General features: G+C 45.0%; 38 protein-coding genes. 21 read left to right on the top strand and 17 right to left on the bottom strand.

Annotation, left to right across the window (positions count from 1 at the left end; all coding sequences use genetic code 11):
• Positions 1-368 precede the first annotated feature (368 nt).
• From QZ135_RS12790 to QZ135_RS12740, 11 genes are all read left to right on the top strand, one after another.
• Entirely contained in the window at positions 369-2,876 is a 2,508-nt protein-coding gene (locus QZ135_RS12790) for a GDSL-type esterase/lipase family protein (RefSeq protein ID WP_294609679.1), read from the top strand.
• 214 nt (positions 2,877-3,090) lie between these two features.
• Positions 3,091-6,258 (top strand): TonB-dependent receptor, encoded by a 3,168-nt coding sequence (locus QZ135_RS12785; protein WP_294609676.1) that lies wholly within the window; start codon positions 3,091-3,093, stop codon positions 6,256-6,258.
• A gap of 24 nt (positions 6,259-6,282) precedes the next feature.
• Entirely contained in the window at positions 6,283-7,956 is a 1,674-nt protein-coding gene (locus tag QZ135_RS12780) for a RagB/SusD family nutrient uptake outer membrane protein (protein WP_294609671.1), read from the top strand.
• A 22-nt stretch (positions 7,957-7,978) separates the two neighbouring features.
• Positions 7,979-10,048, top strand: a complete 2,070-nt coding sequence (locus QZ135_RS12775) for a hypothetical protein (protein WP_294609668.1) — start codon at positions 7,979-7,981, stop codon at positions 10,046-10,048.
• A gap of 699 nt (positions 10,049-10,747) precedes the next feature.
• Positions 10,748-12,523 carry a cellulase family glycosylhydrolase gene (locus QZ135_RS12770; protein ID WP_294609665.1) on the top strand — a complete coding sequence of 592 codons (1,776 nt, stop codon included), beginning with the start codon at positions 10,748-10,750 and terminating at the stop codon, positions 12,521-12,523.
• 197 nt (positions 12,524-12,720) lie between these two features.
• On the top strand, positions 12,721-16,782 hold the full coding sequence (locus QZ135_RS12765; RefSeq protein WP_294609661.1) for a hybrid sensor histidine kinase/response regulator transcription factor: 4,062 nt from the start codon (positions 12,721-12,723) through the stop codon (positions 16,780-16,782).
• A 136-nt stretch (positions 16,783-16,918) separates the two neighbouring features.
• Positions 16,919-19,801 carry a TIM-barrel domain-containing protein gene (locus QZ135_RS12760; RefSeq protein WP_294609658.1) on the top strand — a complete coding sequence of 961 codons (2,883 nt, stop codon included), beginning with the start codon at positions 16,919-16,921 and terminating at the stop codon, positions 19,799-19,801.
• Between the two features lie 160 nt (positions 19,802-19,961).
• On the top strand, positions 19,962-22,550 hold the full coding sequence (locus QZ135_RS12755) for a glycoside hydrolase family 2 TIM barrel-domain containing protein (RefSeq protein WP_294609655.1): 2,589 nt from the start codon (positions 19,962-19,964) through the stop codon (positions 22,548-22,550).
• Between the two features lie 40 nt (positions 22,551-22,590).
• Positions 22,591-24,804 carry a glycoside hydrolase family 3 C-terminal domain-containing protein gene (locus QZ135_RS12750; RefSeq protein ID WP_294609652.1) on the top strand — a complete coding sequence of 738 codons (2,214 nt, stop codon included), beginning with the start codon at positions 22,591-22,593 and terminating at the stop codon, positions 24,802-24,804.
• Between the two features lie 248 nt (positions 24,805-25,052).
• The gene (locus tag QZ135_RS12745; protein WP_294609649.1) at positions 25,053-25,670 is read left to right on the top strand and encodes a DNA-binding protein; all 618 of its coding nucleotides are present in this window, start codon (positions 25,053-25,055) and stop codon (positions 25,668-25,670) included.
• A gap of 258 nt (positions 25,671-25,928) precedes the next feature.
• The gene (locus QZ135_RS12740; protein ID WP_294609646.1) at positions 25,929-26,108 is read left to right on the top strand and encodes a hypothetical protein; all 180 of its coding nucleotides are present in this window, start codon (positions 25,929-25,931) and stop codon (positions 26,106-26,108) included.
• A gap of 120 nt (positions 26,109-26,228) precedes the next feature.
• Here QZ135_RS12740 and QZ135_RS12735 read toward each other — a convergent pair whose 3' ends face one another.
• Together QZ135_RS12735 and QZ135_RS12730 are read right to left on the bottom strand one after the other, a co-directional pair.
• On the bottom strand, positions 26,229-26,834 hold the full coding sequence (locus QZ135_RS12735) for an HAD family phosphatase (protein ID WP_294609644.1): 606 nt from the start codon (positions 26,832-26,834) through the stop codon (positions 26,229-26,231).
• 51 nt (positions 26,835-26,885) lie between these two features.
• Positions 26,886-27,485, bottom strand: a complete 600-nt coding sequence (locus QZ135_RS12730) for a sugar O-acetyltransferase (protein WP_294609641.1) — start codon at positions 27,483-27,485, stop codon at positions 26,886-26,888.
• An 804-nt stretch (positions 27,486-28,289) separates the two neighbouring features.
• On the opposite strand from QZ135_RS12730, the gene QZ135_RS12725 reads away from it, so the two are divergent.
• From QZ135_RS12725 to QZ135_RS12700, 6 genes are all read left to right on the top strand, one after another.
• The gene (locus QZ135_RS12725; RefSeq protein WP_294609636.1) at positions 28,290-28,769 is read left to right on the top strand and encodes a DNA-binding protein; all 480 of its coding nucleotides are present in this window, start codon (positions 28,290-28,292) and stop codon (positions 28,767-28,769) included.
• A 151-nt stretch (positions 28,770-28,920) separates the two neighbouring features.
• Positions 28,921-30,432, top strand: a complete 1,512-nt coding sequence (bas-suc, locus tag QZ135_RS12720; RefSeq protein WP_294609634.1) for a 3-succinylated cholic acid synthase — start codon at positions 28,921-28,923, stop codon at positions 30,430-30,432.
• Complete coding sequence (locus QZ135_RS12715; RefSeq protein WP_294609631.1) at positions 30,429-31,061, top strand: hypothetical protein; 633 nt, start codon at positions 30,429-30,431, stop codon at positions 31,059-31,061. Before bas-suc ends, QZ135_RS12715 begins: the two co-directional genes overlap by 4 nt.
• A gap of 89 nt (positions 31,062-31,150) precedes the next feature.
• Positions 31,151-31,705, top strand: coding sequence for a cob(I)yrinic acid a,c-diamide adenosyltransferase (locus QZ135_RS12710; RefSeq protein ID WP_294609628.1), 555 nt, complete (start codon positions 31,151-31,153; stop codon positions 31,703-31,705).
• 72 nt (positions 31,706-31,777) lie between these two features.
• Entirely contained in the window at positions 31,778-31,999 is a 222-nt protein-coding gene (locus QZ135_RS12705; RefSeq protein ID WP_007212024.1) for a DUF2795 domain-containing protein, read from the top strand.
• A 117-nt stretch (positions 32,000-32,116) separates the two neighbouring features.
• Positions 32,117-34,558 (top strand): helicase-related protein, encoded by a 2,442-nt coding sequence (locus QZ135_RS12700; protein WP_294609625.1) that lies wholly within the window; start codon positions 32,117-32,119, stop codon positions 34,556-34,558.
• On the opposite strand, the gene QZ135_RS12695 is transcribed toward QZ135_RS12700, so the two are convergent.
• The 9 genes from QZ135_RS12695 to QZ135_RS12655 form a co-directional block, all read right to left on the bottom strand.
• Positions 34,553-34,936 carry a DUF3037 domain-containing protein gene (locus QZ135_RS12695; RefSeq protein WP_025830562.1) on the bottom strand — a complete coding sequence of 128 codons (384 nt, stop codon included), beginning with the start codon at positions 34,934-34,936 and terminating at the stop codon, positions 34,553-34,555. The two genes, QZ135_RS12700 and QZ135_RS12695, sit on opposite strands and share 6 nt — an antisense overlap.
• Complete coding sequence (locus tag QZ135_RS12690; RefSeq protein ID WP_294609682.1) at positions 34,914-35,696, bottom strand: HipA family kinase; 783 nt, start codon at positions 35,694-35,696, stop codon at positions 34,914-34,916. Before QZ135_RS12690 ends, QZ135_RS12695 begins: the two co-directional genes overlap by 23 nt.
• 155 nt (positions 35,697-35,851) lie before the next feature.
• The gene (locus QZ135_RS12685; protein ID WP_294609621.1) at positions 35,852-36,211 is read right to left on the bottom strand and encodes a DUF488 family protein; all 360 of its coding nucleotides are present in this window, start codon (positions 36,209-36,211) and stop codon (positions 35,852-35,854) included.
• A gap of 443 nt (positions 36,212-36,654) precedes the next feature.
• A complete protein-coding gene (locus QZ135_RS12680; protein ID WP_294609618.1) occupies positions 36,655-37,215 on the bottom strand; it encodes a porin family protein in 561 nt (186 codons plus the stop codon).
• Positions 37,216-37,290: 75 nt separating this feature from the next.
• On the bottom strand, positions 37,291-38,310 hold the full coding sequence (gene gldN / locus QZ135_RS12675) for a gliding motility protein GldN (RefSeq protein ID WP_294609615.1): 1,020 nt from the start codon (positions 38,308-38,310) through the stop codon (positions 37,291-37,293).
• A gap of 28 nt (positions 38,311-38,338) precedes the next feature.
• Positions 38,339-39,904, bottom strand: coding sequence for a gliding motility protein GldM (gene gldM, locus QZ135_RS12670; protein WP_294609612.1), 1,566 nt, complete (start codon positions 39,902-39,904; stop codon positions 38,339-38,341).
• Positions 39,905-40,000: 96 nt separating this feature from the next.
• A complete protein-coding gene (gene gldL / locus QZ135_RS12665; RefSeq protein ID WP_294609609.1) occupies positions 40,001-40,681 on the bottom strand; it encodes a gliding motility protein GldL in 681 nt (226 codons plus the stop codon).
• A 21-nt stretch (positions 40,682-40,702) separates the two neighbouring features.
• Positions 40,703-42,160: an SUMF1/EgtB/PvdO family nonheme iron enzyme gene (locus tag QZ135_RS12660; RefSeq protein WP_294609606.1), complete on the bottom strand. Its 1,458-nt coding sequence runs from the start codon at positions 42,158-42,160 to the stop codon at positions 40,703-40,705.
• Between the two features lie 14 nt (positions 42,161-42,174).
• Positions 42,175-43,128 (bottom strand): PorP/SprF family type IX secretion system membrane protein, encoded by a 954-nt coding sequence (locus QZ135_RS12655; protein WP_294609603.1) that lies wholly within the window; start codon positions 43,126-43,128, stop codon positions 42,175-42,177.
• Positions 43,129-43,603: 475 nt separating this feature from the next.
• Here QZ135_RS12655 and priA point away from each other — a divergent pair, with 475 nt between their 5' ends.
• Entirely contained in the window at positions 43,604-46,075 is a 2,472-nt protein-coding gene (gene priA, locus QZ135_RS12650) for a primosomal protein N' (protein WP_294609600.1), read from the top strand.
• Here priA and QZ135_RS12645 read toward each other — a convergent pair whose 3' ends face one another.
• From QZ135_RS12645 to QZ135_RS12635, 3 genes are all read right to left on the bottom strand, one after another.
• Positions 46,076-48,175: a hypothetical protein gene (locus QZ135_RS12645; RefSeq protein ID WP_294609597.1), complete on the bottom strand. Its 2,100-nt coding sequence runs from the start codon at positions 48,173-48,175 to the stop codon at positions 46,076-46,078. It lies immediately after the preceding gene.
• A gap of 61 nt (positions 48,176-48,236) precedes the next feature.
• Positions 48,237-48,806 (bottom strand): sigma-70 family RNA polymerase sigma factor, encoded by a 570-nt coding sequence (locus QZ135_RS12640; protein WP_294609594.1) that lies wholly within the window; start codon positions 48,804-48,806, stop codon positions 48,237-48,239.
• Entirely contained in the window at positions 48,799-49,197 is a 399-nt protein-coding gene (locus QZ135_RS12635; RefSeq protein ID WP_294609591.1) for a hypothetical protein, read from the bottom strand. The genes QZ135_RS12640 and QZ135_RS12635 overlap by 8 nt, the downstream gene beginning before the upstream one ends.
• 133 nt (positions 49,198-49,330) lie before the next feature.
• Between QZ135_RS12635 and QZ135_RS12630 the strand changes: the two genes are divergently transcribed.
• The gene (locus tag QZ135_RS12630; RefSeq protein ID WP_294609589.1) at positions 49,331-49,801 is read left to right on the top strand and encodes a low molecular weight protein-tyrosine-phosphatase; all 471 of its coding nucleotides are present in this window, start codon (positions 49,331-49,333) and stop codon (positions 49,799-49,801) included.
• Between the two features lie 163 nt (positions 49,802-49,964).
• Here QZ135_RS12630 and QZ135_RS12625 read toward each other — a convergent pair whose 3' ends face one another.
• Positions 49,965-50,726 (bottom strand): hypothetical protein, encoded by a 762-nt coding sequence (locus QZ135_RS12625; protein ID WP_294609586.1) that lies wholly within the window; start codon positions 50,724-50,726, stop codon positions 49,965-49,967.
• 5 nt (positions 50,727-50,731) lie between these two features.
• Positions 50,732-52,792, bottom strand: a complete 2,061-nt coding sequence (locus QZ135_RS12620; RefSeq protein WP_294609583.1) for an HDIG domain-containing metalloprotein — start codon at positions 52,790-52,792, stop codon at positions 50,732-50,734.
• Between the two features lie 97 nt (positions 52,793-52,889).
• Between QZ135_RS12620 and gltX the strand changes: the two genes are divergently transcribed.
• Together gltX and QZ135_RS12610 are read left to right on the top strand one after the other, a co-directional pair.
• Positions 52,890-54,407: a glutamate--tRNA ligase gene (gene gltX / locus QZ135_RS12615; RefSeq protein WP_294609580.1), complete on the top strand. Its 1,518-nt coding sequence runs from the start codon at positions 52,890-52,892 to the stop codon at positions 54,405-54,407.
• A gap of 92 nt (positions 54,408-54,499) precedes the next feature.
• Positions 54,500-55,720 (top strand): glycosyltransferase N-terminal domain-containing protein, encoded by a 1,221-nt coding sequence (locus QZ135_RS12610; protein WP_294609577.1) that lies wholly within the window; start codon positions 54,500-54,502, stop codon positions 55,718-55,720.
• A 118-nt stretch (positions 55,721-55,838) separates the two neighbouring features.
• On the opposite strand, the gene QZ135_RS12605 is transcribed toward QZ135_RS12610, so the two are convergent.
• Positions 55,839-56,354 carry a gamma carbonic anhydrase family protein gene (locus QZ135_RS12605; protein ID WP_294609574.1) on the bottom strand — a complete coding sequence of 172 codons (516 nt, stop codon included), beginning with the start codon at positions 56,352-56,354 and terminating at the stop codon, positions 55,839-55,841.
• Positions 56,355-56,498 lie beyond the last annotated feature (144 nt).

Below are 56,498 nucleotides of genomic sequence, written 5' to 3'. Positions count from 1 at the left end.
AAGTCTAAACGGTCGGGGAATAATAAAATTTCACCCTCATTATATTGTTTAAATTGAACTTTTTGCATATCTTTGACTAAGTATATTTTATGCGTTTGGTAGCCTAAATATACATAAAAGTTCTCTCATATCAGTGGATAGAGAGAACTTTTTTTCGAGGGGGAGCTTTTTAGTCAACCCCAATGGAGATAGTACTGTTTATCATTTGCCTCGTTTCTGCACCAGTCTGAATCAATCCAAAACCGACACATCAATAATCTGACTTTAGCTTGAATAACATTTTAGAAACAAATTGCTTCTGTATCTTAAAATAATGTATCTTTGTGTCGGTTAAAACCCTATAACATATAGAATTAAATCAAAATACCATGAGAAGAAAAAGCATTCTTTTGCTTTTGTTGTGCCTTTTCAGCCTGTGGGTGATGGCACAAGAGAAGAAACTTGTAAAGATAGCCTGTGTAGGCAATAGCATCACCTATGGTTCAGGAATCAAAAACCAGTTTCAAAACAGCTATCCGGGATTGCTTTCCCAACTTCTGGGCGAAGGATATGATGTTCGTAATTTTGGAATCAGCGGTCGTGTACTGCTGAATAAAGGAGACCGCCCTTACATGCACGAACAAAAGTTCCGCGACCTTCTGGCATTTCAGCCGGACATTGTCACCATTAAGTTAGGCACTAATGACAGCAAACCTTGGAACTGGCGTTACGGAAAAGACTTCAAGAAGGATTTGACAGAGATGCTGGACATGCTCCAGGATTTACCTTCAAAACCCAAGATATATCTTTGCCTGCCTGTACCCGCAGTCAATTCCAATTTTGGTATTAATGATAGTGTCATAACAAATGGCATCATTCCCGTGATACGCAGCGTTGCAAAGAAGCGTCACTTGCCTGTAATTGACCTTTATACAGTGTTGAAACCGCATCCTGATTACTATGTCGATGGCATTCATCCCAGTGAACCGGGTGCTGCCCTGATAGCCGGAGAAATTTATCGTACACTGACCGGCAATGAAGCATCTGCTATCATTATAGACCAGCCCTTCCCTGGCAAGAAGTCGCAATGGGAAGGTTTCGACCGCTATGATTTCATTTGCAATGCCCGTCAGGCCACAGTAGTTGTTCCCCGTAAAGTGGCTGAAGGCCGTCCCTGGATATGGCGTCCCGCTTTTTTCGGAGCTTTTCCCTCGGTAGATAAAGCTTTGCTGGAAAAGGGTTTCCATATTGCTTATTATGATTTGACGCACCTTTACGGCAGTCCCCGCGCGCAGCGTTTGGGTACCGACTTTTATGATATTATGCGCAGATACTATCGGTTGTCTCCCAAAGTGACGCTCGAAGGTTTCAGCCGTGGCGGTCTGTTTGCCTTCAACTGGGGAGCAAAGAATCCCGATAAAGTGGCATGTATCTATGTGGATGCCCCAGTGTGTGATATGCTCTATTTCTCAAAGAATTGGGAGCGCAGTTTCTGGGAGGGTTTCCTTGCAGAATGGGGATTGACTGAAGAGAATGCGAAGGATTTCAAAGGCAATCCTATCGATAATCTGGCCCCTCTGGCAGCAGCAGGTATTCCTGTTATAGGTGTCTGTGGGGATAGCGACAAGACGGTGCCCTATGAACTGCACATGAAGATTGCCGCCGAACGCTATCGTGCTCTGGGCGGACTTGTGGAAATTATTGTGAAGCCCGGTTGCGACCATCATCCCCACAGCTTGGAAAATCCGGAGCCGGTGGTCGATTTCATTGTCCGCAACCAACCGGATTATCAGAAGAAACAAGTGATTCACCAGCGTGGCAACCTTGCCAATTCTTATCTGAAATTCACAAAAGAGAAGAAAGGTTGTGTTGCTTTCCTCGGCGGTTCCATCACTGAAATGCGCGGCTGGCGGAATATGATACAGGAAGATTTGAAACAACGCTTCCCCGGTACGGAATTTACCTTTATTGATGCCGGAATACCTTCTACTGGAACTACCCCTCATGCTTTCCGGTTCGAAAATGACGTTTTGCAGAAAGGTATGCCTGATTTGCTGTTTGTTGAGGCGGCGGTGAACGATGATACTAATTCCTTCAACTATATTCAGCAAATACGCGGAATGGAGGGCATTATCCGCCATGCGCGCACTTCGAGCCCCGAAATGGATATTGTCATGCTTCATTTCATTTACGACCCGTTCATTCCTTTGCTGGACAAGGGCATACAGCCCCAGGTGATTATGAACCATGAGTGTGTAGCCAACCATTACTATGTTTCTTCCATCAACCTGGCAGAAGAAGTGGCGCATCGTATGCGTGACGGTGAATTTGACTGGAAATCTTTCGGCGGTACACATCCTGCCTGGGAGGGGCATAAATATTATGCCGCCGCCATCAACCGCCTCTTCGATCTCGAATGGCACGATGATATGGCAAAGAAAAACGTTCAGCCGCATGGGATACCGGAAAAATCAATAGATGCTCATTCTTATGATAAAGGAATCTTTGTCAATATCCGTTCGGCTGAACAACTGCGTGGTTGGAAGATTGTGGACGACTGGGTGCCTACAGTGAAAGGAAATACGCGTAAAGGCTTTGTACACGTTCCCATGTTGGTGGCGGACCGTGCCGGGGCCAGTCTTTCTTTCTCTTTCGAAGGTCGCGCGGTGGGGATCTTCTGTGCAGCCGGTCCGCAAGCCTGTGTGCTGGAATATAGTGTAGACGGTGTTCCCTTCAAAAAGTTGGATACGTTTACCGATTGGAGTCAGAAACTGTACATTCCGTGGGTGTATATGTTTGAAACGGAGCTTGCTTCGGGTTACCATACACTGCGTTTGCGTGTAGCAAAAGGGAATAAAACCGGGTGTCAGATATGTAATTTCGTAGTGAATCAATGAATCTTTATCCCTCCTTACAGATGCTCTGTGAGGGGGATAAAAACAAATTATACCTTTTTTAATAACATTTCGGGGAGAGCGATTAACCAATCTATCTCTTGTTTGTAACATTCCTTCAGAGGTCTTTCAACTTCATTCCATACATTTGTGGTGGTTTCTTTTGCAAACTAAAAAAGCAATAAAATCTTTGATATTAACCATTAAACAATGTACGATGAGAAAGACATTCTTTGAAAAGTGCATAAATCTGCATTTATGCCGTGTTGCGTTGGTACTGCTACTTCTGGTACCTGCAATCAGTAGCCTTCAGGCTAACCCTTCTCAAAGCAAAACCATTTCGGGAGTTGTGACATCTGCTACGGACAATGAGCCGTTGATTGGTGTCAGCGTTCAGGTGAAGGAGACTTTCACCGGTGGCATTACCGATATGGACGGTAAGTATTCTGTAACTGCCCTGCCCGGGCAAACGCTGGTATTCTCTTATATCGGCTACACGGCTCAGGAAATTAGGGTAGGCGACTCTTCGGTTATCAACGTATCTTTAAAAGAAGATACCGAAATGCTGGATGAAGTAGTCGTAGTGGGTTACGGTGTTCAGAAAAAGAAGCTGGTGACCGGTGCTACGGTTCAGGTGAAGGGTGAAAACATTGCCAAATTGAATACAACCAACCCTTTGCAAGCCATGCAGGGGCAGACCCCAGGTGTGACGATTACCTCTACTACAGGTCAGCCGGGTAAGGATATGAAGGTGTCAATCCGTGGTCTGGGAACGGTAGGTAATTCACAACCGCTATACCTTATTGATGGGGTGGGTGGTGATATTTCTACCTTGAATCCGGCTGATATCGAATCTATCGATATTCTGAAAGATGCTGCTTCGGCCGCTATTTACGGTGCACAGGCTGCCAATGGTGTGGTACTGATTACTACAAAATCAGGTAAAGAAGGGAAAGCATCTGTTGCTTTTGATGCTTACTTTGGCATACAGAATGCCGCTCGCAAAGTGGATATGCTGAATGCTCAGGAATATATGATGATTATGGACGAACAGGCCTTGAACTCCGGAGAGAGTGCTTATGATTGGAGCCGTTATAAAAGTATTCGCGACGCTGACGGGAATATTTATGATACGGATTGGGTTGACTCCATGATTAAGGATAATGCCAAAATGCAGAGTTATTCACTGGGCATCACGGGTGGATCTGCCTCTTCCACTTATGCTATGTCACTGGGTTATATGTCTCAGGAAGGTATCATTGGTGGTAGTGAGGTTTCCGATTATGAACGCTACAACTTTCGTATAAACTCCGAACATAAGCTGTTTAACAACTTTCTGAAAGTTGGTGAGCACGTCAGCTTCATCCATAAGAACTATAAGAATATGAATGATGAGGGTAACGGACACAATGGCAACAAATTATATTCTGCCTTTAACACTTCTCCTCTGGCTCCTATCTACAGTGATAATGGCAAGTATAATTCTCCTTATAATAATACGGCTGCTTCTGACTGGAATGGCGGTGACGGAAACCCTTATGGACAAATGATGACCCTGTCGCAGTCCCAGAATAAGAATAACACCTTTGCCGGTGATGTTTATGCCGAGATAGAACCGATTAAGAATTTGAAAGTAAGAACTTTGTTCGCAGCTTCTTACTCTTCTTATAACTACCGTAGCTTTACTCCTAAATATCAGTTTGATTCTTATACTGACAGAACTTATACCTCTGTAGAACAAAGTGCCGGTGACGGATTTACCCTTACCTGGCAGAATACGGCTTCTTATGACTGGATCTGGGGCAATCATGCGCTGAATGCACTGATCGGTATGGAATCTTCACGTACCGATGGCTTTGATGTAGGTGCAGGACAGGCATACCTGACCAACGGCTTTGATAGCTGGGATAAGGCTTATGTCAACAATGGTACGGCACAATCCAAAGATACCGGTCTTTCTGCATCCGGAAAGCCTTGGGACAGTTCCCGCAATGTATCCTACTTCGGACGTTTGGGCTGGAACTGGCAAGAAACTTATATGGTGAATGCTACACTGCGTTGCGACGGTTCTTCCAAGTTTGCCCGCGGACACCGCTATGGTTGGTTCCCCTCTGTTTCTGCCGGTTGGACTATTACCAATGAAAAATGGATGGAAAAGACGCAATCCTGGCTCGATTACCTGAAACTTCGCGTTAGTTGGGGACAAGTGGGTAACAATAATATAGATAATTATCAATACCTGGCTCCGGTGTCTTATTCCGGTTACTATACATTTGGAGAAGTGTCCGGTGCCACTAGTCCGGGATATGTTCAGGGTGCATTCCCCAGCCGCTTGGCTAACGAAGGCATCAAATGGGAGACATCTGAGCAAACTAATATTGGTCTTGATGCCCGCTTCCTGAATGGTCGCCTGGGGCTGAATGTTGATTTCTATATCAAGACAACGAAAGACTGGTTGGTACAGGCTCCGGTTTTGTCTACTGCCGGAACAGACGGTCCTTTTATCAATGGTGGTGATGTGAAAAATACCGGCGTTGAACTGGCTCTCACCTGGAACGATCAGATTGGGCAAGACTTCCGCTACAACATCGGCATCAATGGTGCGTATAACAAGAATGAGGTAGGTAATATCCCTACCGAGGATGGTATTATTCATGGTAAGACCGGTATATTGTATGATAACGCAGAAGAATTTTACCGTGCACAGAACGGTCATGCCATTGGTTATTTCTGGGGATATAAAACGGCGGGTATATTCCAGAATCAGCGGGAAATCCAGGATTGGATTGCAGCAGGCAATGGTGTTCTTCAGTCCAATCCCCAGCCGGGTGATGTGAAGTATGTGGATGTGGACCATAACGGAACCATCGACACTGCTGATAAGGTTGATTTAGGAAATGGTATTCCTGATTTCACGTATGGTTTTACAATAGGTTTCGATTATAAAGGTTTCGATTTTTCGCTGAATGCTAATGGTGTGGTGGGAAATCAGATAGTCCAGTCTTTCAGACAGATTGCCAATAAGCAGTCTAACTATACTACAGCTATTCTGGATCGCTGGACAGGTGAGGGCACTTCCAACAGAATTCCCCGCGTGACCAACACTACGGATAACTGGATGTTTTCTGATTTGTATGTACAGGATGGCGATTTCCTGCGTATCAGTAACATTACCCTTGGATATGATTTCTGCAAGCTGATGAAGATAAAATACATCTCACAGGCCCGCCTGTACGTGCAGGTGCAGAATGCATTCACATTCACTAAGTACGATGGTATGGATCCGGAAGTAGGCTATGGTTCCGAGAAATGGGTATCGGGCGTAGACCAGGGCTTTTATCCTCGTCCCCGTACTTTCCTGTTTGGGGTAAACCTTAAGTTCTAATGATAACATTAAAAGGAATAAACTATGAATAAGTTCAAATTGAATATAATAGCGTTGGTACTTGGAGGACTTACATTGGCTTCATGTGCGGAAAGCTTTTTAGATGTGGAATCTAAGACCTCATCTAACACCGGAAACTTCTATAAGAGCAAAGATGATGCGGAGCTCGCCCTGATAGGCTGTTATAATGCCTGGAAACGTACGACCTCGGATGACACCTGGGGATTTTATATTTGCTCGGAACTGATGGCTGATGAATGCCTTGCAGGAACGGGCGTCACGGATGCACCCAACTATCAGGTGGTTGACCGCTTTGATATAGGATGTTATTCTGCCGGTACAAGTTTGCTTGAAACGAGTTGGGACTCTTATTACAGAGCCATTTACCGTTGTAATGAAATTCTGAAATATGAAGCAATGGGACAGTTTGAATGGGCGGGCGACGAGACTGCACGAGGACGACTGATAGGTCAATGCCGCGTGATACGTGCCCTCTGTTACTTCGATATGGTACGTTTGTGGGAGAATATTCCGCTATTAACGGAACCGACAGACCAGAATGTTCCACAGTCGGATCCCCATGCCGTATATGCTACTATCGTTGAAGACCTGAAATACGCTATTGAAAATATTCCGGCCAATGCATACCCGAAAGCAGAAGCCTCTGCTAATGACGGTCGTATCACTAAATATGCCGCTGAGGCTTTGATGGCCCGTGTATATCTGTTTTATACCGGGTATTATGGTAAAGACTTGGCTAATGTAACCAAAGATGAAGTGGTGGGCTATCTGGATGATATCATAACCTCAAAAGAGTATAAATTGCTGGCAGAATTCAAAGATTTATGGCCGGCTGCATCCAGCGTTTCCCAATCGGCTGCTGAGGCTTGGGATGCAGAAAAGACTACTTATAAGGAAATCAATGATGAAGTCATCCTGCAAATGAAATTCAACTATACGGATGACCGTTATAATACAGGTGGTGATGTGGACGGTAACCGTTGGCTGGTAATGTTGGGACTCCGCAAATTCTGGTACTCTCCTTATGCTTACGGCTGGGGCTGTTGTACTGTGCATCCTAAAATCTGGAATGCTTATTCAGCAGATGATGCCCGTCGTTCGGCTTCTATCATAGACATAGCAGGAGAGGGCATTGCGGCGAAAACCGGTTTTGATGAATACCTGAGAGACCAACGTGAATATACCGGTTATGCCATCAAGAAGTATACTCCGACTTGCTATTATAATGGTGTCTCTTCTGTTCCGGAACAAACATCGACCAGTGCGGTGCAAGAAAAACAATACCAGCCTTATATCGTGCTCCGTTACGCCGACGTCCTGTTGATGGCGGCTGAACTAGGCGGAACACCTACGAAGACAGCGCAGGATTGTCTGGATGAAGTCCGTAGTCGTGCAAAAGTATCTACGGGTGTGGCTCCCACCAAAGAAAACATCATGAAAGAACGTATGCTTGAATTTGCTTTTGAAGGTATACGCTATTGGGATTTGCTTCGCCAAGGAGTAGATTATGCTGCTAATGAAATTGCTGAAAGCAACCTTACCGTATTGTCTGGTAACCTGGAGGAAAGCATCACTATAGATGCTGCTAATATAAAGAGTAAGCGCGGACTGATGCAGATCCCTCAGAACCAGATAACTCTCTCTAATGGACTTTTGAAACAAAATACCGGCTGGTGATAACTATTAAAACTAAAGAATCATGAAAAAGATATTTTATGAAGTATACGCTTCGTTGGTGGTATTGGTGTTGATGTTTGTTGCCTGTACACCAGATAGCAACGAGTTGGAAATACCCGATGTTACAGCCGATGACTTGGCAGAAGGAATAGCCTATACAATAACCCATGATGCCGCCAATCCTAATATTATCTATTTGGAAAGCAAGATGGGCAGTAAGTACACTCCTCTTTGGGAACATCCGATGGGACGTAGCCAGGAACAGAAGATTACATTAAAAATGGCCTTCGACGGCACATATACCGTGAAGTTTGGAGTAGAAACCCGAGGCGGTGCTGTATATGGTGAACCGGCAACTTTTACTGTGGAGGATTTCTGTGCTGATTTCGTAACAGGTGAGATGTGGGACTTTCTGGCAGGTGGTGCCGGAAATTCGAAGACTTGGGTGCCTGATACGGGTAATTATGGGATGAAGCAAGGCTTCTATTCGTGTTTCGATCCGACTGCGACTTATCTTGATATGATTGCCGATGCCGGAAAGAATAACTGGTATGCTAAGGATAAAACTTGGTGGGAACCCGGTAATGGTGATGTAGGTATTACAGAGGACGATCTTAACTCCTATATGATTTTCTCGCTTGAGGGAAAAGCGGGGCTGACCGTTCATCGTTTTACCGACGGACAGGAAACGGTAACTGAAGGCATGTTCAGCATGAATACGGATGATCATACGATGTCAGCCATTGATGTAGATTTCGTGCATGGTGCCTGGGCCAGTGGTAATGCAGTCGATTTCAGAAATGGTTTCCAAATTCTGGTGCTTACAGAAAACCAATTGATGATTGGTAATTATCGTGACGAGGCATTGTCCGGTGAAGGTAAATGTGTGTATTGCTGGAACTTCGTTTCCAAAGAATATGCTGATAGCTATGTGCCCGAACCGGAAGAACCCGAACCATCGGAACCGCAACTGCCGGATGGCTGGAAAGATGATGTTTCGGAAACTGTGAGCGTTGTCACGTCCACCACTATCAAATGGACATTATCTAAAAAGAATCCTGTGGATTGGGCATCACAAAGTGGTAAGCTGCTGAATGGATGGACTTCTCTGTCTGATTATCCTGATTGGCTGGGAACTCCTGATCCGGCGGTATACGAAGGGTATGCAATGATTCTGGACAGTAAAGAAATGAAAGCCACTTTTGTAACTCCTGATGGCGGTGAAACTGAAATGTCCTATACTTTGGATGATAAAGGTATTTATGCTTTCAGCGGTACGATACCTACAGTGACTATTGTAGGCTGGATGACTTTCCATGTAAGTGATGCGAATACTTTGCGTATCTTGAGCATCGAGAAGGATAATGAAGGTAATCTGTCGGGCATGTGGTTAGGTATCCCTAATCCTGATAAACCGGATACGGAATACATCGCTTATCATTTTAACCCTACGGCTGTTGGTGCCGGTGGCACTGAGGATAAAAATGAAACTATTAAGAAAAGGCTGACAGGTGGCAGTTCCCGTACGTATAGACTGGATTATGAACACATCATATGTACATGGGCCAATAATTGGGTCTATGATAACATTACTGATGGTATGAAAGCCAACTATGCTACCTCTACTTTGCCCGATTGGACCAATTGGACTTACTCTGTTGCTAATATAGCGAATGTGGATAAGTTCAGGCTGACTTTTGGAAGTGATGGCTCACTGATATTCGTGAATAATCAGGGAGCAAGTACTAATACTACATACTCTTTCCTTGCTGCTGATGACTGGTATGGAATGCCTTTGGTACAATTCCCGGAGGATCTTGATATGTTCTTTGAGATGAGTGGAGTTGATGGTGGTTGGTTGAATTTTGAACTTCAGTTCAATAATGGGAAGACTGATGAGAATGGTGAAGTTATACCGTCTGTCGGCAATGTTCCACAAGGAGGTGGATTCCTCGAATTGTATGACTGGGATTTGGATGCAAGTGGTAAGGTGACCGGTCTATGGTTGGGTATGGACAATGGACTGGGAGCCGCTGCATTGAAGACTTTGAGTAACCAGCGTAAAGTATTTCATTTACTGGTTGTAGAATAAGAAGTTTTTTCGATAAAGAGGGAGGAACAGTTCATAGTTTCTCTCTCTTTTTATTTAAGATTTAGTTCTTATCTGTGTAGAAATAAATCATCACTATTTGCTTCACATGCAGAAGATGATGCCTACAGGCTTTTCTTATTCCGCCGCTTGCCTGTTAAGACCTGTTTTGTTAGGCATTCTTTCTTCGTTTCACTATAGTTATCCTTGCGTTATACTATAGTTATCCGCAAAGGTAACTATAGTGTCCCTTGCGGATAACTATAGTGGAACGAAGAAAAAGTAGGCAATAAAGAAAATCTGATTAGGCAATGAGTGAGGTCCGAACAGCATCCTGACCGAGAATCAGATTCGGTGCTTTGTGCTCGTTGGTTGAGTTCAAAACTGTGAGGAAATTCAGTTGACAAGGGAACAAGGTTCCTGCGGTATAGAAGCATTGCGCAGCCCTTTGTTCCCTTGTCAACTTATTCAAATTAAGTCAGATATGAGTAACATTTACTCTCAAAGATAGGGCTTTACACGATTCCTGCAAAGCCTCCGGACGATATGTCGGCTATTGGAAACCTTTTATCCCGAGGTGATAACAAATTATACCATTCCATATAACATCCTGAACCACTTGTATACCTGCTTTGCTTTATCTTTGCCAGCACGGATTTTTTATCCTTAACCTGACATTTAAGAACGAAAAACATAACGGTTATGAATAAAATTAAAATTTACCTTGTATTTCTTTTTACGATTGCACTTTCTGCTTTTGCGGTGGCTTGCTCCAGCAATGAGGATGAAGCCGTTACACCTGAAATCGTAATTTCCGAGAACATTCTTACGAATGGACTGAACTTCTCAAAAACAGGAGGAACGAACACGCTTTCTATAAAGTCGAATGTGTTGCTGGAAGTCACCAGCAATCAGGATTGGTGTACGGTAACTCCCGCTGCTTCCGCTACGGTTCTTAAATATATGGTGAGGGTGGAAGAAAATCCTGATGCGGTGGAACGTACTGCCACTATTACTGTGAACGGTGGTGGTTTGACAGAAACGTTCAACGTTGTGCAGGTTGCTGCCAACGGACTGATTGTAGAATCCTGTTCTCCCGAAGCGGTTGCTGCCGGAGGTGGAATCTTTACGGTGAATCTGAAAGCGAATGGCGATGTCACGGTCATTATTCATGATAGCTGGATACGTGAGACTAATACCCGTGCAATGTCTGCGGTGACTAGAACCTTTAGCGTTGCCGCCCATTATGGTGAGGCTCGCGAAGGAACCATTACCTTTACTTTGGGAGATTTTACGGAAACCGTTACGGTGAAGCAGCTTGCCGGTGAACGGCCTGATGTTGGCATGGAAAGTGATGCCATGACTTTGGCTGCGAAGATAAAGCTCGGTTGGAATCTGGGTAATTCTTTGGAAGCATGCAATGTGACTTATGCAAATGGGTTTGTGTGGGGAACCAACTCGTTGAGTGATATGGATCCGGGAGAGACCAAATGGGGAAATCCGGCAACGACTCAGAAGATGATCAGTGCCGTAAAAGCTGCTGGTTTCAATGCTGTGCGAATTCCTTGTGCATGGTATGGATATATGGAGAATGAGGCGGACTATACAATTAAAGCTTCCTGGTTGAACCGTGTGCAGGAAGTGGTGGATTATTGTTATGCCGAGAATATGTATGTCATCCTGAATATCCACTATGACGGAGGCTGGTTGGAAAAGAATTGTAAGGCAGCCGTACAGGACAATGTGAACAAGGTGCAGAAGGCTTTGTGGACGCAGATTGCCGAGAAGTTCAAGGACTATGACGAACATTTGCTATTTGCCGGATGTAATGAACCCAATGCTGCCAATGTAGCTGAAATGGAAGTTCTGAAGTCATACGAACAGACCTTCATAGATGCCGTGCGTGCTACGGGTGGAAATAATGCGCTCCGCAACCTGATTGTTCAAGGCCCCAATACGGATATCACGAATACTTCGGATTATGGTCAACTGCCTGTGGACAATGTTCCCGACCGCTTGATGGTTGAGATACACTACTACACCCCGTGGAACTTCTGTGGAATGACAACGGATGAGAGCTGGGGAAAGATGGCCTACTTCTGGGGAACCGAATATCATGTAGACGGATCTGACAGGAACTACCAACCCGGCAGTTATGCAAGTGCGGAAGCGGAAATGGAAGTTCTTTTCAAAATGATGCAGACGAAATATGTAAGTCAGGGTATTCCGGTGATTTTGGGTGAATTCGGTGCCAACAGACGTTCTTCCCTAACCGGAGACGAGTTGACCAAGCATCTGGCTTCGCGCGCTTATTATCTGAAAACGGTGGTTTCCAATGCCGGGAAGTATGGTCTTGTTCCTTTCTACTGGGACAATGGATATAATGGAGACAATACGATGGCTCTCTTTAACCGTAATACCTGTAAGATTTACGACCAGCAAGCGTTGGATGCCTTGATAGAGGGGATTGCAAACTAATTGGGAAAAATGTTTTTTCATAAATATAGGTTCTCTTAGTTAAGAGATAGGTTTTTTATACAGGTTTTTTTTGATTGGTTCTGGGAAGCGGCTTCTGTGTGGGAAGTGGCTTCCCTATTTTCTATGGAAAATCTTGTTTATGCAGTAACTTTTTGTTTCATTTGCAATGTGTTAACTACCATCTTATACCTAACGCCATGCGGAGATTGATTTTACTTATCGTACTGTTCGTTGTAATGTGCTTCTCTTCCGTTGCACACAATTTCATGTTTAAGCATCTGGAAGTCAGGGACGGAATGCCCAGTAACCAAATTAATGCTATTTACAAGGATTCGAGAGGCTTTATGTGGTTCGGAACCGCATCCGGTCTGACACGTTACGACGGATATCGTTTTAAAGTCTTTTATAGTTCGGACAATGATCCGACATCCCTGCCTGACAGTTACATCGAGAAAATAGTGGAAGACGGTGAAGGCCGTTTGTGGATACGTACCGGAGAAAATGGATATATCATATATAATTGGGATACGGAAAACTTTGTGCGTGATGTGAGTTCCTTGATGTGGGACATCGGAATAGACGGGACTCCCCGGCATGTATTTGTAGACGGCCAAAAGAATATGTGGTTTGCCGTGGACGGGAAGGGATGTTATCGCTACCGTCCCGGAGAAAAAAAGGCGGATATTCTGCCTTTCGGTGAGAAAGGAATACCCGAAGGTATCGTCATCGATATGATTGAGTGCAAGGATGGTATTGTATTGGCATATGATAACGGTCATGTGTTCTGTATCGACCGTGAAGAAGTAAAGGTGAAGTGGGAATTGACGGATATTATGAAAGAGATGGGAAACCACACCGATATCTTTTTCTTGTATGTGGATAAGGACGAGGATTTATGGATATACGGCGCTCCCGGCGTGTGGGCGTATAATCTGCCTGCAAAGAAATGGCAATCGCAATGGGACTTTAACGACAGGGGGCAGGCACATGTGGTTGCCATTGCTCAGGATAGGCAGGGACGTATCTGGTTTGGAAAAGATCAGGATGGCATTGACATCTGGAATAAGGCGACAGGCGAAACCGTTTCCCTTACTTATAATGTGGATGATGAACGGGGACTGCCCAACAATACCATTAACGTGTTTTATGAGGATGACAGCGGGGTGATGTGGATAGGAACTTATAAGAAAGGTGTGGCCTATTATAATGAGAGCATTTTTAAGTTTTCCATCAATCGCTTGGGAGACATCAACTGCCTGGAAGAGTGTGGTAATAGTTGTCTGTGGCTAGGTAGTAATGATGCCGGATTAATGCATTGGAACTCACGGACGGACGAAAAGAAAATATATACTCACTCACGGACGGGAAATTCCATAGCTTCCAATGTCATTGTCACTTTGTTGCAGGCAACTGACGGTAAGCTATGGATAGGTACTTTCTGGGAAGGTCTGGACTGCTTTGACGGCAAACGCTTCGTGAATTACCGCAACCATCCCGGAGATGAGAATTCACTGGCTAATGATAATGTCTGGGCGCTGGCAGAAGACAAGGATGGAAATATATGGATTGGTACGTTAGGTGGAGGTCTGCAATGCCTGAATCCGAAGACGGGAAAGTTTATCACCTATACCATGGCTAATTCTGATCTCATCTCCAATCATATTTCTTCTATTTGCATCACCCGCAACAACCGGCTTGTTATCGGCACCGCTTCTACGGGTGTTGCCATTATGGATTTGAACACCCGGAAGATAACTAATATGGTAGGTAATCTGTCGGGAAACCAGCGTTTCTCCAATCAAAGTATAAACCAGGTTTATGAAGATAGCCGGGGACTGATATGGATAGGGACACGTAATGGGCTGAATCTATATAACCCTAAGAACGACCGTTTGCAGATCGTCTCTTCCGGGCAGGACGAAGCAAAGGAATATATTGCCGGTATTGTGGAGGATGAGAACAAAAATATGTGGATGACCACGGGAAACGGGGTGCTGAATATTGTTCCTTCCATCGATACGAAAACCGGAGATTATGCTTTCCATTATTATGTATATGATGATAAGGATGGTTTGCAAGGGTCGGAGTTCAATCAGCGTTCCATCAAGCGGCTCACTTCGGGAGAGATCGCAATGGGAGGTATGTACGGACTCAATACTTTCAGGCCTGATGACATCAAATATAACCTTGCGTTGCCGAAGGTGATGTTTACCGGTTTCCAGTTGTTCAATGAAGAGATTGAAATCGGGAAGGAGTATGGGGGGCGTGTTCTGCTGCGTGAGTCGTTGAATAAGGTCAGGGAGATAGAGCTCGACTATAAGCAGAATGTCTTCACTGTGCTGTTTGCATCGGATAATTACATCGTGCCTGATAAAACCCGGTATTTGTATAAGCTGGAAGGTTTTAACGAAGACTGGCTGTCGGGTACGGCTGATATGCATCGTGTCACTTACACGAATCTGGCCCCCGGTACTTATATGTTGAAAGTAAAAGCCGTCAATAGCGACGGATATGCAGGGACGGAGGAAGCGAGCCTGAAAATTGTGATCCGACCACCTTTCTGGATGACTTCGTGGGCGTATGCCATTTATGCTCTGTTGTTGGTAGGGGTACTGATTCTTGCCCGCAATGAAGTGCTACGCCGTGAGCGTAATAAATTCAAGATACAGCAGATGGAGCATGAAGCGGAGAGGAATGAGGAGGTCAATCAGATGAAATTCCGTTTCTTCACCAATGTGAGCCATGAGTTGCGTACTCCGTTGACACTGATTATCTCACCATTGGAGAGCATGATAAAAGAGACGAAGGATGAAAGAAGACTGGGCCAGTTGAAGTTGATGCACCGCAATGCCTCACGCTTGCTGAATCAGTTGCTGGACTTTCGCAAGAATGAAGTGGCAGGTCTGCATCTCAGCCTTTCCGAAGGAGAAATTGTGTCGTATGTGCATACTATCTGCAATTCGTTCCTGATGCTTTCTGAAAAGAAGAATGTGCATCTCACTTTCTTCTCGGCGATAGAATCGCTGAATATGTCGTTTGATGAGGATAAGATAGGTAAGGTGGTGATGAATCTGCTTTCTAATGCATTCAAGTTCACTCCTGACGGCGGACGTGTGGACGTTTCGCTGGAGTTGCTGAAAGGGACTACCGAAACATTGGAAATCAAAGTGTCCGATACCGGGATAGGTATCAGCGATGTGGATAAGGAACGGATATTCGAACGCTTCTATCAGTCGGAACGCGAAGAAAACGGAAATTCTACTACGGGCAGCGGCATCGGGTTGAGTCTGGTGCGCGATTACGTTACGCTGCACGGTGGTGTGGTTCGTGTATTTGATAATGTAGGTACGGGCAGTGTGTTTGTGGTAGATATCCCTGTGAAACATTCCGTTGTCAATGTGGTTACTCCGCTCTCCGAAGAAGCGGCGGAAGAGGATGCGGTTGCTTTGGCGTTGGAATCAGAAGAAAAGTCTGAAGTTGAACTACCGGATGAAGACGGCAAAAAGAAACCATTGGCACTGATTGTAGATGATAATGAGGACTTTGTTTCCTTTATGCGCTATGCATTAAGTCTGTACTTCCGAGTGGAATCTGCTGCAAACGGAAAAGAAGCTTGGCAAATCATACCGGAGCTGATGCCGGATATCATTGTCAGTGACGTAATGATGCCCGAAATGGATGGTAATGAACTGTGCCGTTGGGTGAAAGCGGATAAGCGCACGAGCAATATTCCGTTTGTATTGCTCACGGCCAAGCAGTCGGTGGAAAACAAGGTGGAAGGCCTCACCATCGGTGCAGATGACTATGTGACGAAACCTTTCAATATGGAAGTATTGATATTACGGATGCGCAAACTGATAGATTTGAGCAGCAAGAACAAACTTCGTACCCGCATAGACCCTGAACCGAGTGAAATCGTCATAACATCGATGGATGAGAAACTTATTGAAAACGCGATTAAATATGTGGAAGAGAATATCGCCCGTTCCGACTTATCTGTGGAAGAACTGAGTCATGAACTGGGCATGAGCCGGGTACATCTATATAAAAAATTGTTGCAGATCACCGGCAAGACTCCGATTGAATTTATCCGCATCATCCGCTTGAAACGTGCCGCCCAGTTCCTGCGCGAAAGTCAGCAGAATGTGTCGGAGGTTGCCTATCAGGTGGGCTTCAATAATCCCAAATATTTCAGTAAGTACTTCAAGGATGAATTCGGTGTTTTACCCTCTGTATACCAGGAAAAGGAGGGTAAATAACAAAAAGTACCCATTGCTGAAACATCTGATATCTCTATAAATCAAATAAACCCTCTCCTTTCAACATTGGGAGGGTTTATTCTCTATATGATTTCCTACTTTTACACTCGGAGAAAATAACTTTAAAAACAAAGATATGAAATTGAAAAACACTTCAGTTTGTTTGCTCGCGGGATGGATGCTGATGGCATGCTCCGGAGGCGGGTATGAGAAGACGAGTAACGGCGTTATCGTGAATGTCGGACAACAGCAACCGACGGATGTGCGAAAGGTGAAGGTTGAAGTAATGGGAGAGAAGCTGATTCATGTGTCGGCTACTCCCGAAAAGAACTTTTCAAAGGCGGAAAGCCTGATTATAGTACCCCAAAAAGATAAGACGGATTTTAGCGTGGAAGAAAGTGAAGATGCCGTTTCGGTAAAAACCTCACAGGTGTGCGCTATCGTGTCTAAGGCTACAGGTGAAGTACGCTTTACCAATGCTTCCGGCAACCTGATTCTGGCGGAAGATGAGAAAGGCAGGAGCTTCCAGCCTATCGAAGTGCAGGGGACAAAGGCATATACGGTACGCCAGGTATTTCGGTCGCCCGATGATGAGGCGTTCTACGGACTGGGACAACACCAAGCTGATGAATTCAACTATAAAGGTAAGAACGAGGAACTTTTCCAGTATAATACGAAGGTTTCTGTACCTTTTATTGTTTCCAATAAGAATTACGGTATTCTGTGGGATAGTTATTCGCTTTGCCGCTTCGGTGATCCGCGTGATTATGCACAGTTAAGCACAGTCTTCAAACTATATGATAAGGAGGGCAGGGAAGGTGCTTTGACAGGAACATACGTACCCTCTCAGGAATCAACGGCGGAGACACTGGTACGCCGGGAAGATTCTGTCTATTTTGAACATCTGAAATCGGAAGATTTGTCGAAGGTGGTGAATTTACCCGAAGGATTCCCTTTCATGGGTTCGCAGGTGACGTATGAAGGAGAAATTGAGCCGATGGAAAGCGGCCGGTTCCGCTTCATCCTTTATTATGCAGGATATATGAAGGTGTATATTGACAATGAACTGGTAGTTCCCGAACGTTGGCGTACCGCTTGGAATCCGAACAGTTATAAGTTTGCGGTAGACCTGAAAGCCGGCAAGCGGGTTCCGTTGAAGATTGAATGGACGCCCGACGGATATGTTTCTTATTGCGGTTTGCGTGCGTTGTCTCCTGTATCTGCCGAGGAGCAGAACAAGCAGTCCTGGTGGGGTGAAATGCAGAATGAGATAGACTATTACTTTGTTTACGGTAACAATATGGATGAAGTAATCAGTGGATACCGTGCTCTGACCGGAAAATCACAAATCATGCCGAGGTGGGCGATGGGATACTGGCAGAGCCGCGAACGTTATAAGACGCAGGAAGAGATACTGGATGCTTTGAAGGAATTCCGTAAACGTCAGATTCCCATTGATAATATTGTGCTCGACTGGAGCTACTGGCCGGAAAATGCCTGGGGTAGTCATGAGTTCGATAAAGCTCGTTTCCCTGATCCCAAAGGGATGGTAGATTCCATTCATACCATGAATGCCAAAATGATGATTTCCGTTTGGCCGAAATTCTATAGGACTACGGAGCATTATAAAGAGTTTGATGAAAAGGGCTGGATGTATCAGCAAGCCGTTAAAGACAGTATCCGCGACTGGATTGGTCCCGGCTATGTAGGTTCTTTCTATGATGCTTATGCTGAAGGTGCACGGAAGTTGTTCTGGAAGCAGATGGAAGATCATCTTTATCCGCTCGGCATCGATGCCTGGTGGATGGATGCCAGTGAACCGAATGTACGCGATTGTACGGATTTGGCTTACCGGAAAGCTTTGTGCGGTCCGACTGCCCTCGGCCCGTCCGACCAATATTTCAATGCGTATGCGCTGATGAATGCTGAGGCTATTTATGACGGACAACGTGCCGTAGACAATGACAAGCGTGTATTTTTGCTGACCCGTTCGGGATTTGCCGGGTTACAACGTTACTCTACCGCAACATGGAGTGGCGATATCGCTACCCGCTGGGAAGATATGAAGGCACAGATTTCTGCCGGACTGAACTTTGCAGTAAGCGGTATTCCTTACTGGACAATGGATATTGGCGGATTCTGCGTAGAAAAACGCTATGAAGACGGACAAAAGGAATTCAATAAGACCGGAAAAGAGAATGCGGACTATAAGGAATGGCGTGAGTTGAATACACGTTGGTATCAGTTTGGCGCATTCTGCCCGTTGTTCCGTGCGCATGGACAGTATCCGTTCCGTGAAGTGTGGAATATAGCTCCTGAGGGACATCCGGCTTATAATTCTATAGTGTATTATACGAAGTTGCGCTATACGATGATGCCTTATATCTATTCATTGGCAGGGATGACTTATTTTGATGATTATACGATTATGCGTCCGCTGGTAATGGATTTCACGGCAGATGCAAAGGTGAATAATATCAGTGACCAGTTTATGTTTGGTCCGGCATTGATGGCGGCTCCGGTGTATGAATATGGAGCGCGTAGCCGTAAGGTCTATTTTCCGGCAACTTGTGGTTGGTATGATTTCTATACGGGTAAGTATGTGGCTGGCGGACAGCAACTGAGTGTGGATGCTCCTTATGAACGTATGCCGCTTTATGTATGTGAGGGGGCGATTGTTCCTTATGGTCCGGAAATGCAGTATAGTGATGAGAAACCTGCGGAGGAAATTACGCTGTATGTATATGCGGGTAAAGACGGTGAGTTCACTTTGTACGAGGATGAAGGTGTGAATTACAACTACGAAAAAGGACAGTATGCCACCATTCCGTTTACTTACAATGATGCAGAGGGTGCTCTGACTATCGGTGACCGCACAGGAGAATTTTCCGGTATGCTGAAAGAACGTACATTCAACGTTGTAAAGGTAAGTAAGGATAAACCGCAACCTTTTGATGTGGAGGCTAAGGGTACGGTGGTGAAGTATGACGGGAAGAAGCTGAAGGTGAAGCTGTATTAAGTTACGAGTTACGAGCTACCAGTAACGAGTTACTGCGCTATAAGGGCGAATAATTATTCGCCCGGCTATCACGCCGAAAGGCACTTGTCACTTGTAGCTCGTAGCTTGTCACTTAATTTAGCGGTGAAGCCGCTAAATTATCATTTATAGAATAAATAACATGAAAAGATTATTACTAATACAAATATCCTGTTTCCTTCTTTTCCTGATGGTGGGAAGTTGCACCTCCGCTGAGAAGATGACGAATAACCGTCGACAGGACTTTACCGCCGGCTGGACCTTCCGTCTGGGAGACGACCCTGCGGCATCCCGTCCCGATTATGACGATACGGCGTGGCGGACCCTCAATCTTCCGCATGACTGGGCCATTGAGGGAGAGTTCAGCAAGGATCATCCTTCTGGAACAGGTGGCGGGGCATTGCCCGGTGGTATCGGTTGGTATCGCAAAACGTTCGCTGTTGACAAGGCAGATGAAGGCAAGCGCCTGTACATTGATTTTGACGGTGTATATATGAATTCGGAAGTCTTCATCAACGGTCATTCCCTCGGTGTGCGTCCTTATGGATATGTTTCGTTCAGTTACGATCTGACTCCCTATATCAAGTGGGGCGGAGAGAATGTAGTTGCCGTGCGTGTAGATAATGCGGAACAACCTAATTCCCGCTGGTATTCGGGGTGTGGCATCTACCGTAATGTATGGCTTACGAAACTTAATCCTGTGCATATAGCGCAATGGGGCACTTTTATCACAGCGGAAGACGTGTCGAAGAACACTGCCCGGCTGAACATACGTACTAAAATACAGTATGATGTGTCCGCTCAACTGAAAGATTCCATGAAGCAAGCGGATGGCACGTATGTTGTTTTCGATTCGGAAATTGTTTCCTTGGCAGATGTTGTGTTGCAGTCACGGCTGATGGATGCAGCAGGGAATGTAGTGAGTGAGGTTACATCGGAACTGCAAGTGATGCCTGCCTGTCCGAACGAAGTGGAGCAAGAAATTGTGGTGAAGAATCCTAATCTTTGGAGCGTGAACAATCCTTATATATATAAGGTGAACAGCATCCTTATTGACAAGGCAACCGGTAAGGTGCTGGATCGTTACTGTACCGGTACCGGTATCCGTACCTTTCGTTTTGATGCGCAGAAAGGGTTTATTCTCAATGGAGAACGTTTGAAGATCAATGGTGTATGTATGCATCACGATCTGGGATGTCTTGGAGCAGCAGTGAATATCCGTGCTATCGAGCGCCAGTTGGAGATATTGAAAGAAATGGGATGTAACGGCATTCGCTGTTCCCATAATCCTCCCTCACCGGAACTACTCGATCTTTGTGACCGTATGGGCTTTATCGTAATGGACGAGACATTCGATATGTGGCGCAAAAGAAAAACGGCTCATGATTATTCCCGTTATTTCAACGAGTGGCACGAACGCGATCTGACGGATTTGATACTGCGCGACCGTAACCATCCTTCCATTTTTATATGGAGCATCGGCAATGAAGTGTTGGAACAATGGTCGGAGGCAAAGGCGGATACCCTGACTCTGGAGCAAGCCAACCTGATTCTGAACTTTGGCCATGACAAGAGTATGCTGGCAAAGGAAGACGAAATGAGCGTCAATTCCTTGCTGACAAAGAAACTGGTGGATATGGTGAAAGCTCTTGACCCTACTCGTCCCGTTACGGCGGGTTGCAATGAGCCGAACCCGAACAATCATCTCTTCCGTTCGGGAGCATTGGACCTCATCGGTTTCAATTATCATGACGATTGGTTTGCCGGTGTACCCGAGAATTTCCCCGGTAAGCCCTTCATTGTGGCGGAAAGTGTATCGGCACTGATGACCCGTGGCTACTACCGGATGCCGAGTGATGAAACCGTTATTTGTCCTGAACGTTGGGATAAACCTTATTTTGATGATACTTTTTCCTGTTCTTCGTATGATAACTGCCATGTGCCCTGGGGGAACAGCCATGAGGGTACGATGCGCCACGTGAAGAATAATGATTTTATCAGCGGGCAATATGTTTGGACAGGGTTCGATTATTTGGGTGAACCGACTCCTTACGGTTGGCCTGCCCGCAGCTCTTATTTCGGCATTGTCGATTTGGCCGGTTTCCCGAAAGATATATACTATCTCTATCAGTCGGAATGGTATCCGGAGAAAAAGGTATTGCACCTTTTCCCGCATTGGAACTGGACGCCGGGACAGGATATAGATATGTGGGCTTATTATAATAATGCTGATGGAGTGGAGCTTTTTGTAAATGGTAAGTCGCAGGGCGTGCGTACAAAAGGTAAGGACGATTTTCATGTCGTATGGCGTGTGAAGTATGAGCCGGGTGTGGTAAAAGCCGTTTCCCGCAAGGATGGAAAAACGGTACTGGAAAAGGAAATCCATACGGCCGGAGAACCTGCGCAAATACGCTTGACGGCTGACCGTGGAGAAATCAGATCAGACGGCAAGGATCTTAGTTTTGTAACAGTGGAAGTACTGGATAAGGATGGTAATCTTTGTCCGAATGCCGATAATCAGATCGTGTTCGATGTGCAAGGTGCAGGCTTCATTGCCGGTGTAGACAACGGTAGTCCTGTTTCAATGGAGAAATTCAAAACTGACCGTCGCAAGGCTTTCTATGGGAAGTGTCTGGTGGTGATTCAGAGCAACAACCAGGCAGGCGTGATTAAGCTGACGGCTACGGCTGATGGATTAAAACCGGCGGTGATGACTGTTAAAGCGAAATAAAAGTAATATTTTTGTTGATATTTTATTAAATGTAATAATTATGAAGAAACAACTCTTTACAACCCTTTTGTTTGCCTGTTCAGTAGGAACTTTGACTGCGCAAACCCCTGTATATTTAGATGATACCCAGCCCATTGAGGCACGTGTAAAGGATGCTCTCAACCGTATGACACTGGAAGAGAAAGTAGCCCTCTGCCATGCGCAAAGCAAATTCAGCAGTCCAGGGGTGCCCCGCCTCGGTATCCCCGAACTCTGGATGAGTGACGGACCTCACGGTGTTCGTGCAGAAATCAACTGGAACGATTGGGGATATGCCAAATGGACTAATGACAGTATTACTGCCTTTCCGGCTTTGACTTGTCTTGCCGCCACCTGGAATCCGGAAATATCCGCCATCTATGGCAAAGCCATTGGTGAAGAAGCCCGTTATCGGGAAAAAGATGTTCTTTTGGGTCCCGGCGTTAATATCTATCGTACTCCTCTGAATGGCCGTAACTTTGAATACATGGGTGAAGATCCTTATCTGGCAGGCGTAATGTGTGTACCTTATATTCAGGAAATACAAAAAAATGGTGTTGCCGTAAGTGTGAAACACTATGCTCTGAACAATCAGGAATTATGGCGTGGACACATTGATGTGCAACTAAGCGACCGTGCCTTGCACGAAATCTACCTTCCGGCTTTCAAGGCTGCTGTGCAGCAGGGTGGTGCCTGGACCGTGATGGGAGCTTATAACAAGGTACGTGGTCAGCATGCCTGCCACAATGAACTTTTGCTGAATAAGATTTTGAAAAACGACTGGGGGTTTGATGGCGTAGTCGTAACCGATTGGGGTGGAGCCCACGATACTTACGAAGCGGCCATGAATGGTCTGGATATCGAGATGGGATCTTATACCAATGGGCTAACCTCAGAAAGTGCATTTACCTTTGACGATTATTATCTGGCTAAACCTTATCTCCGGATGTTGAAGGAAGGCAAGGTACCTATGAGTACGGTGGATGATAAAGCCTCCCGCATTCTTCGCCTGATATTCCGCACGGCGATGAATCGCCAGAAACCTTATGGTGTGCTGACAAACGAAGAGCATTACCAGACTGCCCGTAAGATAGGCAATGAGGGCATTGTGCTTCTGAAGAATGCACCTGTCCAGAAAAAATGTACTCCTTTGCTGCCACTTGATGCCTCTAAATATCAACGCATATTAGTGGTAGGTGACAATGCTGTCCGCTTGTTGAACGAAGGAGGCGGTTCTTCCGAGCTGAAGGTGAAAGATATGGTATCTCCGCTCGATGGCATGCGTGCCCTTTATGGTGACAAGGTAGTCTATACGAAAGGTTATGCAGCAGGACGTCCGATGTATGGGCATGCGGAAGATATTCCCCAGTCGGTGGCGGACTCCTTGCGCACAGTAGCAACTGAACTTGCCAAAGAAGCCGATATTGTAATCTTGTTTGGTGGATTGAATAAGAATCACTTTCAGGATTGTGAAGGCGGTGACCGTGTGACATACGGTTTACCATTCGGACAAAATGAACTGATTGAATCTCTGTCGGGGGTCAATAAAAATATGGTATTGGTATTGTTGAGCGGTAATGCCGTGGAAATGCCTTGGCTGGATAAAGTTCCGGCTATCCTGCAAGGCTGGTATTTGGGATCTATGGGGGGTAATTCACTTGCCGATGTACTGAGTGGTGCGGTGAATCCCAGTGGAAAACTTCCTTTCTCATTCCCTGTGAAACTGACGGATTGCGGTGCACATGCATTTGACGAATTGAGTTATCCGGGTGATAGTATCAAGCAGGTCTACAAGGAAGATATTCTGGTAGGTTATCGCTGGCATGATACCAAGAAGATTCCTGCTTTATTTCCTTTCGGATATGGTTTGAGTTATACGACTTTTGCTTATGGTAAACCGGTAGCTTCTGCCCAAACAATGACTGCCGGCAATTCTCTGACCGTGACCATTCCTGTAAAAAATACGGGTAGTGTTGCCGGAAAAGAAGTCGTGCAACTGTATGTAGGAGATGAAAAATGTAGTGTTTTGCGTCCTGTGAAGGAGTTGAAGGCATTTCAAAAGATAGCTTTGGCACCGGGTGAAGAGAAAGAAGTAACCTTTACCATTACTTCGGATGATTTGAAGTTCTATGATGAAACTGTTGGCGGATGGACGGCAGAGCCGGGTAAGTTTAAGGCTTATATTGGAGCCTCTTCTGCAGATATTCGTGGAATGGTTTCATTTGAGTTGAAATAAGATAGCGACTGCTGAATGGGAAGATTTGTGAAATCTTTAGTCTTTTTCTTAGGCTTTCCTATTGTTTTCATTGCGGAAGATTAGTACATCTGCATGCCTTTATTTATTCTTTCCACCATGGTGGAAAGAATAAGCGTTTACTACGATTCTCCTTAGCCGCCGCAGGAAAAAGAGATAAAGATAGCGGTGTGGCCACTTAACCCCGGCACTTCATGTTTTTGATGTGGAGTACCCATAAAAACATACAGATGAGTGCATATTATGACCTTTTTGAGAAGCCTGACATTCGCCAAACCGGCGAGCAACAACCCCTTTACGCCCGTTTCATACCCAAAGGAACCATTGAACGGAAAGAATTTTTGGACCGTGTTCATCTTTTCACTGGCATCAGTCGCAGCCTGTTGGAGGGCGCCATGGCTTCCTTTATGGATGAACTGCGCGATTGCCTTGCCGATGGCTGGACGGTGGAACTGGGCGAACTGGGCTATTTCACACCTTCGTTAAGCTGCCGGCGCGAAGTGATGGAGAAGAAAGAACTGCGTGCCGCCTCGGTGACGCTTCGTGGTTTGAATTTCCGTCTGGGCAAGGAGTTTTATAATGAACTGGATAAGAAAATGCAATTGGAACGCCATCCCCAGTCGGCGTCCAAGTCCGAGTCTTCTGCGCCACTCCTGTCTGTGGAGCAACGTTTCCGTTTGCTTGAGGAGTATTTTCAGCAGTATCCCTGCATCAACCGTGCACAGTATGCCCGGCTGACGGGGCGCAGTGTGAAACAGGCGGTCACGGACTTAAACCTGTTTATTGAAGATGGGCTGTTGACGAGGTATGGAGCGGGGAGGAATGTGGTGTATATGAGGAATAAATAGTAGAAAATGGAATAAAGTGTGTAAAGTCTTTGATACGATCTATTCAGGGCAACCGATGACGATAGCGAGGTGTTTTATGATTGGCAGCAGTCGATGAGTTTATTGCAGGAAATGTAAGTTTCTTGTGTTTTTCATTGAATTACAAACGGATTGTGCTACTTTTGGAGCGACAAGTTGTGGAATATGCTGGAATATGGAGTAAATAGAAAACTCGTCAAAAGAGTAAAGGAGATTCTTCGCAATAGCAAAGGCCGTAAGATGACGGAGAGATTTGCGTGCGATGTATGCCGGGTCGTGCATGATTCGGGCTGGGTTTATGCTGCCGATGACGGGGATTTCCATATTTGCCATTTATGTCGCAACAAGTATCTTCCGGGTAAGATGCAACGTTGGAGGCTTTATTCTTCCTCTTTCGAGTCCAGTAAAAAGAAGCACTGAGAGCGAATGTAACCTGATTTCAAGTATAAGGAGGTAATGAAGGTTACCTTTGTGATTCTTGAGAAATAAATTTCTGCAATTTTTTTTACTCCTCAATTTGTTCGATTTTATATTCTTGAATTATTTCGGATAAATCCGTTCAACATCGGCGGCATAATTTTCCGGAGTTGTGAATAGCACGGCATCCATGCCGACCGATTTCGCCCCCTCGACATTTTCCATTCTGTCGTCGGTGAACAGGCATTCTGCCGGTTCAAGACCATAACGTTCACACAAACGCAGATAGATTTCCTTATCGGGTTTGATTACATGTTCTTCGCATGATATGACCCGTCCGTCGAGCAAATTGAAAATTTCATATTTGCGCATCACTTCATAGACCGTGCTGCTCCAATTGCTCAATCCATAGAGTTTGAAACCTTTTGTTTTGAGCTTGCGCAGCACTTCCTGCATTCCTTCGATTTCTCCTGTTACTTCTTCCAGATAATTGTCATGAAAAAAATGGAAAGCGTCACTGAAGTGGGGATACTTGAGCCGGGTCTCCCTGATAAGTTCTTCAAAAGGTATAAGGCCACGGTCGCAGGCTTCGGTAAATGCCGGTGAGGCTAAAATGGCGCAGAAGCGTTCTTCCGTTTCTTTATCGCCCTTGAAGTAGCGTTCAAGAACTGCGTGCAAATCATGGTTCACAAGGACTTTTCCGAAGTCGAATATAAGATTCTTTATCATTGTTTCAGGTAATGCATTAGATTCATAATCTGCGAATCATCATCCCATGATTCACGCATTGGCTTGATTATCAATAGGCTTTATGACGCGGCAGGGATTGCCGACAGCCACACAATTGTCAGGTATCGAGCGGGTAACGACGCTTCCGGCCCCTATGACGCTGTTCTCGCCGATTGTTACCCCCGGCAGGATGATTGCACCTCCGCCAATCCATGCACCGTCTTTGATTTTTACGGGTAGTGCATATGTCCGGCAGATTTCCTTTCCTTCCTCCCATTTGTCCACAATGCGTTCTTGCAGCTTCGTGGAATGGGTTGCAGTGTATATCTGGACATTTGACGCAATCAGTACATTATTGCCAATCTCAATGATGTTGTTGTCCACGAACGTACAGTTCATATTGATGATGACCTTATCACCAATGAGAATATGTTTTCCGTACTCACAGTGAAAGTCAATGTCCAGGTGAATGTTTTCGCCCACTCTGCCGAACAATTTCCTCAGGATGCACTTTTTCTGCTTTGTGTCCGCGTAATCCACTGCATTCAGTTCCTTCAGTAGGCGTTTGGCATTCAATGTCATTTCCGCCAACTCCTTGTCGCTCCCATCGAATATTTCTCCGGCCAGACATTTTTCCAATTCTGTTTTCATTATCTATTATTTAATTGTTATTTCATTTAATGTTTTATATATAATTTCCATTGCAGAAAATGCATTTTCATGTCGCATCTTCTGCCTGAAACACCAATAAATGTACAAAAATACATGAAAGTAGTCTTTTTATGCTATAAAAGTATTAGCAATTTTTAATAATTAATGCGAATCAGTAGTTGAAACGGGCTTGTTACTGAACGGTTATGAATTAGTTGACGAGGGGACAAGTTGACAAGGAAACAAGGTTCCATGCGGCATAGAAGCATTGCGCAGCCCCTTGTCTCCTTGTCAACTCGTTCCCTTGTTTCCTTCTCTTCTGAACGTTCAACTACTGATTCGCATAATTATTGCATATTGCTGTTTTGTGGTCTTTCGATGATAATCATGCCGCAAATAAGTATTGGTGGGTGAATCTTGAATTTTGTTGCTTTTCTGCAAGGCATATCTTTCTTGTAGAGATGTTCGGAAAACGTTTCCTTCATTATCAGTTACTTATGCCTCTATCTTGTAGAGAACATTACTAATTTGCCTTCTTTGACGCTCTTCTCCATTTTCTCTTCATTTCATTGATTGTAGAGATGATGATATTGTAATAGGTTGCTTATTAGTGTTTTATGTAATCTCTTGGTAGATGCCATTTTCTTGCTTTTGCTTCTATCTCACCCTAACTTTGCAACATCGAATCTGAGAAAACAGAACGTCTGACTGTTGAGGCCTCACAGTGAAAAAACGTCTTGCTTCCGGATGAGATAAGAGAAAGACAATATACATATTATTATTAAATCATTAAAAACAAAGATTATGGCAATTAAGTATGAAGTAAAGAAGGTGGTGTTTGGTTTTGATAAAACTAAAACTGAGAAATTTGTGGCACAAACGAAAGTGCTGGGTATGGTAGAGTTTAAGAAACTCTGTGAAGAAGTGCAGAAAGTGAGTATGGCACCGCGTGGCGTGGTGAAAATGGTGATTGACGGGTTGATTGATACCCTGAATATGGATTTGGACAAAGGATATTCCGTTCAGTTGGGAGACTTCGGGTGCTTCCGTCCCGGATTGAATGCGAAAAGTCAGGCAGGAGTGGACGATGTGGATGCCAATACGGTGTATCGTCGTAAAATTATCTTCACCTCGGGAAGCTATTTTAAGGATATGCTGGGCAAGACCAGTGTGGAAAGACTGGAAGTAGGTAAGGGGACTGTGGTTAGAGACGCAGTCGTTAAACCAAAACCGGGTGAAGGTGGTTCCGGTGAAGGCGGCTTGGAAGAAGACCCTTTGGGATAAAAGATTGAATCCTTTTTATTATGTAGAAGCGGGAAGTATCCATGGTACTTCCCGCTTTTTCTATTAATTATTTCCGAAAGATTTGTTCACCACTCCCGAATGCTTTACTTTTGCGTCCTGTTGATGTGTAAATGCATAATGCAATATAAGTATGAAGAACAAGCTTGCTTTATTTTTTCTTGCGTTTTCCCTGTTGGCATCCGTAACAGTCAGTGCGCAAATCCGTGAACTGGAACGTTCCACGCCCGAAGCCGAAGGTGTGCCTTCTGGAGCGGTCATCGCTTTGATGGACTCCCTGATGGGGCTCCCCAAAACAGATATACATAGTGTAATGGTGTTGCGTCATGGCAAAGTCATAGCCGAAATCTATCCTGAACCTTTTGCTCCGGAATATCGTCATACCGTATTCTCTTGTTCTAAAACCTTTGTGGGCGCTGCTGTTGGCCTTGCCATCTCCGAGAACCGTCTGCGGTTGACGGACCGTGTCGCATCTTTCTTTCCCGACCAACTTCCGGACAGCATCTCAGCAAATCTTGCTGATATGACTGTTCGTAACCTGCTGAACATGACTTCCGGCATTGCTCCGGACTGGAATATGCGCAACGTCCGTACCGACTGGATAAGAGGTTATCTGGAAAAAACTGTAAAAACTCCCGGAGAGCATTTTGATTATGACTCCATGAGCTCTTACATTCTTTCTGCCATTGTGCAAAAGGTGACCGGAATGAAGGTGTTGGATTACCTCCGGATGAAGATTTTTGAGCCGATGCATATCACTGATATATCTTGGGAAATCAGTCCCGAAGGTATCAATACCGGAGGCTGGGGCGTATATGTACAGAGCGAATCGCTGGCTAAGTTTGGTCAGTTGCTGCTGAATCGTGGCGTATGGAAAGGTAAACAATTGCTTCCTGCCTGGTGGGTAGACCAGATGATGGCGAAACAGTCGGATACAGGCAGCTTCGGCTATGGTTACGGTTACCACATGTGGCTTTGTGAGTATCTGGGTGCTGTCCGTATAGATGGGGCATTGGGGCAATATGCGCTTATCATACCTGACAAAGATATGGTAGTAGTCATCACCGAATGTACTCTGATAGATGGAGCCACGCAGCGTCGCCTGGTATGGAACCGCCTGCTGCCTGCCGTGACGGGCGACCAGCCACTGACACCGGGGAAAGATTATAAGCGTTTGCAGAAAAAACAATCTTCCTATCGCCTGCCGGTGGTGCAGGGAAAGGCAAATTCATCCCTTGCACGGGAATATGCGGGTAAAACCATTACGCTCGAACCCAATAAGTTCGGATGGCAATCTCTCACCCTTCAGCTCAAACAGAAAGAATTGATAATGACCGTCATGGAGGCTTCCGGAACTAAATATGACCTTCTGTTTGGCTACAAACAATGGAAAAAGACTTCTATCGAAGCCTATCCACCTTATTCTATCGAAGCTAAGGGACATTTCAACGGAATAGAAGGTCCCTTTTATGTAGCAGGAAGTTATGCCTGGTCCTCCTCTTTCATACTGGAGTTGAAGGCGCATTACGTCAACTGGATTACAGCCCTTAACCTCACTTTCCGCTTTGAGGGGGAGCATGTGCAGCTAACGGTTAAAGAGAACTATTCTTCGGAAGCAAAGATAATTGAAGGGAGGGTATTATGAACCGTATCACTTTGACTTTGAAACGCCCGTTCATCTGGTTAAGCCGCTTCCGCCATCGTTGCGGATACGGGGTACATTCACCTTTTGCTTTCAATCTGATTACGCAGGTGATTTATGAGGGTACTCCTTATTATAAGTATAAAGACCTGGCTGTGGAGCAGAAAAAGCTGGCTCCGCAGAAAGACAGGAACTGGAAGTATGAATCGAAAAAGGTGAAACGTCTCCTGTTCCGCCTGGTCAACTATACTCAGCCTGACACCATTGTGGATGCCGGCAGACTTGCCGCTTCTTCGCTCTATCTGAAAGCAGGGAAGGAGGGAGCGGACTACACTTCTGCATCCGAACTTTCCGGGTTGTTTCTGGAAGCCGGAGTACCTGTAGATTTCCTTTATCTGCATGATTACCGCCATCCGGAATTTGTGGAAGAAGTGTTTCGTATCTGTGCTGCGCGCACAACGAAGAAATCTATTTTTGTTGTGGAAGGAATAGGTTATACTCCACAGATGAAAAAGCTTTGGAAACGTATGATACAGGATGAAAAAACGGGTGTTACGTTTGACCTTTATGACATCGGTATTCTTTTCTTTGATAAAACAAAGATAAAACAAGACTACATTGTCAACTTTTGATTATCTTTAGGCGTTTCAATAGTGATTGATGGTTAGTGATTGGTGATTAGAGCCACTTACTAATCACTAATAACTAAACACTAATCGTTATGAAAATATATACAAAAACCGGAGATAAAGGTACTACCTCATTGGTAGGCGGTACTCGTGTCTCGAAGACCCACGTCCGCCTTGAAGCGTACGGCACAGTGGACGAACTGAACGCTAATCTGGGCGTGCTCATCACTTATCTGTCCGATGAAGAGGACCAAATACTTGTCCGCCATATCCAAGACCGTCTTTTTGCGGTCGGCTCCAATCTGGCCACTGACCTTGAGAAGACGGATTTGAAGTGCGCCAGTGTCATCCATCCCGAAGAGATAGAACGCATTGAGAAGGAAATAGACCGTTTGGATAATCTGCTTCCTCCGTTGCATGCTTTTATATTGCCCGGTGGTAGTCGCGGAGCTTCTGTTTGTCATGTTTGCCGCACGGTTTGCCGTAGGGCGGAACGTCGTATTCTGGCTTTGGCAGAACAATGCAAAGTAGCTCCTGAATTGCTTGCTTATGTGAACCGTTTGTCCGATTATTTGTTTGTCTTGTCGCGCAAAATTAACCAGGATGAGAAAAAAGATGAAATATTTTGGGATAATAGTTGTAAGTGAGAGATTTTATTATACTTTTGCCGAAAAATAGAAAGTAGGACTTAATATTCACAATTTTAATACTTAGGACTTATGTATTGGACATTGGAATTAGCATCTAAATTGGAAGATGCTCCTTGGCCGGCAACCAAGGACGAATTGATTGATTATGCCATTCGTTCGGGCGCTCCGCTTGAAGTGATTGAGAATTTGCAGGAAATGGAAGATGAAGGCGATATTTATGAGAGCATCGAAGATATTTGGCCTGATTATCCGAGCAAAGAGGATTTCTTCTTTAATGAAGAGGAGTATTAGATACGATTTTTTTAAGCTCTGCACTTGTTGCAGGGTAGTAAACACATAGAAAGAGGTAGTCCGTAGACCTGTTTGCAACGGGTTAAAGGACTGCCTCTTTTTTATACTTGTTCCATTATGACTGAAACACGAGAAGAAGCGGCATGCCGGTTGCCGGAACTGAAAGAACGGCATTTGCCCGGAGATTGCCGGGAAGCAGTATACACACTTTTGAAAGAAACTTACGGGTACGAACAGTTTCGTGCTCTGGAGGTGTACGACGATTTGTTCAAGGGGAAGAACACGCTCCATATCTCTCAGGGGCAATTGATAGAAAGTGTCATTGCCGAAGCAGAGAAGGCGCGCAACGGAGAAGAGGATGTGGACAACATCTTGCTGACAGCACCCACCGGAGCAGGAAAATCCCTGTTGTTCCAGTTGCCTGCCATCTATCTGGGTAATGAATATGGGCTGCTTACCATTGTCGTATCTCCCTTGAAAGCACTGATTGTAGACCAGGTGGAAGGTTTGCAGGAACTGGGATACATGCGCGTGGCGTATGCTTCTTCCGACTTGTCGCCTGAACAAAAGAACGAAGTGTACCGGCAAGTGCGCGAAGGTGAGGTGGATTTATTCTATCTTTCGCCGGAGTTATTGCTCTCGTATGATATCAAGCATTTTGCAGGTGAACGCCGCATCGGGTTGATTGTGGTGGATGAGGCTCATACGGTGACTACCTGGGGTAAGGAGTTCCGGGTGGATTACTGGTTCCTCGGTCGTTATCTGCAGGGCTTGAAGAAAAGCCTCGGTTATGCGTTTCCGCTTTTTGCACTGACGGCTACGGCAGTCTGGAACCCGAAAGGGGACAATGATATGGTGTTCGAAACCATTCGTTCGCTGCAAATGGAACCCTGTGTACTTTATGCAGGTACGGTGAAACGCCGGAATATCGGCTTCGATATTCGCCAGATGGAGATAGAGGAAGGCGAGACGTATGATAAGGCCAAGCAACGTGTAGTGGCTGAACGGGTGGAGGATTTCCTCGACGGACACAAAACCATTCTTTATTACCCCTTTGCAGGCGGCATCGACATGCGCCTGAAGACGTGGGTGAAATCAACAGACTGGCATTTGGTGGCTTCCTACTACGGCAAAAAGGACAAGGAACAGAAGGCGGCGATTGTACAGGAGTTTAAAGAAGGTGAAAAGCGGATGATTGTGGCTACAAAGGCATTCGGTATGGGGGTGGATATCAGTGATATCGACCGGGTGTATCACGTGGCGCCGTCCAGTACGTTTGTCGACTATATACAGGAGATTGGACGCGCAGCCCGCGATATAGATATTCATGGCGTTTCGGCAACGGACTATCATGAACGGGATTTTTATTATATGAAGCGTCTGCACATGGCAGGCAATATCGCACAGGAACAGTTGTCGTTGATACTGAAGAAACTGATGGAAGTGTACCGGATGAAAGGCGGAAAGCAAGAAATGCTGGTGTCTTTGTCTGACTTTGAATTCGTGGTGAAACTGCCACGGATGAAGAATAAACTGGAGTATGAGGCGGAACTGGGACAATTGATTAAAACGGCTTTGTTGTGGCTGGAGGATGATTTGAGCCATCGCTACGGCAAGAAACTCTTGGAAGTAAGTCCGCAGAACCTACTGACGGAAGGATATATACAGGATAAGACCGGTGATGTTTTTATTCGTGAATTTAAGGATTATCTTACAAAAGTGCCCGGTACGGAAAATGTGTACACGGCACGTTTGGAAAAACTCTGGGAAGAGCGCTTTGCTGAGTTGGGATATAGAGAATTTAAACAGAAGCTGAATAGCGGTACGCTGTGGGAAGGTTCCCGTGCGGTATCTGTAGGCAAGCATGAGGTGTTGTTGAAAGAAAATGCGGAGACGATTCGCCAGCGGATGGATGCATTGTTCAATAGCTTGAAGACGCTGCTGGTTGATAAACTGCGGAAAGCGAAAGGCCGCTTTGACGAAGAAGAGTTGCGGGCGGTATTTGCTGAGCATGGCATGGATGTGCCGTCAGCAAAGCGCTTCATTGGCTCGTTGTTGGAGTCGCGTACGGAAGAGGGACGCAGCGTGAGTTATATCAGCAGTGTGAAGAAGAAGGATTCTAACGAACTCTCTTTCACGGTGACGAAAGGGTTTGATTTATTGTTATCCCGTTACCAGAAGCTGTTCAGTCAGCGCATTGTGGGGACGAAAGGAGCACGTTTACTATTCTACACTACGCCGTTCTCCGACCTGAATATGTTGCTCAACCTGCTTTCTATGCTCGATTGCCTTTCGTTCAGCGTTGAGGGTGGCGGTACGCCTTGTGTACTGGTTCGCTTTGATGAGCCTGAAAGCTTGGAACAGATTGCGTCTTCTGATGAATACCACAACCTGATTCTTGAGAATAATGAGAAGATATTCCAGGAACAAATAGAACTGTTCTCCTTCTTCTTTGGAACGGATGGAATGGACGATACGAAACGTTGGAATTTTATCGAAGATTATTTTACGGGAATGGGAGTAGAGGAGTTGAAGATAAAGTACGCTACTCCGTCATAAAACCAATTCTTTGAATAATCTTTCTAACGTCCTGTCCAGATCGTCGGAGAAACCGGCATGTGGGCGGGACGTTTGAATACAGGAACTCCGCACGGCTGTCAGCCACCGGAAACGTTCCGGAACATCAAGCTGGGCAATGGGGCCGCCGTCCCGCGCACCCGAGCATATCTTGTTGAACACATCCAAGTGTGCAAATACCAGTTCCCGGTCTACTTCGGACACATATAGCTTCAACTTTTCCTCGTTCACCCGGCAAACGGATTTAATGAAGTTTGCCTTTTTCGAGAAAAGGATTACGCCTACATTGAAGAACTCTTCACGTTCTACCTTGGGAACGAGGCGGATAACTGCGTATTCATATAAGTGCTTTCCTTGCATTCAATGCTTCTTTTACAAATATTTCGGAATGGGCCCGTCTTTCGGTCAGAAAGCGGAGGTAGATATCTCTGATTTCTTCGGGTGTCTCATGGGTATCGTTCCAATGCAACCAATCATCGGGAATGAGTGAGACAATTTCCTGTATCTTTTCTTCAGTCAGCAGGACGCGCAGGGCGGCATCGGCTTCTTCGAGCTGGGACGCTTCGGGCAGTAATACATGATTCTTTATATAGACGAAGGGGCTTACCGCATGCTTCTCCCAGTTCTCCCACGAGTGATGGAAGTAGAGTGAAGCCCCCTGGTCTATCAGCCAGAGCTCCTTGTGCCACATCAGCATATTGGTGTTGCGGAAAGTGCGGTCTATATTTGTGAGGTAGGCATCCAGCCAGACGATGCGGGAAGCCAGGTCGGGGGCTACTTTGGTTGCCACAGGGTCGAAGGTCAGGGCTCCCGACAAGAAATGCAGTCCGAGGTTCAGACCACGGCTGCCTTGCAATAAATCCTGTATTTCTTCATCTCCTTCGGTACGACCGAATGCTTCGTCAAGGTTCAGGAATACTAGTTCCGGTACTCTGAAGCCCAGCACACGTGCAACTTCTCCGCCAATCAACTCGGAAATCAGTGCCTTTGTGCCATGACCGGCACCGCGAAACTTCACGACGTACTTGAATTCGTCGTCAGCTTCTGCCAGCGCAGGCAGTGAGCCGCCTTCGCGCAAAGGGGTGATGTAACGGGTCAGGTTGACTGTTCGCAACTCTATCATGGTAGTCCTTTCTGAAAATGGTTATGCTGTTCGTTTTTTGAGGAACAGCATTTGCAAAGATAATGCAAATCGAATGCATAACTTTCATGCTTGCATGAAAAAGTTATGCTGAGATGCAGCTTATCTTCTTTAAAGATAATGAATATTCACGATTACTCAAGATGTGTTTCAAGAAACTGTTGCAGAATGCGGGCATGATTGCGGACAGGTTCTTTGGAAGCATATAGTAAGGTAACCGTTTTATAGGGTTTGATTTTTGCGAGGAAGTTCCGCACAGCTTCCGATGTTTCCAGTTCTTTACGATACATGGCTGAGAAGCCTTCCCAATTTCCCACGGGATTCTCGTGGAACCATTTTCTTAGTTCAGGCGAAGGAGTAATGTCTTTCTCCCAGACATCATATTTCAGATGTTCCTTTTTCATACCTCGGGGCCAGAGGCGGTCTACCAATACACGATATCCGTCCTCCGGTTCAGGGTCTTCGTACACTCGTTTGATTTTAATCTGTGTCATATTTTATTCTCTTATATTATGATACTTCTTTCATTCTCCAAAGAGTTATGGGGATGTTTTGTATATACTACAGTTATCGGTGGAGGAATGTTCGGGCGGTTATGATTAATTGGATTACTCTGGTTCTGTTGAATTATAAGTAGATACTCTCATTCATTCGTCTATTGGCTATCAGAAAGATACCGCTAAATTATTATTTGATTCATAACCCTAATAGAAAGGAAGGAAACAAGGATACGAGTTGACAAGGGGACAAGGGGCTGCGCAATGCTTCTATGCCGCATGGAACCTTGTTCCCTTGTCAACTTGTCCCCTCGTCAACTAATTCATAACCGTGCAAATTTGAATCAAACATCTCCCACAAACCAAGCACTTTCATTACAAAAACGGGGATGAACTCTATTAAAGAATCCATCCCCATTATATTATAGCTATTATTTTTCTTAGAAAAGATAAGCAGCGGAAACCTGCCAGGTTTTATTTTTTGCGCCGATAGCCTTGCCTGCACCCTTCCATGTAAAACTGTCGCCCATTGGGAACTGATAGTTAATACCTATCTGCAAATGCTTAATAAGCTTCACACCGGCTCCCAGATTAAGTCCTACCTGAGTCTTTTTCCGGTCAATTTCATCTTTCTTCTTAAAATCAAAGAAGAAATCTGGTCCGGCAGCAAAATAAATTCCCAGCATACTACCTAAGCCAATTGTATATTTCAGATTGATGGGAACCTCCGCTCCGGTTTGTTTTACGTCACCTTTACCTCTTTGTGAAAATAACAAAGCCCCATCAATACCCAGACCTACAATAGGAATTGTTATTTCAGCCATAGGACCAATAAAGAAACCAGCGGAGTTTTCTTTATTTTTATCAATGCCTCCATCCCAGTCTATCTTTGTTAAGTTCACACCACCTTTTACACCCCACTTAATGAGTTGTGCCTGAGCAGGCATAGCCATAAACATACAGCATACAGCTATAATGAAAACACTAAAAATCTGTTTCATAATTCTTTTTGTTTAAATTATCGGGACAAATATATGGATTAATTCTCAAAAAGAACAAAAAAGCTTCAATTTTGTTCAACGGCGTTGCCGGCGCACTGATGCCTTAGGAGCCGCTGCTTCACGCTTGGAGACCGATTGTGACTTACCTGAATAGGATTTTGACTTTACTGAGGAAGAAGATTTACCTTTTGTTGTAACAACATTGTCACGCCCTTTCTTCTTAGAATTAGACTTTGCAACCTTCACTCCGGAAGTTGCAGAAAGCGAGTCGGTTTCTTCTATCAGATCCCTGCCATACAGTGTATTTTCAAAGTCTGCCAGTTCTTTTTCTATTCGTTTCTGCTCTTTCAACATGGCACTATCCGTAGAACAATATTGCGATAAAGTCCGGTTTTGCAAATTAGTAGTTTTGTAGATATCTCCTTTGTACAAACGTGCCGTAAAGAAATCTTCCCAGGTACTGTTGGCTGCATTATTATAGTTGCTTACAGATATTTTTGACTGCGTCAGATAAGGAACCAAGTCTTGATAATTCACCCAGAACATAGGGAACGTCATCTTCTCCGAACTAAAATCTTCCGAACGATGCAGCACCGGACAAACGGCTGTTATTACCGAGCCATAGGTAGAAGTACGCTGGTCAAAGTACCATACTTCCTTTATAAAGTAGCTCAACACATCCGCCGAAGGTATATCGCTGTTGTTGACAGACAAAACACTGTCTCGGCGATTTGCCACTTTCTTCATTTCATAATAGATTTGGAAACGGTCCAGCACTTCGCGAAAAGTTACTTCAGCATCTTTCTGAAAACGCTCCGTCCCGTCCAACTGATATTCGTAAGCCGGTATTTTTTTCTGTGCCAGCAGGCGGAACATGGTAGTGAAAAGGTTCATCTTACTTCCTTGCGGCTCCACCGGATAGTACAGCGCGCCATTGGTATCCTTAGTCAAATCCAGCGTACGGTAGATTTCACGCATCCACACCACATCATCCGGCAAGCCCACCGAACCGGGATATTGCCTTTGTGCCCACCCCACAGAGACATTCAATGCACACAGGGTAACAGCTATTATGAGTTTCACGGATAGTTTCATAGTCGTATATCTTATTTATTATCAATTTCTAATTCACAATCACTTCCAATGTGGTAGGCAACAAACGTTCCACCCCATCCGGTCCAACTGCACGTACCCGGGATATATAAAAACGTTTGCCACGGGACAGACGACGGAACATATCTTTCTGGCGTGTAGAAAAAGCAGCTCCCGAAGACACTTCCGGCACAGCATTTCCCATATTATCGAAGAAAACCGTTTCAAAACCTAATACACGGAAACTGATATTCAACAATCCATCGTCTATGGCAGCCACAATGCCCGGAGTATTCATCAGAACAGCCTTGGACAGTCCGCGTCCGCCCCGATAACGCTTTGGCGTTCCGTCTTCCGTATATTCAATAAATGGTGACGGGTCCGGCAACTGGCGTACACGATAGGTATAATCTCCCATTGATTGCGTACGTCCGCCAACAGACGCTGTCACACGAATCACTACATCTTTACCGATAGTGGCAGGGTGTGCTATATAGCCGTTTCCGGCGCGGGTCAACGTACCGTTTCCACTGATGATGCTCGCCTGCACTTGTCCGGCAGGAACTCCCGGGACTGAAATACTGATAGGATTATCATATCCGGCGTAAAGCACATTCATCATGGTGGCAGATACGGTTGCGGTAGGTTCTACCACTGTATATTTCTGCGAGAAGTCTCTGCGGAGAACTTCACCGTTTCTTTGCATGAGTTCCAGATAGCCGTTCAAAGAGAACTCTCCCGTACGGTTACAAACAGTTTCAAACCAGCCTTCTGCATTATCCGGTTGTTTTTCACCGGCTATGTAAATAGAAGGGCGCTGCGTAGAATCTACGGCAGCCAGAATGACACGGGCACTGTAAGTACCACCACGCACCACATTTTGCGAAGTAGGAATCACATAAGCCTGAAGCTGATTCACACGTACATCCTGCACATCGGTATTCTGCGTCAGCAAATGGAGGACTTCACCTTCGGCATAGCGCACATCGCTTTGCAACTTCGTCAACAGAGTGACCGCTGCGGCTACCGGGGTATTTTCAAATATATATTCCTGCCAGTTCTTGCCTGCAGCGGATGCTTTGCGCGGCACTTCGGTATTCAGGTTATCACGGATAATCTTCTGCTGCACAGGATCGGTAACAAAAGCCAGAATCTCTTCCCGGTATTGATTGATACGGTTGTACAACTCCTTGCCCTGTCCCCTTCCGGGAGCAAGCATCACAAAAGAAGCAGCTTCCAGGTCTTCTTTATTGGATATATTGACAACGTCACCATCCTTTCCATCTGCTTCCCGCACAATGCGCAATTTCAGTTCATTGACATAGGCGTAGAGCGAATCGGACATATTCTTCACATGTAGCGCTTTCTCAAACCACGGCCCCACCTTTTCGGGATTACGTTCGTTTGCACCGGCAAGCCCGTCGTATAGTGACTGATTCTGCACAGTTGAGTTGGCCGTTGTACGCGAAAGACTTTCATCCACCAATGAAAAGCCGTTCAGCACATCCGACGAGACGTTTAGTGCCAGCAGTGCCATCAAGACGATATACATCAGGTTTATCATCTTCTGACGCGGGGAGTCCGGATTAGTAGTCATTATAAATTAAAAATTGAGAATTAAAAATTAAAAAATAAAAGTCAGGAGGAGGTGAAGGAACATAGTACTTTATCATTCTACTACTCTATCACTTTTTCACTTCACTTGCACCGCTTGCAGCATACGGGCATAGACGGCATTCAGTTCTTCTATCTGGCGCGCCATTTTGCGGGTCTGCTCGTGCACCTGGTCAATTGTATTTATCTGGGTGCTGGCACTACGAAGCTGCATTTCGTAAATGGCATTAATACCTGCAAGGTTACGGTTCAGGGCACTCATCTGCTCGGCGTCATGCGAAAGGGACTCTGCCTGGGCGGTGAAGTGAGATAACATCTCTGTCATTTCTTTCAGTTGGGCAATATAAGCCTGAGTGGTTTCTTCCATCTCAGGGGTAAAGGCAGGAGTTGTATTTCCGGGTGAATAGTTATTCGTCCCTACAGTCACCGATACAGGTTGATTCGGAACAGACGCTACAGACTGATTGGCTTGCGCCCCGTCACCTACAACAATGACTCCCCCCGCAGCACTTCCCGCCTGCTTGTTCGGCAAGTCAAATGCAGAAATGAAAAACACCAGTACTTCCGTTCCCATCCCAATCCATAACATCAGATTGGCACCTGGCAAATGTGTCAGTTTAAACAATGTACCTGCAATAACAATGGCAGCACCCCAACTATAGGCATAATTCATAATGACCTTGCCACGGTAGCTCGCCATAAAGTCCTGCAACTTTTGTCCCAAGCCCCTTTTTCCATTTACAGTATCTTTTTCCATCATCTTTACCATTTTAGCGTCTTATCATTTCCCCTTCTTATTATATCCCACTTGTGTACGTACGCAACGGAAACCGATATACGAACGTTGCTCATTCTGATACTCTGCCGTCCGGGCATCCGAACGTATAAATGCATTCACATCCTTCCACGAACCACCACGCACCACTTTCTTCTTCATTGCATACGGATCATCCGGCGCAGCATTATACTGAATATCCGGATTAATGTCGCTTGCCTGCAATACCCCCGACTCGGTATAAGCCGTTGAGGTCCACTCGGCCACATTGCCCGCCATATCATGCAGCCCGTTCGAGTTCGGCGAATAAGCTCCTACACGGGTTGAAATCAGGTTACCGTCCTTGGTATAATTTCCCTTGCCGGGTTTGTAGTTTGCATTGTAACATCCTCGGTCATCCTTCGTTTCTTCACTGTCTTTCCAAGGATATTTGTTATCTTCCCGACCTCGTGCGGCAAATTCCCATTCCGCTTCAGTCGGCAGACGGTAACGCTGGATATACTTCGCCTGCCCTCGCAGCCCTGCAAGCAGATAATTCGTGCGCCATGCACAGAATGCGTTCGCCTGTTCCCAACTGACACCGACCACCGGATGTTCATTGTAACTGGGGTGGTTGAAATACAAACGCATATACTGCTCATTATTCGCGTTCGGGAAGTCATTCACCCAACAGGTCGTATCGGGATAGATATTCACAATATAGCTATTCAGGAAATCCCATTCGCTGGATAGCGGACGGGTAATGGTACGGTTCACAATCCGCCCTTCATCATTAATATATGCCGTGTCCTTCGTTATCATCACAACCTCTTCCGGATTCAGTTCTATATCCGTATTCTTGACCCGTTCGGCAGGATTCAGACGATTGCGGCGCTTGGCAGCCTCAGCATAATCATAAATTTCATAATAATAATTCAACTGGGCGCCATCCAGCATCAGCGTACCGTCAATCGGATGCTGCTTGTATACGCTTTCTATAGCCATCTGCTCATCCTCCGTCGCCCGCTTCCAGGGGATAGGCTTCGTCCAGTTCAGATAAGGCTTTATCGGATTTCCTTCCCGATCTTCCTCTATCTTGAACAATTCATTACCACCATAAGCGGGGTCCGCCAAGCGCTCGCGGATAATGGAATCGCGCACCCAGTTGACAAACTGTTTATATTCGGCAACGGTCACTTCCGTATCGTCCATCCAGAAAGACTCTACCGAAATCTCCCGTGAAGGAACGATTGTTCCCCACAAACTGTCTTGCTTGTCAGGTCCCATCTTCACCGAACCGCGTTTCACCAACACCATACCATAAGGCGCAGGTTCATTCCATGCCACAGCACTGGCGCCTATCACCTCACCGCCCCGCATGGAACTACTACCCACCGTCCCCATGCACGAAGCCAGCGAACCGAACAGCAATAATGCTGCTCCGTACCATGCATGAATTACTTTCATTCCTCTATTCTTTTTCATCGTCCGTATATCTCTTACAAAATCCGTACACTCTTATGCAAGTTCCGGCTTTTCTTAAATACATTCAAGTCCAATGCATACCTTACCATCAGGTCGTGGCTACCGCTTGCGGCACCTATCTTCGAGGTAAAGCACTCATAAGCATATCCCAATGTCACGCCCTGCACCGTCAACCCGAAACTGAACGTCACAGAGGTATCGGGTGAATACGTCAATCCTCCACTAAGCACTTTAGAGCGGTAGGTATAGAATAACCGTCCCGTCAAATCCAGTCGTGTAGAAATAAAATCACTTTGCAACTGCATCGAGGGCTGTATGGAAATTAACGGATTACGTGTCTGAATATTGTATCCGCCTGTCAAATAAACGATAGGATGTATTTTAATTTGGCTTTTTTCTCCCAAGGAGATGCGGGGAGCCGTCAGGTGATGGGCGGAAAAAGCTGCATAAAATCTGGGGTGTGAGTAATAAGCTCCCAATCCGATGTCCACAGCCGTACCGCTCTCTGCCGTAGTGGGGAAAGCCTCATCGTTTGTTTCATCACCAAGATTGATGTCGGAAGGGTCAAAAGAAACATTCAGCATGCCTGCCTGCAAACCAATGCCCAGCTTACCTTTACGGATTTTCATCTGATAGGCATACTGCCCCCAAAAGCGTTGGTTACGGAACAGACCGATAGCTTCATTAAAAAAGCCTACACCGGCGCCCTGCTGCTTCTTGAACAGAGTAAAAGGCATATCCACACCGAAATACATCACTCGCGGAGCATGGGTGAAGCCCATCAGTTGCATGCCATACGTCCCATAGATATTCAGTTTATTATCCGTCTGTCCTGCCCATCCGGGATGATAATAACCCGGCACCGCCCAGTATTGACTAAAACGCGCGTCAAACTGCGCCTGCACTCCTGCCGCACAGAAGAAGAGACACACCAATATCGTATATTTCAGGATAAAACAGCATTTCATTATTATAAGAACTGATAAAACAAGAAAAAATTGTGCAAAGCGGAAGCTAAAAAAGCGTGAATTATAAACGGAATGATATTACAATCACAAACGATGATAATCGATCACAGAATTATAGTTCATTTTTGAGCGGTTTTGAACTCAACCAACGAGCACAAAGCACCGGATCTGATTCTCGGTCAGGATACTATTCAGACCTTATTCATTGCCTAATCAGATTTTCTTCATTGCCTACTTTTTCTTCGTTCCACTATAGTTATCCGCAAGGGACACTATAGTTACCTTTGCGGATAACTATAGTATAACGCAAGGATAACTATAGTGAAACGAAGAAAGAATGCCTAACAAAACAGGTCTTAACAGGCAAGCGGCGGAATAAGAAAAGCCTGTAGGCATCATCTTCTGCATGTGAAGTGAATAGAGATGATTTATTTCATTTCAGGATTGAAGACTTCTTTGTATCTTTGCGGCTGTGATGAAAAAGTTTGCGGATGTCATATTGCCCTTGCCTTTGCCTCGCTGTTTTACTTATTCTTTGCCCGAAGAATGGGCGGATGAGGTGCAGATAGGTTGCCGGGTTGTAGTCCCGTTTGGACGAAAGAAGTACTATACGGCAATAGTGCGTAATGTGCATTATTTCAAACCGGAGGAGTATGAGGTGAAAGATGTTTCTACCTTACTGGATGCCCGCCCGATACTATTGCCGGAACAGTTCAGGTTTTGGGAATGGTTGGCTGATTATTATCTCTGTGCGCAGGGAGATGTTTATAAGGCTGCCCTGCCGTCCGGCCTGAAGCTGGAGAGCGAGACGATGGTAGAGTATAATCCTGACTTTGAATCGGAGTTCCGCCTACCGGAAAGGGAACAGAAAGTGCTGGATTTACTTTCTGCAGAACCGGAGCAATGTGTTACGAAACTGGAAAAGGACAGTGGCATCAAGAATATACTTTCCGTTATTAAATCTTTGCTCGATAAAGAAGCCATTTTTGTAAAAGAGGAGCTTCGACGTACCTATAAGCCAAAAACAGAAATCCGTGTAAAACTAACGGAAGAGGTGCGGAATGAGAAAAGATTGCAAGAGCTTTTTGATGAACTGGCACGTGCTCCGAAGCAACTGGATTTACTGATGAAGTACATTGAACTATCTGGAATCTTGGGAGGAGACGGGCTGAAAAGCTTTCCTAAGGAGGTCACCAAGAAAGAACTTTTGTTGAGGGCTGCTGTTTCACCGGCAGTATTCAATGGTTTGGTGGATAAACATATCTTTGAGGTCTATCAACAGGAAGTGGGACGATTGAATACCATTATCCGGAATACTCTTCCGCTCAACCCCTTGAATGAACATCAACAACTGGCACACGATGCAATTGTGCAGAGTTTCCAGTCTAAAAATGTCTGTTTGCTGCATGGAGTAACTTCCAGTGGGAAAACGGAAATCTATATTCATTTGATAGAAGAAGCTATCCGGCAAGGGAAACAGGTGTTGTATCTGTTGCCTGAGATAGCCCTTACTACTCAAATTACCGAACGTCTGCAACGGGTGTTTGGCGATCGTCTGGGCATTTATCATTCCAAGTTTCCTGATGCCGAGCGCGTAGAAATCTGGCAGAAACAACTGACGGATAAGGGATATGACATTATTTTGGGAGTCCGTTCTTCCGTTTTCCTACCTTTCCGTAACCTCGGTTTGGTGATTGTGGATGAGGAACACGAGAATACCTATAAACAACAAGACCCGGCTCCTCGCTACCATGCACGGAATGCAGCGATAGTTCTGGCGGCAATGTATGGTGCCAAAACTCTGTTGGGTACGGCTACTCCCTCCATCGAGACATGGCACAACGCTTCTTCGGGCAAGTATGGTCTGGTGGAACTGAAGGAACGGTATAAAGAGATACAATTGCCCGAAATCATTCCGGTGGATATACAGGAGCTGCATCGTAAGAAACGCATGAACGGTCCGTTCTCTTCGCTTTTGCTTCAATATATCCGTGAAACTCTGGAGCAGAAAGAACAGGTTATTCTGTTTCAGAACCGGCGCGGCTTTGCTCCGATGATTGAATGCCGTACGTGTGGCTGGGTGCCGAAGTGTAAGAATTGTGATGTGAGTCTGACGTTTCATAAAGGATTGAACCAATTGACATGTCATTATTGTGGTTATACCTACCAACTGCCCCGTATGTGTCCTGCCTGCGAGGGAACAGACCTGCGCAACCGCGGATTCGGAACGGAGAAGATAGAAGATGACATTAAGACTTTATTCCCTGAAGCCTCCGTAGCCCGTATGGATTTGGATACCACCCGCACCCGCTCGGCTTACGAACGTATCATTGCGGACTTTGAACAGGGAAAGACGGATATTCTGATAGGTACCCAGATGGTTTCCAAAGGACTGGACTTCGACCATGTCAGTGTGGTAGGTATCCTGAATGCGGATACCATGTTGAATTATCCGGATTTCCGTTCTTATGAACGTGCTTTCCAGTTGATGGCGCAGGTGTCGGGACGTGCCGGGCGGAAAAACAAACGCGGACGGGTTATCTTGCAGACAAAGAGCATAGACCACCCCATTATATCTCAGGTCATTCATAATGATTTTGAGCAGATGGTAGCCGGGCAACTTGCTGAACGGCAGTTGTTCCATTATCCTCCTTATTACCGTTTGGTATATGTGTATCTGAAGAATCGTAACGAGCAATTGCTTGACCTGATGGCTCACACCATGTCAAGCAAATTGCGTACAGTTTTCGGTAATCGCGTGCTGGGCCCGGACAAACCACCGGTTGCCCGCATACAAACGCTGTTTATACGTAAGATTGTTGTAAAGATAGAGTATAATGCTCCTATGGCCCGTGCCCGTGAATTGCTGGTGCAGGTTCAGAAGGAGATGGTGGCGGAAGATCGCTTTAAATCTTTGATAGTCTATTATGATGTAGACCCGATGTAATCAATCTTTCGTTCCTTGCAGAATTCCGGAATCGGTATCCATATTCTGTATTGTTTTATTCGTACTTTTATACTGTCGCCCGAAATTTAGGTTGAAGTTGACCTTTACCACAAAGGTGTTCGACATATTCGTACTGTGTATATCCGATTTTACCGGATTCAGTGCAGACCAGTTCTCATTCTCTGAGCGGTAGGTCTTCATAAAAGGGTTATGTACTCCTGCCATAACGGACCATGCTGGTTGCTTATAACCTATCATAAGTGTATGCATCAGTTCTCCTTTCATTAATTGCTCGCCATACACATACCTATTGGGCGGGGTAATGGTCATAAAGCTCAGGAGCCAGTTCCTGTACGAAGCATCCAGATTGATGCGCAATTCTTTTAAAGTATAGGTATGCAGATAATTGTTTCCCGTACTTATATATCGGTTGATTCCCGGCGTAACGGAAAGACTGATATGCTCTTTCCAGGGTTTTATCTTGAAAGTGACTTCTGCTGCCAGATGCTGGAATGATTTCTGATTCTCATAAGTATGAATGAACGATTCTCCTTCATAAAGCACTGATTCCATAATAGGGCTTTTCTCATATTTATAACTAAGCAGAGCATCAATACTGAAAATACCTACATTTAATACTGTATTAAAATCTTGAATAGTGCTGTGGAATGATTTTAAATTCGGATTACCTCTTCGAATCTGCAAATTATCAATGCTCTGTTCTACATCGTTCAGATAAGCTATGGAAGGAGCATTGTTTTTCAGATTGATGTGATAGCGGAAGTGCAGATTATCTATAGGGCTATAGGATACCAGGAAAGAGGGTTGGAGACTATATTTTTCACTCCGGTTATTTTTCTGGCTATAGTAGAAACGGTTGAATGCAATATTTGCCATATATCCCCAATTCTGTATCTTGCCTTTATATTCGGCATAAGCATAACTTTCCGCTTGTTTCAGGATGACGTCCATTGCATCGTTTCCCAGATATTGATTGTTTGTGTACGACTGTATATGTCTGATGCCTCCCGTCAGTGTTCCTTGGCCTATCTTCTTCTCATAAATACCTTCGGCGATTAGTGAATATTTCTTTCCGGTTATGTCGGAATACAAATCTGTTTCGGTTAGAACTTCCTGTTTTTCCTGGTAAATACGTGTGCTACTGCTCTTGATATAAGTCCCGACAAGATTGAATATAAGGCGTTGATTATTTTTCATATCTTGCTGATAGTATAAGTCAAGAGCCGGTAAATGGTTCTGTTCTTTGGTGTGGTCGTAGATGGATAGCGGGATGTCGGAATCAGAAGCATAAAGTTTACTCTTCCGGTCTTCATATCCGGCAGGATTATCCTGTAGGGTATATCTGAATTGTGCGTTAAAAAGATATTTTCCCTTTTCCTGCAGGCTGTAATTGAGGTTGGAAGTCAGTAGCTTTTTGTTGAACAAGGTAGGCTCTCCGGTTTCCTGGCGATGCAGTTCTTTATCCGGGAAGATGAAGCGTTCGTCATATTCACGTGTCCAATCTCCTTTTCGTTGTATATACCGGATATTGGCTGAAATTTCAGATTTACCATAGTTGTATCTGCCGGATAGCATATCGTCAATAGAAGTACGGTCGCTACTGAGGTTGTGGAAAGCTCCTCCGCGTATGCTGCCTCCTGTTTTTCTGGTTTTGGTGATATAATCAATAACTGCGGAGGCATTCCCATAACGTACTCCGGGCGTATCGTGGTATTCTATGCGAAGAATATCTTCCGGATTGAGAGCGGAGACTTCCGTATAAGTAACTTGTACTCCGTTGATTCGTAATTGTACTTCTCCATTGCCCGAAGTGGTTATCTCGCCGGACATAATATCGACAGTGATGCGGGGGAGTTGCAGCCTGCTCAACAGGTCTACACCGCTGGAAGAAATTTTCAGTTGGTTTTGGGTAGGAAGAATTACTTTCCGGTCGCCTTTTTCTATGACAGACCGTGCTTTTATAGTCACTTCATCCAGAGAAATAGCCATAACTCCGGTAGAATCTTTGGCAATTAATTGCGCATGAGAGGGGCAGGCCATACACAGTAGTATGGTCATAAATGACATAATTGTTTTCATAAAAGTTTGTTAGGGGTGGTTGCTGCCCGTTGTTGGGCAGGCAGAAGTTAGAAAAAGTGAGTTAATAGTTCAGCAAGTCGCTGTACAATCCTTTCAATCGCTTGCGAAGGTGGATGACGGCATAATGTTTCCGTGATAATAATGTATTGACCGGAATTCCGGTGGCATTGGAAACCTCTTTGGCAGAGAGACCTTCCAGTTCCATGAGTTCAAATGCTTCCCGTTGTTCGGGCGGTAGGTCGGCAAGAGCTGCTTCGAGTTCTTGCCAGACAAGTGAACGCATGTATTCCGTTTCGGGAGTAGGCGCGGCATCGCTGAATAACACTTCTGAAAAATCGTTCAGGATATTATCATCCTTATCATAAGCAAGAGTGGGAAGTTCTTCTTCCTGCATCTTTTTGCTTTTGTTGATAATCGTATTCCGTGCTACGCGATACAACCATGCCGTCACTTGCTCAATCGGATTGAAAGTACTTTCGATAGTCTTTACTAATTGATAAAACACATCCTGCAGAATATCTTCGGCGTCTTCTTTATTGGAAACCCGCTTTCGGATAAATGCTTTCAGGCGGGGTTGATGTTCCGCAATCAGTTCTTCCAGACTGTTATCTTTTTCAGTCAGCTTATTCATTCTCTTTGGGAGTTTCACTACTGTTGTTACTATCAAAGTTATTCTCGTCGAAGAACCGATCTCTTTCGAAAGGACCACCGAATCCGAATTTCTTCCTTCTGTTTATGAAGTCTTTACGTTCTTCCGGTGTCATCTTTTCCCATTTGGCACGGAACGGATTTCCTTCTCTGCCGCCGGGCATTCCTCTTCTGCCCGGAAATCCTCTTCTGCCGGGGAAACCTCCGAAGAGAATGCGTGCAAGTGCAAACAGGGCCAGTGCCTGCCAAAAATTGATGGCTGCCAGCCCTAAAACTCCGGGCACTACAAAGTTCCATAATAACATGACTATTGTGCCAAATGCTGCAATGGCTAATACTCCAAACAAAGGTATGATAAAAAATCTTTTTTTCATGATGTTCTGATTTTATTGATTTATGTACTTTTTGAAAACGTTCTCTGTTAATGCAGACAATCGGGGAGAAGAAATATTTTAAGAGAATGCAAAAAACTTCTATCTTTACGCTCCAAAATATAAAAATGCACTTATGAAACCTCGTAAAATACTGTTTGTTTGCCTTGGAAATATTTGCCGCTCTTCTTCTGCGGAAGGTGTGATGAAGCATTTGCTGGAAGAAGCCGGACTGGAAAATGAGTTTGTGATAGACTCTGCCGGTATTCTGTCCTATCATCAGGGAGAATTGCCCGATAGCCGGATGCGTGCGCATGCTGTTCGCAGAGGATATGACCTGATACACCGTTCACGTCCCGTGCGGACAGAGGATTTCTATGATTTTGATTTAATCATCGGAATGGACGACCGCAATATTGAGGATTTGAAGGAACGTGCACCTTCTCCCGAAGAGTTGAAGAAGATACACCGCATGACGGAATATTGCACCCGTTTTATACATGCCGACCATGTGCCCGATCCGTATTACGGAGGAGCCGAAGGTTTTGAGTATGTGCTCGATCTGCTCGAAGATGCTTGTGCGGGGCTGTTGGAACATTTGCGATGAGAAAAGGGCGAACTAGCCTTTTCTTGCGATATTCATGCCGGGGCGAATCTCCTTTGATTTATAATTTGTCTCCTGACCATATAGAAGAGAAGGAAACAAGGTAACGGGTTAACAAGGAGACAAGGGGCTGCGCAATGCTTCTATGCCGCATGGAACCTTGTTCCTAAGTGTCCTGGTAAAACCGTTTGTTTTCGTTCAGGCTGCACGTCGCATCAACCCCCGCGCTTTGCAATACTTCGGCAATATCACCTAATGTCCGCCGGGACACCCTGCCTATATAGTAAAGCCGGTAGTGATAATCCTTATCCAATATCTCCATTACATGTGTGAATGCCTGTTCGCGAGCAAAGTCAAAATTCACTTTGAGTATATTCTCATAAGGATATTTAATCTCCCGTCCTACACTGTATATGCTGAGGCTCTCATTGTCCACTTTCAGATAGCAGAAACGTGTCATCAACATATGTATGAAGTAGATACCCAATCCGAATGAAAGTACTCCGAGAAGATATCCCCACCATGTATCAATTATAACAGCCTGGTACCCCAATACCATGAACGTGATGAAAAGCACGAAGAAATAGAACATATACAGAGACGGGCGTTGATAAGTTGTTGTAGGGATTTCCGTAGCTGTCCGTTCGCGGGGAATAGAATTATCAAAAGGTATCTCCCGTGCCATCAAGTATCGGATAATAGACGACGGATGCTGGAACGGGTGGACATAAAACGCCCTTTTAACGCCTTGTTTCAGGTGAAGCGTCAATATGCCCGCACCATATTTGTCTTTCACTTTCAGATTATTTTTGCGCGGCACTTCGTGAAAGCGCTTCATGAAACTGAAACTCTGGATGTCGTGTAGCCGGATACCTTTGCGCTGCAATAAGCTTTCGGCACGTTTCTGGTCTTGGGCAGGTGTTTTCATGGTCTTTATTTTTTTAGTTCGGGATAACTGATACGCGTATGATAAATAGTTTTCAGCTTTTCTTTGAAAACCGATTTTACGATGGAAATATCCTTGAATGTGATAGGACACTCTTTGAAGTAGCCTTCTTCTACCTGCGAATCTATAATTTTTTCCACCAGATTGTTGATGCTTTCTTCTGTATATTCGGGCAGACTGCGGGAAGCTGCTTCCACGGCATCAGCCATCATCAGAATAGCTGTTTCGCGGGTGAACGGATTCGGACCGGGGTAAGTGAATAGTTCTTCGTTCGGTTCTTTATCTGGGTGCTCGTTCTTCCAGGAAATATAGAAGTATTTCGTTTTTCCCCTACCGTGGTGAGTACTGATAAAGTCTTTTATTACTTTAGGCAGATTATTCTTTTCCGCCAGTTTCAGTCCGTCCGTCACATGACTGATGATGACCTGTGCGCTTTGTTCATAACTGAGATTTTTGTGCGGATTGACCCCCCCCGACTGGTTCTCGGTAAAGAATACAGGGTTTTCCATTTTCCCGATGTCATGATACAAGGCTCCGGTGCGCACCAACTGGCTTTTCGCTCCGATACGGTTGGCTGCTTCTGCTGCAAGATTGGCTACTTGCATGGAGTGCTGGAAGGTGCCTGGAACTGTTTCGGACAAGCGGCGAAGCAGTGGGCTGTTGATATTGGAAAGCTCTACCAAGGTAACATTGGAAGTAAATCCGAAAGTCTTTTCCAGTAAGAATAGTAGCGGATAAGCAAACAATAGTAGTATGCCATTGACTGTAAAATAGGTATACATGCTGCCATTCAGTTTGGATAAGTCATTCTCCGTAATCAGCTCAAAAGAAAAATAAACGGCAGCATAAGTGAGTATCACCAATACTGCTGTCCGGAATAATTGTGAACGTTGTGACAGCTCGCGCAGGCTGAAAATAGCAACCAGCCCGGCGGACAATTGTAACAATATGAACTCATGCGGGAAGCGCAAACAGATGGAACATATAAGTATGGTGACCACATGTGTGAGGAATGCCGTACGTGAGTCGAGAAATACGCGGATGATGATAGGCAACATGGCATATGGAATGATATAAACATTGTAGATGTTATTTGCCACCATGAGGGCTGTCACAACACAATAGAACATGATAATGGTGAAAAGCAAGGATAAGCTGCCTTTACGCTCGTAATAATCTTTGCGAAATAAATCGAGATAGAGCATGAAGCATAGTATGAAAACACTGACAAACAATATTTGTCCGGTCAGTATCAGACGCTTCTGTCCGATGGATTCGCTGCGTTGGATAGACTCTTTGCGTAAGCTTTCGAGGATATTGTAAGTCTCCTGTGTGACAATCTCTCCCCGGTCAATGATTTTTTGTCCGCTTACTACGATACCGTTTGCCCAGGCATAGTTATCGAGAGTTTCGTTCTTGGCAGTTTCCGTACGTTGCTCGTCATAAGTCAGGTTCGGATATAGATATTCGTTGAGGGAGCACTGTCGCAGAATATAAGGAGAATAATGCGCGGTATCCGCCGTGAGCAGATACGAATAGGCATCTTTCACAGAAAATAATTGCTCCGTAATTCGTTGGTTAGCAAGCTTATCATCAATCACCATAATGGCGGTAGTGCTGTCCTTCTGTAATTTATTGAGTTCTTCGGTCGAGACTATCCCCGCCTTGTAGATTTCCGATAGTCTCTTTTCCAGATAGCGCATATAATCCGAAGAAGGTACTATGTCGCGCAGATGGCTCTGATAATCAGCTTTCAGTTTACTGAGCACAGTTCTCTCTATGCTTTTATCCAATTGATAATAAGGCTGAAAGGAGGCAAGAATACTATCCTGCTCACGTTTTACGACAGCGTCATCCTTATAGATTGGAAATTCGAAAGTAGCCATGAGTTGCCCGTACTTCCACGGCTTGTCTACGTCGAACTGATAGTTGAACTTACCGTCGCGTGGCAGGAAGTATACAATAACGGTTACTGTGCCGATAAAAATGAGTGTTTTATATAGCAAATCTCTATAAGAAAAGCTCTTTTTAGTCTTGTATCTATTCATATCAGTTGAATTTTTTGCGAAAAGTACAAAAAAAAACATTAGTGTGGAAAAAAAGGTTTAATTTTGCCACCTAATTATATCATAAGTGATGCAAAATATGACAGAAAGAAGAGTCAGAGTTCGTTTTGCCCCAAGTCCTACGGGGGCTTTGCACATTGGTGGTGTGCGTACAGCATTATACAATTATCTTTTTGCGCGCCAACATGGAGGCGATATGATTTTCCGTATTGAAGATACTGATAGTAACCGTTTTGTGCCGGGTGCGGAAGAATATATACTGGAATCGTTCAAGTGGCTGGGCATCCCCTTCGATGAGGGAGTCAGCTTCGGTGGAGAACATGGCCCGTACCGTCAGTCCGAACGTCGTGAAATATACAAGAAGTATGTGAAGGTGTTGCTCGATGCCGGTAAAGCTTATATTGCTTTTGATACTCCGGAAGAGCTGGACGCCAAGCGTGCCGGTATTGCAAATTTCCAGTATGATGCTTCTACCCGTATGCAGATGCGCAATTCACTGACACTGTCAAAAGAAGAAGTGGATGCACTGATTGCCGAAGGCAAGCAATATGTGGTTCGTTTCAAGATAGAACCCAACGAAGACGTACACGTCAATGACCTTATCCGTGGTGAGGTAATCATTAATTCTTCTATTCTTGATGATAAAGTACTTTATAAATCAGCCGATGAACTGCCTACTTATCATCTGGCAAACATCGTAGATGACCATTTGATGGAAGTCTCCCATGTGATTCGGGGTGAAGAATGGTTGCCTTCAGCACCGTTGCACGTATTATTGTACCGTGCTTTCGGTTGGGAAGATACGATGCCGGCATTCGCCCATTTACCTTTGTTGCTGAAACCGGAAGGAAACGGCAAACTGAGCAAACGTGATGGTGACCGCCTTGGTTTCCCCGTGTTCCCGTTGGAATGGCATGATCCTAAAACCGGTGAGATTTCTTCCGGATACCGTGAAGCCGGTTATTTGCCCGAGGCGGTTATTAATTTTCTGGCTTTGTTGGGCTGGAATCCGGGTAACGACCAGGAAATCATGTCAATGGAAGAACTGATAAAACTGTTCGATTTGAGTCATTGCAGCAAATCCGGCGCTAAATTTGATTTCAAAAAAGGTATTTGGTTCAACCATGAATATATCCTTTTGAAGCCGGATGAAGAAATAGCAGAACTTTTTGTTCCGATTCTGAAAGAACATGGTGTGGAAGCTCCATTTGAGAAAGTGGTAGCAGTAGTAGGCATGATGAAGAATCGCGTAAGTTTTGTACGCGAACTTTGGGAAGCCTGCAGTTTCTTCTTCGTAGCTCCGACAGAGTACGATGAAAAGACTGTGAAGAAACGCTGGAAGGAAGATTCGGCTCAATGTATGACCGAATTGATGGAAGTGTTGGCAGGTATCGAAGACTTCAGCATTGAAAACCAGGAAAAAATTGTGATGGACTGGATTGCTGAAAAAGAATACCATACCGGAAATATAATGAACGCCTTTCGCCTGACGTTGGTAGGCGAGGGGAAAGGTCCGCACATGTTCGACATCTCCTGGGTGCTGGGCAAGGAAGAGACACTGGCGCGCATGAAACGTGCGATTGAGGTACTGAAATAAATTGAATATTGGAAATTAAAAAATGAGAAATAATGCCTGGCATGTTTCATTCATTTTTTAATTTTCAATCCTTAATTCTTAATTTAACAAGTATGCTTTACGACCTTGCGATAGGTATCTATGATCTGTTTGTGCATCTGGCGGCTCCGTTCAGCCGTAAGCCCCGTAAAATGATGAAAGGGCATTGGGTGGTATATGAGCTCCTCAGACAGCAATTGGAGAAAGATGTGCGTTATATCTGGTTTCATGCCGCTTCTTTAGGTGAATTTGAACAAGGACGTCCTTTGATTGAAAAGATTCGTGCCAAATATCCTGATTACGGCATATTGTTGACGTTCTTTTCTCCTTCGGGATACGAAGTGCGTAAGAATTATCGTGGTGCAGATGTGGTATGTTACCTGCCGTTCGATAAGCCCCGGAATGTGAAGAAGTTCCTGGATATAGTAAATCCTTGTATGGCATTCTTCATTAAATATGAGTTTTGGAAGAATTATCTGGACGAATTGCACAAACGCCGTATCCCGGTTTACAGTGTGTCGTCCATATTCCGCCGTGGGCAGGTCTTCTTCAAGTGGTATGGTGGTACTTATCGTCATGTGTTGCGTAACTTTGACCATTTGTTTGTGCAAAATGAACGCTCCAAACGTTACCTGGGTAAGATTGGCATCAATCGTGTGACGGTGGTAGGTGATACGCGTTTTGACCGTGTGCTTCAGATACGAGAAGAGGCGAAGGAACTCCCTTTGGTGAAACTCTTCAAAAATAATACAATGACTTTCGTTGCAGGTAGTTCCTGGCAGCCGGATGAAGATCTGTTTATTGAATATTTCAATAATCATCCGGAAGTGAAACTGATAATCGCTCCGCACGTGATAGATGAGAATCATCTGGTAGAAATTATCCGGAAGTTGAAACGGTCGTATGTGCGCTACACACGTGCGGATGAGAAGAATGTGCAGAAGGCCGACTGTCTGATTATCGACTGTTTCGGTCTGCTCTCTTCAATCTATCGCTATGGTGAGATTGCCTATATTGGCGGTGGTTTCGGGGTTGGTATTCACAATACATTGGAGGCAGCGGTTTATGGCATTCCGGTTATATTCGGTCCTAAATATCAGAAGTTTATGGAAGCCACGCAGTTGATAGAGTCTAAAGGCGCTTTCTCTATCAAGAATTATGAAGAACTGAAAGAGTTGCTTGACCGGATGTTGACGGATGAAGGCTTCTTGCGGGAAACCGGAATGAATGCCGGATACTACGTCACCAGCAATGCCGGTGCTACCGACAAGGTCTTGAGTATGATTAATTTCTAAACAAAGATACTATCAGAGAGAGATAGAAGACAATAAAGTGATAGGGTGGTAAAACGATAATGTAAAGTATGCTATCGCTTTATCACCCTATCACTTTACCACTCTCTTACTCTATTATTCACTCTTTATACCAATTCGAATACATCAGGTAATTGTGTGCTATCTTCTGGTTCAGTTCCTTTGCCTGTGTCGGATCCACCTTTTTGATAAACTTGGCGGGCACTCCGCCCCAAATGCTTCCCGGTTCAATGATTGTGTTGCTTAAAACCAGGGAGCCCGCCGCCACAATAGCGCCTTCGCCTACTACTGCATGGTCGAGAATCGTAGAGCCCATCCCCACTAATGCGTAATCCTTAATGGTAGCTCCGTGAATGGTTACATTATGTCCTACGGAAACGTGATCGCCTATTTCAATCGTTGATTTTTCGTATAATGTGTGCAGCACGCTTCCATCCTGTATGTTCACTCCATTGCCGATACGGATGGAATTTACATCTCCACGTAATACCGTGCTGAACCAGATGCTACAATCGCGGCCCATTTTTACATCTCCGATGATGGCTGCATTGTCAGCCAAAAAACAGTTTTCTCCAAACTCAGGGGTGAATCCCCTCACTGATTTTATTAATGCCATTTCTATGTAATGTTATTAGTCTGTTGGGGAATTAATTCATAACTGTGCAGAAAGGAAGGGAACAAGGGAACGAGTTGACAAGGAGACAAGGGGCTGCGCAATGCTTCTATGCCGCATGGAACCTTGTTTCCTTGTCAACTTGTC

It is taken from the genome of uncultured Bacteroides sp. (assembly GCF_905207245.1).
Lineage (GTDB): Bacteria > Bacteroidota > Bacteroidia > Bacteroidales > Bacteroidaceae > Bacteroides.
The sequence above is the reverse complement of the archived record's forward strand: the minus strand, read 5'-3'. Positions and strand labels throughout refer to the sequence as shown.

Bases quoted from the DNA above. Each gene is read 5' to 3' on its own strand.
- QZ135_RS12770 (WP_294609665.1), top strand. From the start codon at position 10,748: ATGAATAAAATTAAAATTTACCTTGTATTTCTTTTTACGATTGCACTT.
- QZ135_RS12630 (WP_294609589.1), top strand. From the start codon at position 49,331: ATGAAACCTCGTAAAATACTGTTTGTTTGCCTTGGAAATATTTGCCGC.
- QZ135_RS12705 (WP_007212024.1), top strand. From the start codon at position 31,778: ATGTATTGGACATTGGAATTAGCATCTAAATTGGAAGATGCTCCTTGG.
- gldL (WP_294609609.1), bottom strand. From the start codon at position 40,681: ATGATGGAAAAAGATACTGTAAATGGAAAAAGGGGCTTGGGACAAAAG.
- QZ135_RS12785 (WP_294609676.1), top strand. From the start codon at position 3,091: ATGAGAAAGACATTCTTTGAAAAGTGCATAAATCTGCATTTATGCCGT.
- QZ135_RS12790 (WP_294609679.1), top strand. From the start codon at position 369: ATGAGAAGAAAAAGCATTCTTTTGCTTTTGTTGTGCCTTTTCAGCCTG.
- QZ135_RS12730 (WP_294609641.1), bottom strand. From the start codon at position 27,485: ATGAAAACAGAATTGGAAAAATGTCTGGCCGGAGAAATATTCGATGGG.
- QZ135_RS12680 (WP_294609618.1), bottom strand. From the start codon at position 37,215: ATGAAACAGATTTTTAGTGTTTTCATTATAGCTGTATGCTGTATGTTT.
- QZ135_RS12725 (WP_294609636.1), top strand. From the start codon at position 28,290: ATGGCAATTAAGTATGAAGTAAAGAAGGTGGTGTTTGGTTTTGATAAA.
- gldM (WP_294609612.1), bottom strand. From the start codon at position 39,904: ATGACTACTAATCCGGACTCCCCGCGTCAGAAGATGATAAACCTGATG.
- QZ135_RS12620 (WP_294609583.1), bottom strand. From the start codon at position 52,792: ATGAATAGATACAAGACTAAAAAGAGCTTTTCTTATAGAGATTTGCTA.
- QZ135_RS12635 (WP_294609591.1), bottom strand. From the start codon at position 49,197: ATGAAAAAAAGATTTTTTATCATACCTTTGTTTGGAGTATTAGCCATT.
- bas-suc (WP_294609634.1), top strand. From the start codon at position 28,921: ATGAAGAACAAGCTTGCTTTATTTTTTCTTGCGTTTTCCCTGTTGGCA.
- QZ135_RS12750 (WP_294609652.1), top strand. From the start codon at position 22,591: ATGAAGAAACAACTCTTTACAACCCTTTTGTTTGCCTGTTCAGTAGGA.
- QZ135_RS12640 (WP_294609594.1), bottom strand. From the start codon at position 48,806: ATGAATAAGCTGACTGAAAAAGATAACAGTCTGGAAGAACTGATTGCG.
- QZ135_RS12735 (WP_294609644.1), bottom strand. From the start codon at position 26,834: ATGATAAAGAATCTTATATTCGACTTCGGAAAAGTCCTTGTGAACCAT.
- QZ135_RS12605 (WP_294609574.1), bottom strand. From the start codon at position 56,354: ATGGCATTAATAAAATCAGTGAGGGGATTCACCCCTGAGTTTGGAGAA.
- gldN (WP_294609615.1), bottom strand. From the start codon at position 38,310: ATGAAACTATCCGTGAAACTCATAATAGCTGTTACCCTGTGTGCATTG.
- QZ135_RS12755 (WP_294609655.1), top strand. From the start codon at position 19,962: ATGAAAAGATTATTACTAATACAAATATCCTGTTTCCTTCTTTTCCTG.
- QZ135_RS12740 (WP_294609646.1), top strand. From the start codon at position 25,929: ATGACGGAGAGATTTGCGTGCGATGTATGCCGGGTCGTGCATGATTCG.
- QZ135_RS12655 (WP_294609603.1), bottom strand. From the start codon at position 43,128: ATGAAATGCTGTTTTATCCTGAAATATACGATATTGGTGTGTCTCTTC.
- gltX (WP_294609580.1), top strand. From the start codon at position 52,890: ATGACAGAAAGAAGAGTCAGAGTTCGTTTTGCCCCAAGTCCTACGGGG.
- QZ135_RS12610 (WP_294609577.1), top strand. From the start codon at position 54,500: ATGCTTTACGACCTTGCGATAGGTATCTATGATCTGTTTGTGCATCTG.
- QZ135_RS12685 (WP_294609621.1), bottom strand. From the start codon at position 36,211: ATGACACAGATTAAAATCAAACGAGTGTACGAAGACCCTGAACCGGAG.
- QZ135_RS12625 (WP_294609586.1), bottom strand. From the start codon at position 50,726: ATGAAAACACCTGCCCAAGACCAGAAACGTGCCGAAAGCTTATTGCAG.
- QZ135_RS12760 (WP_294609658.1), top strand. From the start codon at position 16,919: ATGAAATTGAAAAACACTTCAGTTTGTTTGCTCGCGGGATGGATGCTG.
- QZ135_RS12645 (WP_294609597.1), bottom strand. From the start codon at position 48,175: ATGAAAACAATTATGTCATTTATGACCATACTACTGTGTATGGCCTGC.
- QZ135_RS12780 (WP_294609671.1), top strand. From the start codon at position 6,283: ATGAATAAGTTCAAATTGAATATAATAGCGTTGGTACTTGGAGGACTT.
- QZ135_RS12695 (WP_025830562.1), bottom strand. From the start codon at position 34,936: ATGCAAGGAAAGCACTTATATGAATACGCAGTTATCCGCCTCGTTCCC.
- QZ135_RS12660 (WP_294609606.1), bottom strand. From the start codon at position 42,160: ATGAAAAAGAATAGAGGAATGAAAGTAATTCATGCATGGTACGGAGCA.
- QZ135_RS12710 (WP_294609628.1), top strand. From the start codon at position 31,151: ATGAAAATATATACAAAAACCGGAGATAAAGGTACTACCTCATTGGTA.
- QZ135_RS12700 (WP_294609625.1), top strand. From the start codon at position 32,117: ATGACTGAAACACGAGAAGAAGCGGCATGCCGGTTGCCGGAACTGAAA.
- QZ135_RS12775 (WP_294609668.1), top strand. From the start codon at position 7,979: ATGAAAAAGATATTTTATGAAGTATACGCTTCGTTGGTGGTATTGGTG.
- QZ135_RS12745 (WP_294609649.1), top strand. From the start codon at position 25,053: ATGAGTGCATATTATGACCTTTTTGAGAAGCCTGACATTCGCCAAACC.
- priA (WP_294609600.1), top strand. From the start codon at position 43,604: ATGAAAAAGTTTGCGGATGTCATATTGCCCTTGCCTTTGCCTCGCTGT.
- QZ135_RS12765 (WP_294609661.1), top strand. From the start codon at position 12,721: ATGCGGAGATTGATTTTACTTATCGTACTGTTCGTTGTAATGTGCTTC.
- QZ135_RS12715 (WP_294609631.1), top strand. From the start codon at position 30,429: ATGAACCGTATCACTTTGACTTTGAAACGCCCGTTCATCTGGTTAAGC.